The 54,953-nt window shown below is 69.9% G+C and carries 61 protein-coding genes (2 of these 61 cut by a window edge); 17 read left to right on the forward strand and 44 right to left on the reverse strand.

The annotated features are described in order from the left end of the window. Positions 1-154 carry the 5' end (the start) of a translation initiation factor IF-3 gene (gene infC, locus HUJ41_RS07705; RefSeq protein ID WP_179873933.1) on the reverse strand. 491 nt of this gene lie to the left of the window's left edge, so the window shows 154 of its 645 coding nt (coding positions 1-154); it begins with the start codon at positions 152-154; its stop codon lies off the left edge, out of view. 293 nt (positions 155-447) lie between these two features. Here infC and HUJ41_RS07710 point away from each other — a divergent pair, with 293 nt between their 5' ends. Then, positions 448-810, forward strand: a complete 363-nt coding sequence (locus HUJ41_RS07710; protein ID WP_179872066.1) for a DUF1844 domain-containing protein — start codon at positions 448-450, stop codon at positions 808-810. Here the strand turns inward: HUJ41_RS07710 and HUJ41_RS07715 are convergent. From HUJ41_RS07715 to HUJ41_RS07740, 6 genes are all read right to left on the reverse strand, one after another. After that, the gene (locus tag HUJ41_RS07715; RefSeq protein ID WP_179872067.1) at positions 803-1,570 is read right to left on the reverse strand and encodes an SseB family protein; all 768 of its coding nucleotides are present in this window, start codon (positions 1,568-1,570) and stop codon (positions 803-805) included. The two genes, HUJ41_RS07710 and HUJ41_RS07715, sit on opposite strands and share 8 nt — an antisense overlap. Positions 1,571-1,583: 13 nt before the next feature. After that, positions 1,584-2,333 (reverse strand): bifunctional 1-(5-phosphoribosyl)-5-((5-phosphoribosylamino)methylideneamino)imidazole-4-carboxamide isomerase/phosphoribosylanthranilate isomerase PriA, encoded by a 750-nt coding sequence (priA, locus tag HUJ41_RS07720; RefSeq protein WP_152582749.1) that lies wholly within the window; start codon positions 2,331-2,333, stop codon positions 1,584-1,586. Between the two features lie 131 nt (positions 2,334-2,464). Beyond that, positions 2,465-3,100: an imidazole glycerol phosphate synthase subunit HisH gene (gene hisH / locus HUJ41_RS07725; RefSeq protein ID WP_179872068.1), complete on the reverse strand. Its 636-nt coding sequence runs from the start codon at positions 3,098-3,100 to the stop codon at positions 2,465-2,467. 2 nt (positions 3,101-3,102) lie between these two features. Continuing rightward, on the reverse strand, positions 3,103-3,720 hold the full coding sequence (gene hisB, locus HUJ41_RS07730) for an imidazoleglycerol-phosphate dehydratase HisB (protein ID WP_179872069.1): 618 nt from the start codon (positions 3,718-3,720) through the stop codon (positions 3,103-3,105). Next, positions 3,717-4,793, reverse strand: a complete 1,077-nt coding sequence (locus tag HUJ41_RS07735; RefSeq protein ID WP_179872070.1) for a histidinol-phosphate transaminase — start codon at positions 4,791-4,793, stop codon at positions 3,717-3,719. Before HUJ41_RS07735 ends, hisB begins: the two co-directional genes overlap by 4 nt. A 49-nt stretch (positions 4,794-4,842) precedes the next feature. Continuing rightward, positions 4,843-5,208, reverse strand: a complete 366-nt coding sequence (locus HUJ41_RS07740) for a LysM peptidoglycan-binding domain-containing protein (protein WP_179872071.1) — start codon at positions 5,206-5,208, stop codon at positions 4,843-4,845. 337 nt (positions 5,209-5,545) lie between these two features. Between HUJ41_RS07740 and lexA the strand changes: the two genes are divergently transcribed. Continuing rightward, entirely contained in the window at positions 5,546-6,256 is a 711-nt protein-coding gene (lexA, locus tag HUJ41_RS07745; RefSeq protein ID WP_152582754.1) for a transcriptional repressor LexA, read from the forward strand. On the opposite strand, the gene hflX is transcribed toward lexA, so the two are convergent. Then, positions 6,253-7,833: a GTPase HflX gene (gene hflX, locus HUJ41_RS07750; RefSeq protein ID WP_179872072.1), complete on the reverse strand. Its 1,581-nt coding sequence runs from the start codon at positions 7,831-7,833 to the stop codon at positions 6,253-6,255. The two genes, lexA and hflX, sit on opposite strands and share 4 nt — an antisense overlap. 43 nt (positions 7,834-7,876) lie before the next feature. Here hflX and HUJ41_RS07755 point away from each other — a divergent pair, with 43 nt between their 5' ends. Further along, positions 7,877-8,500 (forward strand): class I SAM-dependent methyltransferase, encoded by a 624-nt coding sequence (locus tag HUJ41_RS07755; RefSeq protein ID WP_179872073.1) that lies wholly within the window; start codon positions 7,877-7,879, stop codon positions 8,498-8,500. Between the two features lie 28 nt (positions 8,501-8,528). On the opposite strand, the gene dapF is transcribed toward HUJ41_RS07755, so the two are convergent. From dapF to HUJ41_RS07775, 4 genes are all read right to left on the reverse strand, one after another. Continuing rightward, the gene (dapF, locus tag HUJ41_RS07760) at positions 8,529-9,407 is read right to left on the reverse strand and encodes a diaminopimelate epimerase (protein WP_179872074.1); all 879 of its coding nucleotides are present in this window, start codon (positions 9,405-9,407) and stop codon (positions 8,529-8,531) included. Then, the gene (gene miaA, locus HUJ41_RS07765) at positions 9,404-10,381 is read right to left on the reverse strand and encodes a tRNA (adenosine(37)-N6)-dimethylallyltransferase MiaA (protein ID WP_218925589.1); all 978 of its coding nucleotides are present in this window, start codon (positions 10,379-10,381) and stop codon (positions 9,404-9,406) included. The genes dapF and miaA overlap by 4 nt, the downstream gene beginning before the upstream one ends. Beyond that, the gene (gene miaB, locus HUJ41_RS07770) at positions 10,378-11,889 is read right to left on the reverse strand and encodes a tRNA (N6-isopentenyl adenosine(37)-C2)-methylthiotransferase MiaB (protein ID WP_179872075.1); all 1,512 of its coding nucleotides are present in this window, start codon (positions 11,887-11,889) and stop codon (positions 10,378-10,380) included. The genes miaA and miaB overlap by 4 nt, the downstream gene beginning before the upstream one ends. A gap of 340 nt (positions 11,890-12,229) precedes the next feature. Further along, positions 12,230-13,351 (reverse strand): RHS repeat-associated core domain-containing protein, encoded by a 1,122-nt coding sequence (locus tag HUJ41_RS07775; RefSeq protein WP_218925590.1) that lies wholly within the window; start codon positions 13,349-13,351, stop codon positions 12,230-12,232. Between the two features lie 69 nt (positions 13,352-13,420). On the opposite strand from HUJ41_RS07775, the gene HUJ41_RS07780 reads away from it, so the two are divergent. Further along, positions 13,421-14,673, forward strand: a protein-coding gene (locus HUJ41_RS07780) for an IS3 family transposase (protein ID WP_179872076.1) whose coding sequence is annotated in 2 segments (ribosomal slippage) — positions 13,421-13,703 and positions 13,703-14,673 — 1,254 coding nt in all. Because the reading frame shifts where the segments join, the coding sequence is not laid out codon by codon here. A 691-nt stretch (positions 14,674-15,364) separates the two neighbouring features. On the opposite strand, the gene HUJ41_RS07785 is transcribed toward HUJ41_RS07780, so the two are convergent. From HUJ41_RS07785 to thyX, 15 genes are all read right to left on the reverse strand, one after another. Beyond that, positions 15,365-16,813 carry an RHS repeat-associated core domain-containing protein gene (locus tag HUJ41_RS07785; protein ID WP_179872077.1) on the reverse strand — a complete coding sequence of 483 codons (1,449 nt, stop codon included), beginning with the start codon at positions 16,811-16,813 and terminating at the stop codon, positions 15,365-15,367. Positions 16,814-16,815: 2 nt separating this feature from the next. Next, on the reverse strand, positions 16,816-17,568 hold the full coding sequence (locus HUJ41_RS07790; RefSeq protein WP_179872078.1) for a hypothetical protein: 753 nt from the start codon (positions 17,566-17,568) through the stop codon (positions 16,816-16,818). A 165-nt stretch (positions 17,569-17,733) separates the two neighbouring features. After that, positions 17,734-18,381, reverse strand: coding sequence for a regulatory protein RecX (locus HUJ41_RS07795; protein ID WP_179872079.1), 648 nt, complete (start codon positions 18,379-18,381; stop codon positions 17,734-17,736). Next, complete coding sequence (recA, locus tag HUJ41_RS07800; RefSeq protein ID WP_179872080.1) at positions 18,381-19,505, reverse strand: recombinase RecA; 1,125 nt, start codon at positions 19,503-19,505, stop codon at positions 18,381-18,383. Before recA ends, HUJ41_RS07795 begins: the two co-directional genes overlap by 1 nt. A 281-nt stretch (positions 19,506-19,786) precedes the next feature. After that, a complete protein-coding gene (locus tag HUJ41_RS07805) occupies positions 19,787-20,131 on the reverse strand; it encodes a DUF3046 domain-containing protein (RefSeq protein WP_431356484.1) in 345 nt (114 codons plus the stop codon). After that, positions 20,055-20,393, reverse strand: a complete 339-nt coding sequence (locus HUJ41_RS07810; RefSeq protein WP_152582737.1) for a helix-turn-helix domain-containing protein — start codon at positions 20,391-20,393, stop codon at positions 20,055-20,057. Before HUJ41_RS07810 ends, HUJ41_RS07805 begins: the two co-directional genes overlap by 77 nt. 134 nt (positions 20,394-20,527) lie before the next feature. After that, positions 20,528-21,028, reverse strand: a complete 501-nt coding sequence (locus HUJ41_RS07815) for a CinA family protein (RefSeq protein WP_179872081.1) — start codon at positions 21,026-21,028, stop codon at positions 20,528-20,530. 10 nt (positions 21,029-21,038) lie between these two features. Further along, positions 21,039-21,638 carry a CDP-diacylglycerol--glycerol-3-phosphate 3-phosphatidyltransferase gene (gene pgsA, locus HUJ41_RS07820; protein ID WP_246299360.1) on the reverse strand — a complete coding sequence of 200 codons (600 nt, stop codon included), beginning with the start codon at positions 21,636-21,638 and terminating at the stop codon, positions 21,039-21,041. A 78-nt stretch (positions 21,639-21,716) separates the two neighbouring features. Next, positions 21,717-24,488 carry an FtsK/SpoIIIE family DNA translocase gene (locus HUJ41_RS07825; protein WP_179872083.1) on the reverse strand — a complete coding sequence of 924 codons (2,772 nt, stop codon included), beginning with the start codon at positions 24,486-24,488 and terminating at the stop codon, positions 21,717-21,719. Between the two features lie 75 nt (positions 24,489-24,563). Continuing rightward, the gene (locus HUJ41_RS07830; protein WP_179872084.1) at positions 24,564-25,295 is read right to left on the reverse strand and encodes a hypothetical protein; all 732 of its coding nucleotides are present in this window, start codon (positions 25,293-25,295) and stop codon (positions 24,564-24,566) included. 125 nt (positions 25,296-25,420) lie between these two features. Continuing rightward, positions 25,421-26,185: a hypothetical protein gene (locus HUJ41_RS07835; RefSeq protein WP_179872085.1), complete on the reverse strand. Its 765-nt coding sequence runs from the start codon at positions 26,183-26,185 to the stop codon at positions 25,421-25,423. Between the two features lie 296 nt (positions 26,186-26,481). Beyond that, positions 26,482-28,158: a ribonuclease J gene (locus HUJ41_RS07840; protein ID WP_179872086.1), complete on the reverse strand. Its 1,677-nt coding sequence runs from the start codon at positions 28,156-28,158 to the stop codon at positions 26,482-26,484. 97 nt (positions 28,159-28,255) lie between these two features. Further along, the gene (gene dapA / locus HUJ41_RS07845; protein WP_179872087.1) at positions 28,256-29,233 is read right to left on the reverse strand and encodes a 4-hydroxy-tetrahydrodipicolinate synthase; all 978 of its coding nucleotides are present in this window, start codon (positions 29,231-29,233) and stop codon (positions 28,256-28,258) included. A 120-nt stretch (positions 29,234-29,353) separates the two neighbouring features. Beyond that, positions 29,354-29,977 (reverse strand): endonuclease domain-containing protein, encoded by a 624-nt coding sequence (locus tag HUJ41_RS07850; RefSeq protein ID WP_179872088.1) that lies wholly within the window; start codon positions 29,975-29,977, stop codon positions 29,354-29,356. A gap of 456 nt (positions 29,978-30,433) precedes the next feature. Next, positions 30,434-31,171, reverse strand: coding sequence for an FAD-dependent thymidylate synthase (thyX, locus tag HUJ41_RS07855; protein ID WP_179872089.1), 738 nt, complete (start codon positions 31,169-31,171; stop codon positions 30,434-30,436). A gap of 84 nt (positions 31,172-31,255) precedes the next feature. On the opposite strand from thyX, the gene HUJ41_RS07860 reads away from it, so the two are divergent. The 4 genes from HUJ41_RS07860 to HUJ41_RS07875 are packed head-to-tail and all read left to right on the forward strand — an operon-like array spanning position 31,256 to position 33,584. Then, positions 31,256-31,678, forward strand: coding sequence for a thioredoxin family protein (locus HUJ41_RS07860; protein WP_179872090.1), 423 nt, complete (start codon positions 31,256-31,258; stop codon positions 31,676-31,678). Continuing rightward, positions 31,675-32,187, forward strand: a complete 513-nt coding sequence (locus HUJ41_RS07865) for a DUF4395 domain-containing protein (protein ID WP_179872091.1) — start codon at positions 31,675-31,677, stop codon at positions 32,185-32,187. Before HUJ41_RS07860 ends, HUJ41_RS07865 begins: the two co-directional genes overlap by 4 nt. 39 nt (positions 32,188-32,226) lie before the next feature. Beyond that, positions 32,227-32,652 carry an OsmC family peroxiredoxin gene (locus HUJ41_RS07870; RefSeq protein WP_179872092.1) on the forward strand — a complete coding sequence of 142 codons (426 nt, stop codon included), beginning with the start codon at positions 32,227-32,229 and terminating at the stop codon, positions 32,650-32,652. A 17-nt stretch (positions 32,653-32,669) separates the two neighbouring features. Then, on the forward strand, positions 32,670-33,584 hold the full coding sequence (locus HUJ41_RS07875; RefSeq protein ID WP_179872093.1) for a TIGR01777 family oxidoreductase: 915 nt from the start codon (positions 32,670-32,672) through the stop codon (positions 33,582-33,584). On the opposite strand, the gene HUJ41_RS07880 is transcribed toward HUJ41_RS07875, so the two are convergent. Together HUJ41_RS07880 and dapB are read right to left on the reverse strand one after the other, a co-directional pair. Continuing rightward, positions 33,544-34,038, reverse strand: a complete 495-nt coding sequence (locus HUJ41_RS07880) for a hypothetical protein (RefSeq protein WP_179872094.1) — start codon at positions 34,036-34,038, stop codon at positions 33,544-33,546. The two genes, HUJ41_RS07875 and HUJ41_RS07880, sit on opposite strands and share 41 nt — an antisense overlap. Continuing rightward, positions 34,035-34,820 carry a 4-hydroxy-tetrahydrodipicolinate reductase gene (gene dapB / locus HUJ41_RS07885; protein ID WP_179872095.1) on the reverse strand — a complete coding sequence of 262 codons (786 nt, stop codon included), beginning with the start codon at positions 34,818-34,820 and terminating at the stop codon, positions 34,035-34,037. The genes HUJ41_RS07880 and dapB overlap by 4 nt, the downstream gene beginning before the upstream one ends. A gap of 23 nt (positions 34,821-34,843) precedes the next feature. Between dapB and HUJ41_RS07890 the strand changes: the two genes are divergently transcribed. After that, positions 34,844-35,338 (forward strand): GNAT family N-acetyltransferase, encoded by a 495-nt coding sequence (locus HUJ41_RS07890; protein WP_179872096.1) that lies wholly within the window; start codon positions 34,844-34,846, stop codon positions 35,336-35,338. A 30-nt stretch (positions 35,339-35,368) separates the two neighbouring features. On the opposite strand, the gene HUJ41_RS07895 is transcribed toward HUJ41_RS07890, so the two are convergent. From HUJ41_RS07895 to HUJ41_RS07905, 3 genes are read right to left on the reverse strand one after another with little or no spacing between them, the layout of a single operon-like run. Next, positions 35,369-35,638: a metal-sensitive transcriptional regulator gene (locus tag HUJ41_RS07895; protein WP_179872097.1), complete on the reverse strand. Its 270-nt coding sequence runs from the start codon at positions 35,636-35,638 to the stop codon at positions 35,369-35,371. After that, positions 35,635-35,952: a rhodanese-like domain-containing protein gene (locus HUJ41_RS07900; protein ID WP_179872098.1), complete on the reverse strand. Its 318-nt coding sequence runs from the start codon at positions 35,950-35,952 to the stop codon at positions 35,635-35,637. The genes HUJ41_RS07895 and HUJ41_RS07900 overlap by 4 nt, the downstream gene beginning before the upstream one ends. Positions 35,953-36,001: 49 nt before the next feature. Next, positions 36,002-37,651, reverse strand: coding sequence for an FAD-dependent oxidoreductase (locus tag HUJ41_RS07905; protein WP_179872099.1), 1,650 nt, complete (start codon positions 37,649-37,651; stop codon positions 36,002-36,004). Positions 37,652-37,753: 102 nt separating this feature from the next. Between HUJ41_RS07905 and HUJ41_RS07910 the strand changes: the two genes are divergently transcribed. Next, complete coding sequence (locus HUJ41_RS07910; RefSeq protein ID WP_246299192.1) at positions 37,754-38,524, forward strand: oxygenase MpaB family protein; 771 nt, start codon at positions 37,754-37,756, stop codon at positions 38,522-38,524. A 119-nt stretch (positions 38,525-38,643) separates the two neighbouring features. Here the strand turns inward: HUJ41_RS07910 and HUJ41_RS07915 are convergent, their stop codons facing one another. After that, complete coding sequence (locus HUJ41_RS07915) at positions 38,644-39,246, reverse strand: histidine phosphatase family protein (protein ID WP_179872100.1); 603 nt, start codon at positions 39,244-39,246, stop codon at positions 38,644-38,646. A 173-nt stretch (positions 39,247-39,419) separates the two neighbouring features. Between HUJ41_RS07915 and HUJ41_RS07920 the strand changes: the two genes are divergently transcribed. Then, on the forward strand, positions 39,420-40,022 hold the full coding sequence (locus HUJ41_RS07920) for a TetR/AcrR family transcriptional regulator (protein WP_179872101.1): 603 nt from the start codon (positions 39,420-39,422) through the stop codon (positions 40,020-40,022). A gap of 33 nt (positions 40,023-40,055) precedes the next feature. Here the strand turns inward: HUJ41_RS07920 and HUJ41_RS07925 are convergent, their stop codons facing one another. Next, entirely contained in the window at positions 40,056-41,036 is a 981-nt protein-coding gene (locus HUJ41_RS07925; RefSeq protein ID WP_179872102.1) for an aldo/keto reductase, read from the reverse strand. Between the two features lie 209 nt (positions 41,037-41,245). Continuing rightward, complete coding sequence (locus HUJ41_RS07930) at positions 41,246-41,992, reverse strand: bacteriorhodopsin (protein ID WP_179872103.1); 747 nt, start codon at positions 41,990-41,992, stop codon at positions 41,246-41,248. 270 nt (positions 41,993-42,262) lie between these two features. Here HUJ41_RS07930 and HUJ41_RS07935 point away from each other — a divergent pair, with 270 nt between their 5' ends. The 3 genes from HUJ41_RS07935 to HUJ41_RS07945 are packed head-to-tail and all read left to right on the forward strand — an operon-like array spanning position 42,263 to position 44,675. Continuing rightward, entirely contained in the window at positions 42,263-42,937 is a 675-nt protein-coding gene (locus HUJ41_RS07935; RefSeq protein ID WP_179872104.1) for a TetR/AcrR family transcriptional regulator, read from the forward strand. After that, positions 42,934-43,884, forward strand: coding sequence for an ABC transporter ATP-binding protein (locus HUJ41_RS07940; protein ID WP_179872105.1), 951 nt, complete (start codon positions 42,934-42,936; stop codon positions 43,882-43,884). Before HUJ41_RS07935 ends, HUJ41_RS07940 begins: the two co-directional genes overlap by 4 nt. After that, positions 43,881-44,675 carry a DUF2705 family protein gene (locus HUJ41_RS07945; protein ID WP_179872106.1) on the forward strand — a complete coding sequence of 265 codons (795 nt, stop codon included), beginning with the start codon at positions 43,881-43,883 and terminating at the stop codon, positions 44,673-44,675. Before HUJ41_RS07940 ends, HUJ41_RS07945 begins: the two co-directional genes overlap by 4 nt. 87 nt (positions 44,676-44,762) lie before the next feature. Here HUJ41_RS07945 and HUJ41_RS07950 read toward each other — a convergent pair whose 3' ends face one another. From HUJ41_RS07950 to HUJ41_RS07985, 8 genes are all read right to left on the reverse strand, one after another. Beyond that, on the reverse strand, positions 44,763-47,030 hold the full coding sequence (locus tag HUJ41_RS07950; RefSeq protein WP_179872107.1) for a polyribonucleotide nucleotidyltransferase: 2,268 nt from the start codon (positions 47,028-47,030) through the stop codon (positions 44,763-44,765). Positions 47,031-47,311: 281 nt separating this feature from the next. After that, positions 47,312-48,118: a tyrosine-protein phosphatase gene (locus HUJ41_RS07955; RefSeq protein ID WP_179872108.1), complete on the reverse strand. Its 807-nt coding sequence runs from the start codon at positions 48,116-48,118 to the stop codon at positions 47,312-47,314. A 69-nt stretch (positions 48,119-48,187) separates the two neighbouring features. Further along, positions 48,188-48,670 (reverse strand): hypothetical protein, encoded by a 483-nt coding sequence (locus HUJ41_RS07960; protein ID WP_179872109.1) that lies wholly within the window; start codon positions 48,668-48,670, stop codon positions 48,188-48,190. Next, positions 48,667-49,326, reverse strand: a complete 660-nt coding sequence (locus HUJ41_RS07965; RefSeq protein ID WP_179872110.1) for a hypothetical protein — start codon at positions 49,324-49,326, stop codon at positions 48,667-48,669. The genes HUJ41_RS07960 and HUJ41_RS07965 overlap by 4 nt, the downstream gene beginning before the upstream one ends. Next, a complete protein-coding gene (locus HUJ41_RS07970; protein ID WP_179872111.1) occupies positions 49,323-50,021 on the reverse strand; it encodes a hypothetical protein in 699 nt (232 codons plus the stop codon). Before HUJ41_RS07970 ends, HUJ41_RS07965 begins: the two co-directional genes overlap by 4 nt. A gap of 83 nt (positions 50,022-50,104) precedes the next feature. Then, entirely contained in the window at positions 50,105-50,311 is a 207-nt protein-coding gene (locus tag HUJ41_RS07975) for a hypothetical protein (RefSeq protein ID WP_179872112.1), read from the reverse strand. 109 nt (positions 50,312-50,420) lie between these two features. Further along, entirely contained in the window at positions 50,421-50,690 is a 270-nt protein-coding gene (gene rpsO, locus HUJ41_RS07980; RefSeq protein ID WP_179872113.1) for a 30S ribosomal protein S15, read from the reverse strand. Positions 50,691-50,839: 149 nt separating this feature from the next. Beyond that, a complete protein-coding gene (locus HUJ41_RS07985) occupies positions 50,840-52,522 on the reverse strand; it encodes a cell wall-binding repeat-containing protein (protein ID WP_179872114.1) in 1,683 nt (560 codons plus the stop codon). Positions 52,523-52,621: 99 nt separating this feature from the next. Here HUJ41_RS07985 and HUJ41_RS07990 point away from each other — a divergent pair, with 99 nt between their 5' ends. Genes HUJ41_RS07990 through HUJ41_RS08000 form a run of 3 tightly spaced genes read left to right on the forward strand, consistent with a single transcriptional unit; the run spans position 52,622 to position 54,683 of the window. Further along, positions 52,622-53,014 (forward strand): HsmA family protein, encoded by a 393-nt coding sequence (locus HUJ41_RS07990; RefSeq protein ID WP_179872115.1) that lies wholly within the window; start codon positions 52,622-52,624, stop codon positions 53,012-53,014. Positions 53,015-53,025: 11 nt separating this feature from the next. Next, positions 53,026-53,451 carry an OsmC family protein gene (locus HUJ41_RS07995; RefSeq protein WP_179872116.1) on the forward strand — a complete coding sequence of 142 codons (426 nt, stop codon included), beginning with the start codon at positions 53,026-53,028 and terminating at the stop codon, positions 53,449-53,451. Between the two features lie 47 nt (positions 53,452-53,498). Further along, positions 53,499-54,683: a MarP family serine protease gene (locus tag HUJ41_RS08000; RefSeq protein WP_179872117.1), complete on the forward strand. Its 1,185-nt coding sequence runs from the start codon at positions 53,499-53,501 to the stop codon at positions 54,681-54,683. A 24-nt stretch (positions 54,684-54,707) separates the two neighbouring features. Here the strand turns inward: HUJ41_RS08000 and HUJ41_RS08005 are convergent, their stop codons facing one another. Beyond that, a protein-coding gene (locus HUJ41_RS08005; RefSeq protein WP_179872118.1) for an NADP-dependent oxidoreductase crosses the window boundary here: on the reverse strand, positions 54,708-54,953 show its 3' end. 711 nt of this gene lie beyond the right edge of the window; the window shows 246 of its 957 coding nt (coding positions 712-957); its start codon lies beyond the right edge, outside the window — the gene reads right to left on this strand; it ends in the stop codon at positions 54,708-54,710.

Consider the following 54,953-nt stretch of genomic DNA (forward strand, 5'->3'; position numbering starts at 1 on the left):
TCGAGTTGGGCGCGACCTCGACGAGGTCGAGGTCGGCCTCCTGCGCCAAGCGCAAGGCCACCTCCATCTTGACGACGCCGACCTGCTCGCCTCCCGGCCCGACGAGTCGGACCTCGGGGACGCGGATGCGGTCATTCGTTCTCGGTTCGCTGATGCGATTCTCCTCTTCGTGACAATGGGTGGCGACCGGCGGGCGTCGAGCCCGGCCGTTCCGAGAGAGGAGAGCTTCCGTGGCGCACAGCCACTACCACCCGCGGTCCTCGCGCGGCCTCCGAGGAGTCCGTCGAGCGGGGTGATGCAACCCGGTAACCTAATGAAGCGGTCAAGCGCGGGTGGGAGATTCTCCACTTTCGTACCGGGGTTCAGGCCCCGGAGCCCGCATCAGACTACCAGCACCCCGCCCCGTTCGTCACCGTCCGGGTGCGCGGGGTCGTTTCGAGAGGTTCCATGAGCGACTCATCCCCCCTGCCTGTTGACCCGACCGTGATGGCCGATCCGTCGCGCGACATCGCCGACGTTCCCGCCGTCGAGATCATCAACACGGTCAGCGTGCACCTCCTGAGCGCCGCCGCCGTCAAGTGCGGGCTCTCCGAGAACGGCGAGGCCGAGCGCGACCTCGCCGAGGCTCGCAAACTGATCACCGCCCTGGCCGGCCTCATCACGGCCGCGGCTCCCGAGCTCGGCGACCACCACGCACGCGTGCTGCGCGACGGCCTGCGCTCGGTGCAGCTCGCCTTCCGCGAGGCCTCCCCGTTCCCCGACGCCCCCGGGCAGGGGCCGGGCGAGAAGTACACGGGCGCCGTCAGCTAGCGCGAGCGGCGATCGGCTGCACCGAGAGCGAGTCGATGCGCTCGGCGACGGTCGCATCCGCCGCCCAGGCCGCACTGAGCGCGCCCACGATGTCGCGCAGGCGCTCGGGGGCAAGCCCCGGCTCGATCGCGAGGCGCACGATGACCTCCGGCTCGGTGCCGCGGCCGAGCGGGTCACCGGCGATGAGGCTCGCGGCCCACACCTCGGGGTGTGCTTCGGCCGGGCGGGCGATCGCCTCGAGCACGGCGTCGTCCTCGACGGCGGGCACCCACGGCGCCTGCTGCGCGATCGCCCACACGGCGGGGCGCGGCAGCACGAGCTCGGTCTCGCCGCGGGCATCGATGACGATGCGGTCGGTGTTCTCGGAGGCGGCGGCGAGGGCGACGCGCACCGCGTCGGCCGGCACCGGCCGGGCATCCGGCCGCCAGTGGGTCATGGCTGCGACCGAGGAGAACACGGGCAGGATCGCGCGGCCGTCCGGCCCGCTCACGGTGATGATCGAGAGCTCTTGAGACTTGTCGATCGTTCGGCCGGTCTCGCTGCGCCCCGTCTCTCCCGCCACGGCGACGAGCGGGATGAGGAATCGGCACTCGCGCACGACGTCGACGACCTCGCGCAGACTCGCGCGGCCCTCGCGCAGGTCGGCGACGATCTCGAGGAACTCGGGCGGTGCGCTGCCGTCGTCCTGCGCGTTCGGGTTCGGCTCGAAGTGCCGCCCCTCCCAGGGCTGGCCGGCCGAATCGTGCTGCGAGGGCGACACGGGATGCTCGGCTCTAGCGACCCGCGACGTCGAGTGCTTCGGGCAGGGTGAACGCGCCCGCGTACAGCGCCTTGCCCACGATCGTGCCCTCGAGGCCGAGCGGCACGAGCTCGCGCAGCGCGGCGATGTCGTCGAGGCTCGAGACGCCGCCCGAGGCGATGACGGGTCGGTGCGTGTGCTCCATGACGGAGCGCAGCAGGTCGAGGTTCGGGCCCTTGAGCGTGCCGTCCTTCGTCACGTCGGTGACGACGTAGCGGGCGCAGCCGGCTAGCTCGAGGCGCTCGAGCACGGCCCACAGGTCGCCGCCCTCCTCCGTCCAGCCGCGCGCCGCGAGCGTCGTGCCGCGCACGTCGAGGCCGACCGCGATGGCCTCGCCGTACTCGGCGATGACGTGCGCCGCCCACTCGGGGTTCTCGAGAGCCGCGGTGCCGAGGTTGATGCGCTTCGCGCCCGTCGCGAGCGCCGCCTCGAGGCTCGCGTCGTCGCGGATGCCACCGGAGAGCTCGATGTTGACGCGCTTGGGCGTGGTCTTGACGACCTTCTTGATGATCGCGCGATTGTTGCCGCGACCGAAAGCCGCGTCGAGGTCGACGAGGTGGATCCACTCCGCACCCTGGTCGGCCCACTCGTGCGCGGCGTCGATCGGGTCGCCGTAGTTCGTCTCGGTGCCCGCCTCACCCTGGGTGAGTCGCACAGCCTTGCCTCCGGAGACGTCCACCGCGGGCAGCAGCGTCAGGGCAGGGACGGTGGAGAACTCGCTCATGGATCACTCTCGGTTCGAATCGACGGTCGCAGGGTCTGGGCGCACGGATGCCGGCACCCGAGATCCGGGCGCAGACACAAACACCACATCGTACTCCGCACGACGAGCCCCGCAGGACAGCCCCGTGCGGTCTACAGCGTGCGCAGCCAGTTGCCCAGGAGCGCGAGGCCCGCACTGCCCGACTTCTCGGGGTGGAACTGCGTCGAGGTGAGCGGCCCGTTCTCGACCGCCGCCACGAAGCGCTCGCCGTGCTCGCTCCACGTCACGCGCGGCGCGCGAATCTTCGGATTCGTCACCTCGAGGGTCCAGTCGTGGGCCGCGTAGGAGTGCACGAAGTAGAAGCGCTCGTCGTGGAGCCCCTCGAAGAGCGTCGAGTCTGCGGGCGCCTGCACGGTGTTCCAGCCCATGTGGGGGACGGTCGGGGCGCGCAGCGCCGTCACCGCTCCCGGCCACTCGCCGAGGCCCTCGCACACGTCGCCGTGCTCCTCACCGCGCTCGAACATGATCTGCTGGCCGACGCAGATGCCCATGACCGCGCGGCCCCCCGCGAGGCGCCGGTCGACGAGCTCGTCGCCGCGGACCGCGCGCAGAGCGTCCATGACCGCCCGGAAGGCTCCCACGCCGGGAACCAGGAGGCCGTCGGCGGCCATGACGCGTGCACGGTCAGCGGAGAGCTCGACGCGCGCGCCGGCGGCCTCGACGGCCTTGACCGCCGAGTGCACATTGCCCGAGCCGTAGTCGAGCACGACCACGAGGGGGGAGGTCACGGCTAGAGCGCTCCCTTGGTGGAGGGCACGCCGCGCACGCGGTCGTCGCGCTGCACCGCCTGGCGCAGAGCGCGTGCGAACGCCTTGAACTCGGCCTCGGCGATGTGGTGCGGGTCGCGACCGGCGAGCACGGTGAGGTGCACGGTGAGGCCCGCGTGCATCGTGATCGCCTCGAAGACGTGGCGCACCATGGAGCCCGTGAAGTGGCCGCCGATGAGGTGGTGCTCGAAGCCCGCGGGCTCGCCCGAGTGCACGAGGTAGGGGCGACCGCTCACGTCGACGACGGCCTGCGCGAGCGCTTCGTCGAGCGGCACGAGGGCGTCGCCGAAGCGCGCGATGCCGGCCTTGTCGCCGAGCGCCTGGCCGATCGCCGTGCCGAGCACGATGCCCGTGTCTTCCACCGTGTGGTGCACGTCGATGTCGGTGTCGCCGTGGGCGGTCACGTCGAGATCGAGGAGGGAGTGCTTGGCGAGAGCCGTGAGCATGTGGTCGAAGAAGGGCACGGTCGTCGCGATCGACGAACGGCCGGTGCCGTCGAGGTCGACGCGCAGCTCGATGCTCGACTCGCTCGTCTCGCGCCGCAGCTCGGCGACTCGGGGCGTACTGGCGGGAGTGCTCACTGCTTCATCCTACCGAGCACCTCGAGGAACTCGGTCGTCTCCTCGGGCGTGCCCGCCGTGACCCGGAGGTGGCCGGGCAGACCGACGTCGCGGATGAGGATGTCGTGCTCGAGCAGGTACTGGAACGTCGCCTGCGGGTCGTCGACTCCCCCGAACAGCACGAAGTTCGCGCCGCTCGCGTGGGGCGCGTAGCCGAGCGCGGCGAGCTCGACGACGAGCCGATCGCGCTGGGCCCGGATCGCGTCCACCGTCTCGAGCATGAGCGGTGCGTGCTGCAGCGCCGCCACTGCGGCCGCCTGCGTGAGCGCGGAGAGGTGGTAGGGCAGGCGGACGAGGCGCAGAGCATCCACGACGGCGGGATCGGCGGCGAGGTAGCCCAGGCGGGCGCCCGCGAAGGCGAACGCCTTGCTCATGGTGCGGGAGACGACGAGGCGCGGGCGGCCCGGCAGCAGGCTCAGCGCGCTCGGCTCGCCTTCGGGCAGGAACTCGGCGTAGGCCTCGTCGACGATCACGATGCCGCGCGCGACGGCGCAGACCGCCTCGATCGTGTCGAGGCCGATGGGCGTGCCCGTCGGGTTGTTGGGGGTGCAGAGGAAGACGATGTCGGGGTCGAGCCGTTCGACGGCCGCGACGGCGGTGGCGGGGCTCAGGCGGAACTCGTCGTCGCGCTCCGCCGTGACCCACTCGGTGCCCGTGCTCGACGCGATGATCGAGTGCATCGAGTAGGTGGGCGGGAAGCCGAGCACGCGGCGGCCCGGACCGCCGAAGGCCTGCAGCAGCTGCTGGATGACCTCGTTGGAGCCGTTCGCGGCCCACACCTGCTCGCGCTCGACTCCCTCGCCCAGGTAGGCGGCGAGGTGCTCGCGCAGCGTCGTGAACTCGCGGTCGGGGTACCGGTTGACCGAGCGCAGCGCGTGCTCGACCGCGGCAGTCACGTGCGCGACGACGACCTCGGGAATCGGGTGCGTGTTCTCGTTGACGTTGAGAGCGATGCGCACGGGCTTCTGCGGGGCTCCGTAGGGGGACTGCCCGCGCAGGTCGTCGCGGATCGGAAGGTCGTCGAGGCTCGTCACTCGCCCATCGTAGACGGGCGTGAGCGGGGCTCGGCCCGCGGTCGGAGCCTCAGCCCGCGTAGCGCTCGGGAACGATGAGCACCTGGCCGGGCTGGACGCTCGCGGAGTCGAGGCCGTTGATCGCGAGGATGTCGGCGACGACGTCGGCAGGGTTCGCCTCGGGGGCGAGAGTGCCGGCGAGAGACCACAGCGACTGGCCCGCCTGGACGGTCACCGTCGTCGACTGCTCGAGCCCTGAGGTCGCCGTCGCTCCCCCACCGTTGAGGGCGAGCATGACGAGCGCGATGACGAGAGGCAGCGAGACGAGCACGGCGATGACCGCGCGGCCGCGGCGCGTGAGACGCAGGCGGGTGCGCGCAACCGGGAGCGCGAAGCCACCGTCGTAGGTGCCGGTGCCGTAAGTGATGGAGCTCATCGCCGTTCTCCTTCTGACAAGTGGGCCTGGCTGACAACTGGGCCTGGTGGGGGGTGCAGGTGCCCCGGCAGCGGGGGAGCTGCCGGGGCAGGTACCCGATCTCGGCCGGGAGACGCGGGTACGAACCTGTGTTCCGAACATACCTTCGATCGAACACACTTTCAAGCCCCCGGCCTTTTTTCTCCACGAATCGGGCGACACACTCGAACAGATGTTTGAGTTGCACCCCACTCGTGGATAGAGTTTCGAGGGTTCGAGTGCAGTCAACGGCAGACCACCGACATTGGTCACACCGGCAGTGACGGCGGGCACTCGACACGAGACGAGGGAGAACCCCATGGCCGACGAGACCGTCGACATCAGCACGGCACCGAGCGCCGCCGCGCCCGGCACGCGCCGCCGCACGACGCTGAGCGACAAGCAGCGCGCCATCCTCGGGTTCATCCAGTCCTCGGTCGCGAGCCGGGGCTACCCGCCGAGCATGCGCGAGATCGGCGAGGCCGTCGGGCTCTCCTCGCTCTCGAGCGTCGCCCACCAGCTCGGCCAACTCGAGCTCAGCGGCTACCTGCGCCGCGACCCGAACCGGCCGCGCGCCCTCGAAGTGCTCATCGACCTCGAGCCCGACACGACCATCACGATCGACACCCCGGTCTCGACGAGCCCCTCCGTCGGCGACGCCGCCATGGTGCCCCTCGTCGGGCGCATCGCCGCGGGCATCCCGATCACCGCCGATCAGATGGTGGAGGAGGTCGTGCCGCTCCCCCGCCAGCTCGTCGGCAAGGGCGAGCTCTTCATGCTCACCGTCGTCGGCGACTCGATGATCGACGCCGCCATCTGCGACGGCGACTGGGTCGTCGTGCGCCAGCAGAACACCGCCGAGAACGGCGAGATCGTCGCCGCCATGCTCGACAACGAGGCGACCGTGAAGGTCTTCAAGCAGCGCGACGGCCACACCTGGTTGCTGCCCCGCAACTCGGCCTTCGAGCCGATCCTCGGCGACCACGCGACGATCCTCGGCAAGGTCGTCAGCGTCATGCGCAAGGTCTAGCGGGCTCCCGCCGTCGCGGTCGGTACCGCGGTTGTCGTGAACGGCTCGAGCTGCGCCGCCAGACCCGAGTTCACGAGGGCGTGCACGCGCGTGCCCTCCTCCTCGTAGGAAGTCTCGAGCACACGGCCGCGCTCGTGCACGAGCGAGACGAGGTCGCCCCGGTCGTACGGCACGACCGCGGTCACCTCGACCTCGGGGTCGGGCAGGGTCTCGGCGATGCGCGCGCGCAGCTCGTCGACCCCCTCCCCCGTCTTGGCGGAGACGAAGACCGCGCCGGGCACGAGGCCGCGCAGCAGGAGGCGCGCGTCGTCGTCCAGGAGGTCGCTCTTGTTGATGGCGACGATCTCGGGAAGATGGCGCGCATCCACCTCACCGATGACGTCCCGTACAGTCGCGAGCTGCGCAGCGGGGTCTGGGTGGGCGCCGTCGATGACGTGCACGATGACGTCGCTGTCGGCGACCTCCTCGAGCGTCGAGCGGAAGGCCTCGACGAGCTGGTGCGGCAGGTTGCGCACGAAGCCGACCGTGTCGGCGAGCGTGTAGGGCCGGCCCTCGGGCGTCGTCGTCTTGCGCACGGTCGGGTCGAGGGTGGCGAAGAGCGCGTTCTCGACGAGCACGCCCGCGCGCGTGAGGCGGTTGAGCAGGCTCGACTTGCCGGCGTTCGTGTACCCGGCGATCGCGACGCTCGGCACCGCGAAGCGGTCGCGGTTGGCGCGCTTGGCGGCACGAGCGGGCGCGAAGCCCTTGATCTGGCGGCGCAGCTTCGACATGCGGGTGTGGATGCGGCGGCGGTCGAGCTCGATCTTCGTCTCACCCGGGCCACGGCTACCCATGCCGGCCCCGGCGCCGCCGACCTGGCCACCGGCCTGGCGCGACATCGACTCGCCCCAGCCGCGCAGGCGCGGCAGCAGGTACTCGAGCTGCGCGAGCTCGACCTGCGCCTTGCCCTCGCGGCTCTTGGCGTGCTGGCTGAAGATGTCGAGGATGACGGCGGTGCGGTCGATGACCTTGACCTTCACGACGTCTTCGAGGGCGCGCCGCTGACTGGGGGCGAGCTCGGTGTCGGCGATGACGGTGTCGGCGCCGAGCTCCTTGACGATGAGGCCGAGCTCGGCGGCCTTGCCCTTGCCGAGGTAGGTGCTCGGGTCGGGGTTCGGTCGGCGCTGCAGCAGGCCGTCGAGCACGACGGCGCCCGCGGTCTCGGCGAGGGCGGCGAGCTCGCGCAACGAGTTCTCGGCCTCGTCGAGGGCGCCCTGCGCGTAGATGCCGATGAGGATGACGTTCTCGAGCCGCAGCTGCCGGTACTCGACCTCGGTGACGTCTTCGAGCTCGGTGGAGAGGCCGCCGACGCGGCGCAGGGCCGCACGATCCTCGCGGTCGAACTGGTCGCCGTCGCGGTCGTGCGCGTAGTCGTTGTCGACCTGCAGGGCGGCGGCACGGCCGCCGTGCAGCGTCACCGAGCGGGCGTGCGAGTCGGCGTTCGCCAGGACGCGCGCCACAGCATCCGCCCCCGCATCGCGCGGCGCGGAAGTATCGCCGGCCTCGGAAGCCGGGTTCTGCGGGTCTGTCTCGGTCATCGTCGCTCACTGTACTCGCGTTACTTCGGTAGATTCTGGTGTCATGGCGGCCGACCACTACTTCAGCGATCAGCCGCGCGGCGAACTCGTGCTCTCTCCGCTCAGCGTCACGCTCGCCGACCGCGAGGTCGAGGTGGTCACGGCCGGCGGCGTCTTCAGCCCGCGCGCTCTCGATGCGGGCACCCGCGTGCTGCTCACCTCCGTGCCTCCCCCGCCCACGACCGGCCACGTGCTCGACCTCGGGTGCGGCTGGGGGCCGATCGCCCTGAGCCTCGCCCTGCGCTCCCCCGAGGCGACGGTGTGGGCGGTCGACGTCAACGAGCGCTCCCTCGACCTCACACGCCGCAACGCCGCCCGGCTCGGCCTCACGAACATCACGCCAGTGCGGCCCGAGCAGGTGCCCGATGACGTGCGCTTCTCGTGCATCTGGTCGAACCCGCCCATCCGCGTCGGCAAGAACGAATTGCACGGGATGCTCGAGCACTGGGTTCCCCGCCTCGACGACGATGCCTCCGCCTGGCTCGTCGTCGCCCGCAACCTCGGGTCGGACTCGCTGCAGCGCTGGCTCGAGGAGTCGTTCGGCGCGTGGTCGACCGTCAGCCGTGCGGCGACCCAGAAGGGCTACCGCGTGCTGCGGGTGCGTCGCACGAACTCTGCCGCCGAGTAGCGGTGCGCGTCCCTCGACGAGCGAGTTTCTAGACCAGGAGCGTGCCGTCGAACACGAGCTCGGCGGGCCCACTGAGGGCCGCGTGCTCGCCGTCCTCCGCCGCGAAGACGCGCACGCCCAGCACGCCGCCGGGAACCTCGACGCGCCACTCCGTCGGGGCCGAGGGGCCCGCCCAGTGCCGCACGGCGAGAGCGGCCGCCACGGCGCCCGTGCCGCAGGAGAGCGTCTCACCGCTGCCGCGCTCGTGCACGCGCATGCGGATGCGCCCCACGCCGTCGACGACGAGGGGGTCGGCGGGCACGACGAACTCGACGTTCGCGCCGGCCTCGGGCGCGGGGTCGAGCACAGGCGCCTCGCTCAGGTCGACCGACTCGAGCTCGGCCTCGCTCGCGAGCGCGACGACGACGTGCGGGTTGCCGACGGAGATGCCGAGGCCGGGGCGCGGCACGGGCAGCGCACGCGCGGTCACGGTCGGCTCGCCGCCGTGGAGCGACCAGCGGCCGAGGTCGGCGGCGAAGCCGTCGGCGAGGCGGTGCACGTCGCGCACTCCCGACCGCGTCCCGATCGGCAGCGACTGCCCCTCCTCGAGGGTCGCGAGCCCGTTCTCGAGGAGGTACCGCACGAAGACGCGGATGCCGTTACCGCACATCTCGGAGGGGCTGCCGTCGGCGTTCGTGTAGTCCATGAACCACTCCGCGTCCGGGTCCTCCGCGAGCGCGGCGGCACCCTCGGGAAGGTTCGCCGACCGCACGGCGCGGATGACGCCGTCGCCGCCGACGCCGAAATGCCGGTCGGCGAGGGCCGCGCGCTGCGGCGCCGTCAGCGGCCGGTCGCCCGCCGGGTCGGAGTACAGGACGAAGTCGTTGCCGGTGCCGTGGCCCTTCGTGAAGCGCAGGAGCGAGGTCATCTCTCCATCGTATCGACGCCGTCACCTGCACCGTTGCCGTCGCCTGGGCCGTCGCTGCCGCTGTCGCCACCGAGTGCGCGCATCGCCTGGTCGAGCCGGTCGTCGGCCGCCGCATCGATCCAGCGCACGCTCTCGTCGCGGCGGAACCAGCTCACCTGGCGCCGCGCGTAGCGCCGCGTGAGGGCCTGCGTTTCCTCGATGGCCTCGCGCTCGGAGAGGCGACCCGCGAGCTGGCCGATCGCCTGCGCGTAGCCGATCGCGCGGCTCGCCGTCACCCCGCGCTCGAGGCCCTGCGGCAGCAGGCCGCGCACCTCGTCGAGCAGCCCGGCACGCCACATGCCCTCGACGCGCGCGTCGAGACGCGGCACGAGCGCCGAGCGCTCGAGGTGCAGACCCACCTGCCGGTAGGGGCGCCAGGGGCGCTCCCGCGCGGCGAGCCCGGCGCTGAAGGGCTCACCGGTGAGGTCGCCGACCTCGAGCGCGCGCACGATGCGGCGGCCGTTGTGCGGCCCGATCGCGTCGGCGGCGACGGGGTCGCGCTGCCGCAGCTCCTCGTGCAGGGCGGCGAGCCCGCGCTCGGCGAGCACGCCCTCCCAGTGCGCGCGGCGCTCGGGGTCGGTGCCCGGAAACTGGAAGTCGGTCAGCACGGCGGCGACGTAGAGGCCTGAGCCGCCGACGAGCAGCGGTGTGGCGCCGCGCTCGGTGATGGCGTCGATCGTGCGCCGGGCATCCTCTTGATAGCGCGCGACGGACGCCTCCTCGGTGACGTCCAGGACGTCGAGGAGGTGGTGCGGGATGCCCTCGCGATCGCTCGGGGGCAGCTTGGCCGTGCCGATGTCCATGCCGCGGTAGAGCTGCATGGCGTCGGCGTTGACGATCTCCACCGGGCGCCCGGCGTCGGTCCAGCGTCGCGCGAGCGCGAGGGCCAGGTCGCTCTTGCCGGTACCCGTGGCGCCGACGACGGCGAGGATCACGAGCGGGCGCGCAGCCCCGGCAGACCGAGGGAGACCCGCGCGCCCGCCGCCGGCGCGCCAGCCGCCTGTGCACCCGCCGCGGGCACGGCGCACGACTCGGCCTGGGCGCGGTCCCACGCGTCGCCGGAGCGGGTGCGGCGGATGCGCAGCGGGCCGGGCTCGTCGGCGAGCAGGTGGAAGGGCGCGGCGCGCGTGATGACCGCGGTGACGATGTCGCCGGGGCGGGGGCGCTCGCCCTCGTGCGGCAGGGCAACGTGCACGAGCCGGCCGTCTTCGGCGCGACCGGTGAGGCGCTCGCTTTCGGCATCCTTGCGGCCTTCGGCGCTCGACACGAGCACGTGCACCTCGCGACCCACCTGGTTCTGGTTCTCCTCGAGGCTGATGCGCTCCTGCAGGGCGACGAGGCGCTCGTAGCGCTCCTGCACGACCTCCTTGGGCACCTGGTCGTCCATCGTCGCGGCGGGCGTACCGGGGCGGATGGAGTACTGGAAGGTGAAGGCGCTCGCGAACCGGGAATGCTCGACGACGCGCAGGGTCTCGGCGAAGTCCTCCTCCGTCTCGCCCGGGAAGCCGACGATGATGTCGGTCGTGATCGCGGCGTGCGGGATGCGCGTGCGCACCCGGTCGAGGATGCCGAGAAACTTCTCGCTGCGATAGGAGCGCCGCATGGCCTTGAGGATGCGGTCGGAGCCCGACTGCAGGGGCATGTGCAGCTGGGGCGTGACGGCGGGCGTCTCGGCCATGGCGTCGATGACGTCGTCGGTGAAAGCGGCGGGGTGGGGGCTCGTGAAACGCAGGCGCTCGAGGCCGTCGATGTGGCCTGCGGCGCGCAGGAGCTTGCCGAAGGCGAGGCGGTCGCCGAACTCGACGCCGTAGGAGTTGACGTTCTGGCCGAGCAGCGTGACCTCGATGGCACCGTCGTCGACGAGCGCCTGCAGCTCGGCGAGGACGTCGCCGGGCCGGCGATCCTTCTCTTTGCCGCGCAGGGCGGGAACGATGCAGAACGTGCAGGTGTTGTTGCAGCCGACGGAGATGCTCACCCACCCGCTGTGGGTCGACTCGCGCCGCGTGGGGAGGGTGGAGGGGAAGGTCTCGAGGGATTCGAGGATCTCGAGCTGGGCCTCGCCGTTGTGCCGCGCGCGCTCGAGCAGGGCGGGAAGGGACCCCATGTTGTGGGTGCCGAAGACGACGTCGACGTAGGGCGCCTTCTCGAGGATGACGCTCTTGTCTTTCTGGGCGAGGCACCCGCCGACGGCGATCTGCATGTCGCCGCCGCGCTCACGCTTGACGCTCGCGAGCATCCCGAGGTTGCCGTAGAGCTTGTTGTCGGCGTTCTCGCGCACGGCGCACGTGTTGATGACGACGACGTCCGCGTCGCCGTCCTCGGCCCGGACGTAGCCCGCAGCTTCGAGCGAGCCGCTCAGCCGCTCGGAGTCGTGCACGTTCATCTGACAGCCGAACGTGCGCACCTGGTAGGTGCGCGTGCGCTCGAGGATGGGCGCGGACATGCTGCCAGTTTACGCGCGCTCTGCGCCTCGCACCGCGACCCTGCTGCCGCGCTTCCTGCGTCACCGACTCGTGCAGCAGACCCAGCATTCACAAGAGACCTAGCCAAACTGAACGATCAAGAGAAATACACCTAAAGACAAGAAAAGTACCCCGCCTATCCGAGCCTGGATGTGCTGGTTCCTCTGTCGAGCCTTCTCGGCGTGTTTCTCTCTTCCGAATGCGTCAAAAATGGACGCGTTGATTTGCACGAGAATTGACGGTCTTATGGTTCCGACAAGACCAAAGGCGAGAAACACTGTGGCAACAAGGAGAACGAGCGCCGGCGGAGCCATGCTCGAGCTACCCCCCAATCTGAATCGAATGTACTTGGTTGAGGCTACAGCCGGCCCGAAGGCCGGAGGACCAGCCGACCTCCGCGTTGTAATCATCAGGTCCCGCGAAGCCTGCTTGACCGTAGACCCCCACGGGTCCCACAGCGCCGGTGCACTGTCCGTAAGTTGACACGCCCGCTCCCGTACCCCACGCATGGCCGACGTTGCCAGTGAGGCCCAGCGCCGGGCCAACCCAATATCCGAGAAGCAAGTAGGCCTTCCCGCTCGCGAATCCGAGACCGACAGAACCGCACACCAACGCGCAACCCTCCACATTCGCGCTCAGGCCAGTCCGGAGATTAGCCCCAGGCAACTCGGAGATCGTGATCAGTGGGGTTTGACGCGTAGGCCCCGGACTTCCGCTTGAAAGGCGGGGTCGCGTCGGTAGTGCGGGTCCAGCGATGAGGCGTTCCACGAGAGATGGTCCTCCGCCGCGCTGGCCCTTGACTCGACGCCGGAGATCCGCCGATGCAGAACGACCGTCCGAGATTGCGGTGCACTTTCCACCGCTTGCAACACGACACTGAACCATTCCGGTCAAGTCGAGTTTGTTGATCGGATCGGTCGGATACACGTACGAGTTGTCCACCCCACCCTCGACCGGGTCGACGCTGAGGAACCTGCCCAGCGCCGGCACATAGACCCGTGCCCCCATTTGCACGATCGCGACCGAACCCTGATGCTCATACAACTTCCGATGCCCGCCCACGAACGCGTAGTCCGCATCCCCTTCGGCGTTGTCGATCACCGCATCATCCGCACCCGTGGTGCCGATACGGCCCGTGGTCGGGTCGATGGGCTGCCCGAATGGATCAAACCGCACCACCCCAGCTGAGCGCACTCCGGCGCCGTCGGCCTCCAGGACGATCGAGCCCTGCAGGTTCGGATACGACCACTGCTCACGCGCCTCAGACCCCAGCACGAAGCGCACTGCTGCACCCCCGGGAAGGGAGACCGTGTATTCGGAGACCTGGTCTTGAGCATCCAGAACCAGACCCGACACGTCAGCAGCCGCCGCATGCGCGTACCGCGTCGCCGACTGCTCAATGCCATCGACCGTGACCGTGCGGGCCACGATGCGGTTGGTCACATCGCGGGTGTAGGACACTGAATCCCCCCGGCGTGTTCGGAGACTCGATTCCTTGGAAGGATCAGTCTCATGGCACGACCCAACAAGTATCCGCGCGAGCTTCGTGAGCGCGCAGTCCGCATGGTCGCCGAGGTGCGGCCTGACTATCCCAGCGAGCACGCCGCGATCACCGCGGTCGCCGGCATGCTCGGCATCGGCTCGCCCGAAACGGTCCGAACCTGGATTCGGCGGCAGCAGGTCGATGTCGGCCAACGGCCGGGGGTGACCACCGAGGCGCAGGCGGAGATCAAGAAGCTCAAACGAGAGAACGCCGAGTTGCGGCGGGCGAACGAGATATTGAAGGCGGCTTCGGCTTTCTTCGCGGCCGAACTCGACCGGCCAGCGAAGCGATAGTCGCGTTCATCACCGACCACAAGGACCGCAATGATGGTGGCCTGCGATGGGGTGTCGAGTCGATCTGCGCCGTGCTCACCCAGCATGAGGTGAAGATCGCCCCATCGACCTACTATGACGCCCGCAAGCGTCGACCCTCAGCGCGGCAGGTGTCCGATGAGCGGTGGAAGCCGATCGTGCTGGGCTGCTGGCAGCGGCAACGGCGCGTGCTGGGCGCTCGGAAGCTCTGGTTGCGTCTGCGCCGCGAGGGCCACGACATTGCCCGTTGCACGGTGGAGCGCCTCATGCGCGAGCTCGGCATCGCTGGCGTGCGACGTGGGAAACGCACCAATCCGGTCGATGCTGACCCGCGCGAGACCAGACCTGCCGACCTTGTCGATCGGCATTTCGCCAGGTTCCGCACGAACCAACTCTGGGTCGCTGACTTCACCTACGTGTGGTCGTGGTCCGGATGGGTTTACGTCGCGTTCGTGTTCGATGTTCACTCCCGCCGCATCCTGGGCTGGCGGGCGGCGACGAGAATGACGACGCCGCTGGTGCTCGACTGCCTGGAGATGGCGTTCTGGACCAGGCGCCGCGAGGGCGTCGCCGACTTCGCCGGACTGACGCATCACACCGATGCCGGCAGCGTCTATACGTCCATTGCCTTCACCGACCGCCTGATCGAGGAAGGCATCGACCCCTCGGTTGGATCCGTCGGCGACGCCTACGACAACTCCCTCGCGGAGTCCCAGATCGGACTCTATAAGACCGAGTTGATCCATCACGAAGGGCCCTGGCGAAACGTCGATCAGGTCGAGGCCGCGACCGCGGACTGGGTGCAGTGGTTTAACACCGAACGCATCCACAGTTCGATCGATGACCTCACCCCGATCGAACTGGAGCAGCTCGAATATGCTCTGACCGAGCCCCTCGAACAAGCGGGCTGACACCAGCAATACGCTCTCCGAACACGCCGGGGGGATTCACACCGTCGTGGCCACACCAGCATCAGTGACCGTGGTCGACAGGTGACGGTTCGCCAGATCGAACTCGAGACTCTGGTCGGCCAGAGTCGTCGTGTTGCCGTGCGCGTCATACGCCAACTCGGCAGGGGCGAGACCGTCAGCGACCGGGTTCGCCTCCGGGATCGCATCACCGGTGACACCCGTGAGTGCGGGGCCAAGATCTGGAACGAACGCACGCGCCAGGAGCTCAGCACTCGGTGCGTCATGTCGGACTCGGGGTTGGTAGAGGAAAAGCAAGGGCTGCTCAGGGCGTCGGCTTGGCTCGTCGGGATCGCGTCCAGATGTAGGCCTGTCCGAAGCCAACGGATGTGAAGAAGCAGAAGAGCACGATCGCGGTTACCAAGACACCCCCTTCGACACCGAACACGTACCCGGCAATGACTGAGACCGGGACTTGGATTGCGACTGAGAAGCCGATCAGTGGAAACCCAACTAGGGAGATCAAGATGAAGAGCCACCCGGGCGCGTTCACATACTGAGCCGCCGCGGAGAGAGCCGAGCCCAATAGCCCCACCACTAGTGCATATGTCATACACCTGCGAACTTCAATTCTTGTCACGATATCTCCGTAGTGTGATCGGACGGTTGGGCAGGAGGCATATTGGCTTGCTCCCTACGGTATGGCTGTCGCGAGCGAGCCCCAGTAGTAGGTCGAGAACTGGTCGTAGAGAAAATCGTTTCCTGCCGGATTCGGGGCGGAACTGACACCAGTCACCGTCATGCAAGTCGCAGCCTCACCTCGGCAATCGAAAAATTGAAAGTGCACGACGCCGGGGTGGGCGGGATGCCCCTCGAGTGCCTTGAAAGTCCACGAAGAGCCGTTGTTTTGAACTACCTCCACCCAGCCGCTACTCCCTGCGATGTCCGCAGAGACGGGAAGTAGCGTGGTGAAGATTCTTTGACCCTCGGCGCCCAGCTTGAGATCGTCGTTGGATCCGTCTGCTCGCATGACTGGCGGAAACACCTTCCCAAGATTCGATCCAACAAACCCCTTCGCCTTGACTGGCGAAAGCTTCTTCGAGACGCGGTAGGTGTGGCTGTAGCTCCAAGTCGATACACCGGAGCCCATGCCCCCACAAACGCTGTAGCCCCGACGACACCGGATTGCGCCGCTCAGATCCATCATGTTGATCGGGTCGGTCGGATACACGTACGAGTTGTCCACCCCACCCTCGACCGGATCCACACTGAGGAACCTGCCCAACGCCGGCACATACACCCGTGCCCCCATTTGCACGATCGCGACCGAACCCTGATGCTCATACAACTTCCGATGCCCACCCACGAACGCGTAATCCGCATCGCCTTCGGCGTTGTCGATCACCGCATCATCCGCACCCGTGGTGCCGATTCGGCCCGTTGTCGGGTCGATGGGCTGCCCGAACGGATCGAACCGCACCACTGATGCTGAGCGCACTCCGTCACCGTCGGCCTCCAGGACGATCGAACCCTGCAGGTTCGGATACGACCACTGCTCACGCGCCTCAGACCCCAGCACGAAGCGCACTGCTGCACCCCCGGGAAGGGAGACCGTGTATTCGGAGACCTGGTCTAGTGCATCCAGAACCAGACCCGACACGTCAGCAGCCGCCGCATGCGCGTACCGCGTCGCCGACTGCTCGACACCATCGACGGTGACCGTGCGGGCCACGATGCGGTTGGTCACATCGCGCGTGTAAGACACCTTCGTGGCCACGCCAGCATCAGTGACCGTGGTCGACAGGTGCCGGTTCGCCAGATCGAACTCCAACGACTGGTCGGCCAGGGTCGTCGTGTTGCCGTGCGCGTCATACGCCAACTCAGCAGGGGCGAGGCCGTCGGCGACCGGGTTCGCCTCCGGGATCGCATCACCGGTGACCGTGGAGGCCAGCAGACGGTCTGCCTGGTCGTAGCAGTACGACGTCGACGTCTCCGTCACCGTCGGGACGCCCTCCGCATGCACGGTGTGCTTGTCGGTATAGGAGGTGCGGTTGCCGTTCAGGCCCGCGTTCGCCACCGCACCCGTTATGCCCGCCGTCGTGCAGGCCACGATGCGGTTGGGCACATCGCGCGTGGAGGACACCTCTAGGCTCCTGGCTGGAGCAGCTCCAGTCGTCGTACGAGCGAGCCGAAGTATTCGAGGCAGCTCTCCTCGAACTCAGTGTCGACGGAGAGCAGCAGACAGTTGCCTCGAACGACCAGGTTGCCTCGTCGGAGATCGACGCCCAGGAAGGTGTAATCCTCCGTGTCGCCGTCGGTGCCGGAGAACCCCACCTCTCGCCAGGCTACGATCCGCACGTCCGCACCTTCAGCGGCAAATTCGGGGGATTGAACACGCTCGCTCGCGATGCGTTCAATGCTGGTGGCTTGGAAGCCCTCACCCACGTAGCCGGTTGCGCAGGCCTCGACCAGACCGTCCCGAGCACGCAGCAGTTCTGCCGCCTGCGCCGGCGAGTCGAAGAGCCGACCATGGCCCTCGAGCGTGGACCCCACGTCGCTTCGCCACACATCGATCGAGGCCACAGGATCGTCACTGGAACCGTCTGTCAAGAGAATCGGCCGAAGCAGGAGCAGGTTCTCGCACTCCTCGGGATCGATATCCGATCCCAGAAGTTCAAGCTCCTCGTCGAGGGCCTGGCCAGCCGGAACAAGCCCCGCGCCCGCGGTGGCCTCGCTGACAAACTCGGCACTCAGCCTGGGAGTGACCTCGGGCAGTTCGAGCGCCCGCTCGTCGAATACCGGCTCCGCAGCAGGCAGGGCGATGCACCCTGTCAGGCAGATCGACGCAGCAGCAAGCACGGCGCCAGTACGAAACAGCATCGACGGCAGAGACCTCACAGGAACCTCATCTCGGGAAACCCTGATCGCGCTGTGCGCGCGACGAGCACCCGACGAACCACTCGACGTGATGCATGCTCAGCCTGAGGCCAACTGGGTCGCGGTGTCAATCCACCGCCGCGCTCATCGCTGATTGCCGTAGCGCTAGATCGACCCGCGAAACCCCTAGTGGAACTGGACGCGGTGCACGGTGTCGCCGCCGTAGCCGCTGTCGCGCTCGTCGAGCGCCTGACGCGCGGCCTCGCGCGCGCCGCTGCCGCCGTGACCCTTGCGGGCCAGGAAGTCGACGAGGCGACGCTCGGCCGTCGTGCGGTCGAGGCCTCCCAGGCGCCGAGCGCGATCACGCGCGAGCTCGAGAACAAGATCGTCGCCGTCCTCCTCCTCGGCCTCGCTCAGCGCCTCCTCGATCGCGTCGCGGTCGATCTTGCGACGCATGAGCTCTTGGCGCAGCGCCGAGGGCCCCAGCTTCTTGCGGGTGCGGAGCCGCTCCACGAGGTCGGCCGCGAGTGCGCGGTCGTCAATGAGGCCGACGCGCTCGAGCCGGTCGAGCTCGGACTCGGCCACGCACACATCGATCTCGCGCCGCAGCAGGAGGTCGCCGATCTCGGCGCGCGACTGCCCGCGACGGGTGAGCGCGTGCATCGTGATGTTCTCGGCCCGACGCTCCTGGGCCGCATACTCGGAGTCTGCGTCACCCTCGCCGAGGCTTTCCGCCTCAGCCTCCGCGCGCGCGAGGATCTCCGCCTCGCGCGCGCCGGGCAGGTACGTGACGGGGGCGAGCGCGTCCTCCCCGCCCGAACCGCTGAGGCTCATCAGGCGCCCGCTGCCTTCGGCAGAGCGGGCTCGTCGGCGACCACGGGTGCGGCACTCGCCGGCGCCTTGCCCTTCGCGGCTGCTGCGGCGGGACCAGCCACGGCGACCGGCTCGAACTCGGCGATCTTCTCGCCGATGCCGAGCTTGGCGAGAATCTTCGTCTCGATCTCGGCCGCCATCGTCGGGTTCTCGATGAGGAAGTTGCGGGCGTTCTCCTTGCCCTGGCCGAGCTGGTCGCCGTCGTAGGTGTACCAGGCGCCCGACTTGCGCACGATCTCGTGCTCCACACCGAAATCGATGAGGCTGCCCTCGCGCGAGATGCCGACGCCGTAGAGGATGTCGAACTCGGCCTGCTTGAACGGCGGCGCCATCTTGTTCTTGACGACCTTGACGCGCGTGCGGTTGCCGACCGCGTCGGTGCCGTCCTTCAGCGTCTCGATGCGGCGGATGTCGAGGCGCACGGAGGCGTAGAACTTGAGCGCCTTGCCGCCCGCGGTCGTCTCGGGGCTGCCGAAGAACACGCCGATCTTCTCGCGCAGCTGGTTGATGAAGATCATCGAGGTACCGGTCGAGTTGAGGCCACCCGTGAGCTTGCGCAGCGCCTGCGACATGAGGCGCGCCTGGAGGCCGACGTGGCTGTCACCCATCTCGCCCTCGATCTCGGCGCGCGGCACGAGAGCCGCGACAGAGTCGATGACGACGAGGTCGATCGAGCCGGAGCGGATGAGCATGTCGGCGATCTCGAGCGCCTGCTCCCCCGTGTCGGGCTGCGAGACGAGGAGCTGGTCGATGTCGACGCCGAGCTTCTGCGCGTAGTCGGGATCGAGAGCGTGCTCGGCGTCGATGAACGCCGCGATGCCGCCCGACTTCTGCACGTTCGCGATGGCGTGGAGGGTGAGCGTCGTCTTACCCGAGGACTCCGGGCCGTAGATCTCGATGACGCGGCCGCGCGGCAGGCCTCCGATACCGAGGGCGACATCCAGTGCGATCGAGCCGGTCGGGATGACCGGAACGGGTGCGCGCTCGTCGGAGCCGAGGCGCATGACGCTGCCCTTGCCGAACTGACGGTCGATCTGAGCGAGGGCGGTCTCGAGGGACTTCTCGCGGTCTGCAACTGAGGGCATTGCGGTCTCCTTCATTCTCGATAGCGGGTGCCTGTCTTCTGTCGCTCCTCGTCCGGCCGATGGAGCAAGGCCGGGCGTCTCGCGACAAGGCGTGACGGCGTTCGCCGACGAGACCGACGGTACGCGCGTGCACCGACATTGGCCGGTGCGACGCGCACTCCGTGGGCTACTCGTGTTCGAGTGCCGCTGGGGAGGAGTCTACGCAGAAGGGGAACGAATGTTCGAACGCCAGCACGCGCGGCGTGTCGAGGCCGCGCGTCTCGCCCGCTGCAGACCGAGGGTCAGGCGCGCTTCGGCTCCGGGCGACCCGCCCCGTACCAGCGCTCGCGCGGAACATCCATCGCAGCGCACAGAGCCAGCCACACCTCTCGCGGCGGCGCGCCCGCGGAGAGCGCCTCGTCGGCCGTGCGCTCCCCCAGCGCCGTCACCACGACGTCGCGCACGATGGTGCGCCCGTAGGCCTCGCCGAACTCGTCGGCGATGGCACGGGAGAACTCGCTGCGGGTCAGTGTCTGGCCTCGGTGTCTCGACTCGGCAGTGCGGGAGCGCCTAGTGCATCGCGAAGTCGGCGTCGAACTCGGCCACGAGCTCGTCCGGCAGCGTGTCAGGCACGACAGTGACGCTATTGATGTCGACGCTCGTGATGTCGACGCCCTCGATGACGGCGAGCCGGTCGCCCACTTCACGCATGATGATGGAGATGGGCGTATCGAGCGCGTCGGCGACCGACGCGAGAATCTCGCTGCTGGCCTCCTTCTGGCCGCGCTCCACCTCACTCAGGTACCCGAGAGCCACGCTCGCACGGCTCGCCACCTGGCGCAGCGTGCGGCCTTTCTGCAGGCGCACGTCGCGGAGGACCTCGCCGATTTCCTGTCGAACCAGAACCATGAGGCGCCCCCTTCTCTCGTCGTCTCGTGATGCCGGGAGGGACACTCTACCCCTCGCGGTTGGGTCAAACTCTAGCCGTCAGCACCTGTGGGGAGCATGTCAGCTTGCTGTCTGTAACACGACCGTCATCGATGCTATTCCCGTGAGCCGACACTCTCGGCGAGGAGCTCGATCGCGGCGTCGACGGCCTGCGCGCGAATCTGCGCACGATCGCCCGAGAAGCGGTGCTCGCGCACGAGCGTGCGCCGAGCATCCGCGACCGCCACGTAGACGAGGCCCACGGGCGCCGCCCCGGAGGCATCGGGGCCGGCCTCGCCCGTCGTCGCGACGCCGACATCGGCCGGCTCGTCGCCGACGGAGGCTGCGGTGCGCGCCCCCTCCGCCATGCGCGAGGCGACCTCCGGATGCACGGCACCGTGCCGCACGAGGAGCGCCCGCGGCACGCCGAGCAGGCTCGCCTTGAGGGGTGTCGCGTAGGCCACGACGGCCCCGCGCACGACGGCCGAGGCGCCCGGCACGCTCACGAACGCGTCGCAGAGCATCCCGCCCGTGAGGGACTCGGCGAACGCGAGAGTCTCGCCTCGCCGCTCGAGCGCCGCGAGCACCTCGGCGGCTCCTCGGTGCTCGCGCGTCATCGCGACCGCGTCACTGCGAGCGTGCGCGGTTATGCCGCCACGCCTGCACGAGGTAGTCGAGGCCCGTCACGACCGTGAGCACGAGCGCCGCCGTCATGAGCGTCGTGTTGACGATGTGAATCCACTCGCCGAACAGCTGCCACAGCGGCACGAGAGCGAACGAGATCGCGACCGCCTGCACGACCGTCTTGAGCTTGCCGCCGCGCGAGGCCGGGATCACCCGGTCGCGCAGCATCGCGAAGCGGAAGAGCGTGATGCCCCACTCGCGCACGAGGATCACCACGACGACCCAGACGGGCAGCTCGGCGAGCACGGCGAGCATCACGAGAGCGGCGCCGGTGAGGAGCTTGTCGGCGATCGGATCGAGCAGGATGCCCAGGTCGGTCACGAGATTGCGGCGCCGGGCGAGCATGCCGTCCACACCGTCCGTCGCGATCGCGAGGATGAAGAGGGCAGCCGCCGCGAGCCGCAGCCAGCCGTCCTGCCCGCCGTCGAGCACCAGGAGCAGCACGAACACCGGCGCGAGCAGGATGCGCACGACCGTGATGATGTTCGCGAGATTGCCGCTCGACGCCGGGGTCTCGCCGTGCCGCACGACGCGGCCGCGCAACGAGTAGGTGCGGGGGTCGGGCTCGGTCACGGGCGCAGACCCCTCTCGACTCGTCGGACCGGCGCGGAGCCGGCGTGGCTACTCGCGGTCGGTGAGATTCCAGGCGTCCTCGTCGGAGGGGCCTTCCACCTCAGGATACCCCCGCGTCATGTCCTCAACGGGGTCGGAGCCGGGGTGCGCGGAGGAGCTCGCCGCGGGGGCTGCGGCGGGCGCGGCCGAGGGTGCAGAGCTGGGCGCATCCTCACCGCGGAGGCGGGCGAGCACCTCGGGAAGCTGCTCGACGCTCACGAGCACGTCGCGCGCCTTCGAGCCCTCCGAGGGGCCGACGATCTCGCGGGACTCGAGGAGATCCATGAGGCGCCCCGCCTTCGCGAAGCCCACGCGGAGCTTGCGCTGCAGCATCGACGTCGAGCCGAACTGCGTGCTGATGACGAGCTCTGCCGCCGCGAGGAGCACCTCGAGGTCGTCACCGATGTCGGCGTCGATCTCGCGCTTCTGCGTCTCCGCCGCGACGTCGTCTCGGTACTCGGGGATCGCCTGCTTCTTGACGTGCTCGACGACCTTCGCGATCTCGTCCTCTGTGACCCACGCACCCTGGACGCGCATCGACTTCGAGGCTCCCATGGGCAGGAAGAGCGCGTCGCCCTGCCCGATGAGGCGCTCGGCGCCCTGCTGGTCGAGGATCACGCGGCTGTCGGTCATGCTCGAGACCGCGAAGGCGAGGCGGCTGGGCACGTTGGCCTTGATGAGGCCCGTCACGACGTCGACGCTCGGGCGCTGGGTGGCGAGCACGAGGTGGATGCCGCTCGCGCGGGCGAGCTGCGTGATGCGCACGATCGAATCCTCGACGTCTCGCGGGGCGACCATCATGAGATCGGCGAGCTCGTCGACCACGACGAGCAGGTACGGGTAGGGCTGCAGGCGGCGCTGGCTGCCCTCCGGCAGCTGGATCTCGTTCGCGAGCACCGCGCGGTTGAAGTCGTCGATGTGGCGGAACCCGAACGACGCGAGGTCGTCGTACCGCATGTCCATCTCCTTCACGACCCACTGCAGCGCCTCTGCAGCCTTCTTCGGGTTCGTGATGATGGGCGTGATGAGGTGCGGCACGCCCTGATAGGCGGCGAGCTCGACGCGCTTGGGGTCGACGAGCACCATGCGCACCTCGGCCGGCTTCGCCCGCATGAGCACGCTCGTGATCATCGAGTTGATGAAGCTCGACTTGCCCGACCCGGTCGAGCCGGCCACCAGGAGGTGGGGCATCTTCGCGAGGTTCGCGACGACGTAGCCACCCTCGACGTCCTTGCCAACGCCGATCGTCATGGGGTGCAGGGCCTTGCCCGCCGAACTCGAGCGCAGCACGTCGCCGAGCGACACGATCTCGCGGTCGACGTTCGGAATCTCCACGCCGATCGCGCTCTTGCCCGGAATCGGCGAGAGGATCGTGACCTCGTTGCTCGCGACCGCGTACGAGATGTTCTTCGTCAGGCGCGTGAAGGCCTCGACCTTCACGCCCGGGCCGAGTTCGATCTCGTAGCGCGTGACCGACGGGCCGCGGCTGAAGCCCGTCACCTTCGCGTCGACCTCGAACTGCGTGAGCACGTCGGTGATCGACGCGACGACCGCCTCGTTCGCGGCCGACTTCGACTTCGGCGGCGTGCCCGGCTCGAGGATCGACGCCGCCGGCAGACGGTAGGGCGCTGTGGTCTTCTCGCCCGTCTTCGTGCCCGACCTCGGCGTCCCCTCTGCGGGCGCCGCCTCGTCGAACTCGCCCGCCGCGCCCTTCTCGCTCGCGCGAGAGGTGAAGCCCGGCAGCACCGCGGGCTGCACCTCGCCCGCGCCCTCGCGCGCGCGGCCCGGCTGCTCGCCCGTGAAACGCTGGACGGCCTGCTCCGCCTCGTCGAGCACGGCGGCGAGGTCGCCCGTGACCTTGGCTCGGGCATCCTGATCAATGACCTCGGTCGCGTTGTCGCGCTCGACGGCGCTGTCGAACGGTGCGGGGGCATCCCGACCGGGCTTGCCCTTGCGCCACCACGGCATCGACGAGCTGTCGTTCATGTCGAGGCCCAGATCCGTGAGCGAGCCGAACTCCTCCGTCGGCGCCTCCTTCTCGGCCTTCTGCTTCGGCTCGCGCGGCGTCAGCTCCGCGCCGAACAGGTAGGCGTAGAGCTCGCGCAGGCGATCGCCGATGCGGTTCGGCGGCGTCTTCGTCATGATGAGCACGCCCAGCAGCAGCAGCACCGCGAACAGCGGCACCGCGACCCACACGCTCGCGAGCAGCACGGGGCTCGCGACGATCCAGCCGAGCACACCGCCCGCGCGCGCGAGCACGACCGCACCCTCGCTCGGCTGCGGCGCTCCGAGCGCGATGTGGCACAGGGCACTCACGCTCAGGATCATGAGCCCCAGGCCGATGCCGATGCGCGTGTTGTCGTGCACGCTCGCCGGGTGGCGGAACAGCCACGCCGCGAACAGGATCATGATGACCGGCAGGGCGAAGGCGACGCGGCCCAGCAGCCCGCCGAACGTCCACGCGTCGAGCGCGATCGCGACCGGGTCGGTCGCGAAGAACCACTCGACGATCGCGCCGACGGTCGCGAGCAGGACGATGAGGAACGGCATGCCGTCGCGGCGCTCGTCCTTCGCGAGGGTCTCGCGGCCGAGCATCCGGAACAGGCCGCCGGTCGCGTGGGCCATGCCCATCCAGATGACGGTCAGGATGCCCGGCTCTGCGCTCGGCGGTGGCAGGCGCTTCGTGGCCTGCGTGCGGGAGGACCCCCCGCGCGAACCAGCGCCCGACTTCGGGCGCGCCGAGGAAGCGCGCGTGCGCGACGAGGAGCGCGTCGAAGCCATGCGCCCACGGTACCCGCGGGGTGCGACGGGAGCCCCGCCGACACGCGCCGCGGACGGCGTTCGCGGCCGAGTGAACTAGACCGGGCAGCCGCCGAGGCCGCCGTCCGAGCCCGCGATCGTGAATCCCGGCGTTCCCGAGGGCACAGCCGTCATGCCCAGCACGGTGTCGATGAACTCGGGCTCCCAGTAGGGTGCGATGTCGGGATCCTCGATCGCCACCTCGAAGACGATGCGGCCGCCGGGACCGTCCACGAGGTAGAACTGCGAGATGCGTACCCCGCCCTCGCCGCCGGGTCCGACGATATCCGGGTAGGCGGCCAGCAATTCGTCGACCGTCGAACCCACGCGGATGCCCTCGTCGGTGGGGAAGTCGTCCAGGCCGTAGACCTGCACGCCCTCGACGATGCCGGCATCGCTCACGCCCACCACGAAGATGCGACCCCCCTCGGGGCCCGCGTACAGCGGGATCGCATCCCACGCCCCGGCTCCCGGGTCACCAGGGCCGACGCCTGAGATCTCGGAGACGCAGAGGTCGTCGTCGAACACGATCATCGCCGTCGGGTCGTCCGGCGCGGGAGCCGGTTCGCCGATCACGAGCGTTCCGAGGCCGTCGGGGCGCAGAACGAGGTCGGCGCGGGCGGGCGGTTCGGTCGGCTCCGGGGTCGACGTCGGTGTCGGCGCGGCCTCGAGCGTGGGCGTCGGCGTCGGCGATGCTGAGGGCTCGACCGGCTCTGGCGTGCAGCCGACGAGCAGCAGCAGACCGGCTGCCGTCACAGCCGAGAGAGCCGACACTCGACGCGTGCTCATACCGAGACGCTAGCGAGACCTCCACGCCCGCGTCGAGACGTGCGCCTCACGCTTGAGTAACGACCGGCACGATCATCCGGCGTCGGCGGTAGAAGCGCGCCGGCCCGCGTCTGCCGCCCGCGAGGTCAACTGAAGTTGCAGCCGCCCACACCGTTGCCGCTTGCCGCCACCGAGAAGACGCCGAATGCCGGCACGACCGCGTGGATGTAGACCACCTCGCCATCGGGAATTCCGGTCGACCCCCAGTACTCGGCCTTGTCGTCAGTGGACTGCGACACGACCTCGATCTGCAGCAGACCCGACGGACCCGAGATGACGAAGATGTCGGTCAGATAGCTCTCGGCGACAGAAGCCCCCGGGTAGGCGGCCTCCACGTCGGCACGCGAGTCTCCGATGCGGATGCCCTCATCGGTCGGGATATCAGCCGAGTACAGGTCGATGCGCGTCACGGCGTTGCCCTCCGACTCGTCGACGCCGACACCGAACGGATTGCCGCCGAAACTCGGCGTCGCCGGCAGACGATACGAAGGATCGATGAACCAGCCGCCGGCCTCAGGATCGCCCGCCACGATGCCGAACGACTCGCCCGTCTCCGCGTCGGTACACCCCTCCGGCTCGAAAGCGACCATCCGCAGCGCCGGATCCGAGACGGGAGGCTCGCCGAGGAGCAGCGGGCCGAGCCCGTCCGGACTGAGCTCCAGATCGGCCAGAGCTGGACGCGACAGGGGTGTGGGCGTGGGTTCCGCCTCGGCAGTCTCCGATGCGGACGGGGTCTCCGTCGGAGACGCGGAGGGTAGCGGGGCAAGAGGCAGCGTGCACCCCGTCAGCGCGACGAGCGACGCCGCGCCCAGGGTGAGGAGACCGATTCGCGTGCGCATCGAGATGCTCATGGTGGACAACCTAGTCTCCCAGCACTCCGACGCGCGAGTAATGGGTCAGCTCGATCTCGCTACGCCTCGCGCGCCGCCCGCAGCGGCGCGCCATCCAGCGCCGTTTGCGTCATCGAGGCTATGCCTCGCCCGCGCCGCACCGCGGCGCGCCATCCAGCGCCGATTGCGTCATCGAGGCTATGCCTCGCCCGCGCCGCACCGCGGCGCGCCATCCAGCGCCGATTGCGTCATCGAGGCTACGCCTCGCCCGCGCCGCACCGCGGCGCGGCAAACCAGCACCGTCTGTGTGATCGAGGCTACGCCTCGATCACGACCGGCACGATCATCGGGCGGCGGCGGTGCTGCGTGTTGACCCAGCGACCGACCACTCGGCGGATCGCCTGGCTGAAGGCGTGGCTGTCGCGCGTGCCGTTCTCCGCGGCATCCGTGAGCGCCTTGATGATCTGCGGCTTGACGTCCTCGAAGATCGCCTCGTCGGGGGCGAACCCGCGAGCGTGGATCTCGGGGCCGACGACGACCTTGCCGGTCTGAGCATCCACGGCCACGAAGATGGAGATGAAACCCTCCTCGGCGAGGATGCGGCGGTCCTTCAGATCGGCGTCGGTGATCTCGCCGACCGTCGAGCCGTCGACGTACACGAACCCGATATCGAGCTGGCCGACGATCGACACCTTGCCGTCCTTGAGGTCGACGACGGTGCCGTCCTCGGTGAGCAGCACGTTCTTCTCGGGCACGCCCGTGTCGATCGCGATCTGAGCGTTCGCCACCAGGTGGCGCTGCTCGCCGTGCACCGGCATGACATGGGTCGGCTGCAGGATGTTGTAGAAGTACATGAGCTCACCCGCCGAGGCGTGGCCCGAAACGTGCACGCGGGCGGTGCCCTTGTGCACGACCTTCGCGCCGAGCTTCATGAGGCCGTTGATGACGCGGTAGACCGCGTTCTCGTTGCCGGGGATGAGGCTCGAGGCGAGGATGACGGTGTCGCCCTCGCCGACCTCGATCTGGTGCTCGAGGTTCGCCATGCGGGCCAGCACCGCCATCGGCTCCCCCTGGCTGCCCGTCGACATGTAGACGATCTTGTCGTCGGGCAGGTTCGCCGCCTTCTTGGCGTCGATGAGCGTGTCCTCCGGAACGGTGAGGAACCCCAGGTCTGAGGCGATCGTCATGTTGCGAATCATGCTGCGGCCCATGAGCGCCACCTTGCGACCGTTCGCGTGCGCGGCATCGAGCACCTGCTGCACGCGGTGCACGTGACTCGAGAAGCTCGCGACGATCACGCGGCGCGGGGCCTTCGCGATGACAGTCTCAAGGACGGGCCCGATGTCGCGCTCGAGCGCCGTGAAGCCGGGTACGTCGGCGTTCGTCGAGTCGGTGAGCGCGAGGTCGATTCCCGACTCGCCCCAGCGCGCGATGGCACGCAGGTCGGTGATGCGGTCGTCCAGCGGAAGCTGGTCGAGCTTGAAGTCGCCCGTGTGCAGGACCGTGCCGGCGTCGGTGCTGATGACGATCGCGAGCGCGTCGGGAATCGAGTGGTTGACCGCGATGAACTCGAGGCTGAACGGGCCGAGGTTCTCGACCTGCCCCTCTTGCACATTGTGCGTGTAGGGCTGGATGCGGTGCTCCTTGAGCTTCGCCTCGATGAAGGCGAGTGTGAGGCGTGAACCCAGGATGGGGATGTCTTGCCGCATGCGCAGCAGGTACGGCACGGCCCCGATGTGGTCCTCGTGGCCGTGCGTGAGAACGACACCCAGGATGTCGTCGACACGATCGCGGATGGGCCCGAAGTCGGGCAGGATCAGGTCGACGCCCGGCTGAGTCTCCTCGGGGAAGAGCACGCCGGCATCGACGACGAGGAGCTTGCCGTTCAGCTCGTAGACGGTCATGTTGCGACCGATCTCGCCGACTCCTCCGAGCGGGATGATCCTCATAGTGCCGGGCTCGAGTGCGGGCGGGTCCGAAAGATTCAGGGGCATGTGTCTCGTCTTTCGTCGTAGTGCCGATCGGCACGGTCTGGGGCCGTCAGCCCCCGGTGTAAGTCGATGTGGTGAGGTGGTGCGCTGGCGCGGGGCGTCAGCGGGTCGTGCCCGCCACCTTCGGCAGGGCACCGCCTGCCGCGGCGTTGCGATCCGGGCGGAACGTCGCGAGGTCGACGCCGGCGACGTCGCGCACGAGAGCCATCTCGTCCTCGATGATCGCGGCCTCGTGGTCCTCGGGCCCGACGAGCGGCAGCCGCACGCGGGGTGAGCCGATGCGGCCGAGGCCGTGGAGCACGTACTTCGCCGCGACAGTGCCCGGCACGTGCGTCATGATTGCGCGCACGAGCGGCTCGAGCGTGCGGTGCTGCTGCGTGGCCGTGGACAGGTCGTTGGCGTTCACGGCGTCGACGATGGCGCGGTACGGAGCCGGGGCGATGTTCGCCGTGACGCCGATGAGGCCCGTGCCGCCGATCGCGAGCGTCGGCAGCGCGTTGGCGTCGTCGCCCGCGAAATACACGAGGTCGGTCTGGTTGAGCACCCGGCTGACCTCGCTCAGATCACCCTTGGCATCCTTCACGGCGAGGATGTTGGGGTGCTTCGCAGCACGGAGGATCGTCTCGTAGGTGATGGGGATGCCGGCTCGGCCCGGAATGTCGTAGAGGATCACGGGCAGGTTGGTCGCGTCAGCGATCATCCGGAAATGCGTCAGCACGCCCGCCTGCGTGGGCTTGTTGTAGTAGGGAGTGACGACCATCGCGCCGTCGGCGCCGGCCTTCGCGCTCGCCTTGTAGAGCTCGATCGCGTGGGCCGTCTCATTCGAGCCACCACCCGTGATGATGGATGCCCGGCCACCGCTCACGGACTTTCCGACCTCCACGAGCCGAACCTTCTCCGCGTCGGTGAGTGTGCTCGTCTCCCCGGTCGTGCCGGTCACGACGATGCCGTCCGCGCCCTCGGAGATCACGTGGTCGATGTGCTTCTCGACGGCGGGCCAGTCGACCTCGCCCTCGGCCGTCATGGGCGTGACGAGCGCCACGAGCACTTGGCCGAAGGGGTTGCGGGTCTCAGTCACGCCCTCCAGGCTATCGCGGCGCGGGTCGCGGGTGCGCGCGGCCCGGCCCCGGGCATCCCGCACCCGCCGTCCCTGTTCGCTCATTCGGGCGCGCGGGTGTGGAACTCGGCGTGGCGCAGCTCAGTGCCAGCGTGTCGCGCGACTCGCCCGCATGAGCGAACGCGACACGTGCAGGCCGCGCTCCATCGCCGCGACGATGACCGACACGACCTCATCCGGAGAGTCCAGGACCGACCGGCCGTCGAAGCGCAACGTCGTGCCCCCGAGGAGCGAGACAGCGGCATCGCGCTCCCGGTCGCGGCGGAACGCCACCGGGTCGTCGTGGTGGGCACGCCCGTCGAGCTCGATCACGAGGCAGTCACCGATCAAGAGATCGACGCGCCCCGCACCCGGGATCGACACTTGGCTCTGCGCGGCGACACCGCACCGGTGCAGCCTCCAACGCACGATGGTCTCCAGTCCACTCCCCGCCGTGGAGCATCCCCACTCGAGCACGTGACGGCGAGCGCGCGGAAACCGACTGGTCGCAACCGCCAGTTCGCGAGTCGAGGTCAGACCGAGCGCGAGGCACGACTCGACGGCGCACGCGAACGCCTCGTCATCGGGCGCGCACCGTGCGAAGTGCAGGAGCGCCGTGGTCGCGTCGAGCACCCCGAAGCGGGGCGCCTCTCGGAGGCGATGAACGGACGGCGCGTTGACGCAGTCGGGATGCCCAAGCTCGTGCCCCTGGTCGAGGAGCGCCACGCACTCGCCCGGGGGATCCCGGAGCCACACCGACGCGCTCGCCAGTGCAGCGGCGCACGTGAGCGCGCCTCCGTGTGCTGCCGCGTGACGTTCGGCCGCGGGTAGCTCCGGGCTCGCATACAGGCCTCGCCTGGGGCGCGCGAGTCGGCCGGCGTGCACCGCCGCGGCGAGCTGCCGAACCGTCGCGCCGCGGGCTAGAAGAGTGCGGCGGTACGCGTAGCCGCCTGCGTGTCGCACAAGTACGTCGGGTCGCATCGCGACAGGGTGCCGTGCGACAGTGCGGCTGGCAGTCGGACTGCCGCACCTGGGGATGCTCCCGCCGAGCATCCCGAATGGTGACGAGACGCGGGGAATCGCGCCGACACGCCGCGCGACAAAGCCGACACACCGCGTTTCACGGTCGCACGCCCGAATGAACGAACGTGCGGGGGGGGGCGGCGCGGGGCGCGGCGCGGGCTAGGGGGCGACGCGGCCGTTGGCGTTGAAGGTGTCGTACGTGAGCGGCATGAGCTGCGCGAAGTGCTGCTCCATCTGCTCGGCCGCCATCTCGATCTCGCGCTGCGGGAAGGAGGGGAAGTGCGTGCCCTCGCGCTTGGTGCGCAGCGACAGGAAGTTCATGAGCGCGCGAGCGTTCATCGTCACGTACATCGAGCTGTAGATCGTCACGGGGAGGACCGCGCGGGCCACTTCGCGCGCGATGCCCGCGGCGAGCATCCGCTGATAGGAGGCGTAGGCGGCCCCGCACACGCCGCGCACCTCCTGGTCGACGAGCGCCGTCTGCTCGGGCGTGCCCGGCAGGAACTCGTACGCGCCAGGCTTGCCGACCTGCACGAGGTTGCGCTCGGGGCCGGGCACGTAGAAGACGGGGCGAAGCTCGCGGTAGCGGCCGCTCTCTTCGTTGTACGAGGCGATGCGGTGCCGCATGAACTCGCGGAAGACGAAGATCGGCGCCTGCACGTAGAAGGTGAACGAGTTGTGCTCGAAGGGCGAGCCGTGGCGGTCGCGCATGAGGTAGTTGATAAGCCCGCGGTCGCGATCGGTCGCCTCGGCGCCGCTCGCGGCCGACTCGAGGGTCTGCTCCCCCTGCGTGGACACGCGCGCCGCGAAGAGGACGTCGGAGTCGTGGGCGGCCGAGCGCACGAGCTCGACCGTCACATCGGAGCGGAACTGGATGTCGTCGGCAGCCTCGGTCACGCTCGTCACCCTATCGGGGCGCGGGAGCGTCACACGGCGTCACACTCGGGAATAGGAACACCCCCTTGCCTAGTTTCGACTGACATGGACATCATCTCGGCCCTCGTGGTCATCGCTCTTCTGCTCGTGGGGGCCACCGCCCTCGGTGTCGTCGTGCGCGCGCGCAGCGCACGGGTCGCGAGCGGCTGCGGCGGCGACGAGCACGACCTCTCGGTCGACGGCGCCGACGTCACCCTCGTGCAGCTCTCGAGCCCCGTGTGCTCGGCGTGCGTGGCGATGCGGCGCGTGCTCGGCGAGCTCGCGGCCGACGACGCGACGGTCGCGCACCGTGAGCTCGACGTGACCGATCACGCCGACGTCGCCCAGCGCCACTCGGTCTACTCGACGCCGACGACCCTCGTTCTCGACGCGCAGGGCCGCGTGCGGTCGCGCCTCATCGGCGCCGTACGACCCGACGAGGTACGCCGCGCCGTCGATGCCGCGCGCGGTGCGCTGGTGACGGCATGAGCGCCCCCGAGGCGCCGTCTGGCGCGGATGCCCGGCTCATCGACGCGCGCGGCCCCCGCTTCGGCGCCGCCGTGACGTCGGTTCTTCTGCTCGTCGTCATCCTGCTGGGTCTCACGCGCCCGCTCTCGGGCTCGGTGCTCGAGCGGCTGACCGAGCCGGGCGCCCTGCTGCTCACCGCCCTCGTGGCTCTTTTCGCCTGGGGAGCGCTCGCGGGCGTGCACCGGCACCCCTACGGCATCGTCTTCCGAGCGGTCGTCGCGCCTCGGCTCGGCCCGCCTGCTGAGCGCGAGGACCCCGCTCCCCCGACGTTCGCACAGCTCATCGGGCTGCTCGTGACCGCGACGGGCCTCGCCCTGCACCTCGCGGGTGTTCCCGGTGCCCTGGTGGTCGCGGCCGCGGCGGCCTTCGTCGCCGCCTTCCTCAACGCGGCCTTCGCCTACTGCCTCGGCTGCCAGTTGTACGTGCTGCTCGTGCGCGCGGGGCTGGTTCGCCGCCGCCCCGCCGCTTAGGCTGAGGGAATCCCGCCCGCGACAACGAGGAGCACGCTCATGGCTGTGACCAGCGAAGCAACGACCCTGTGGTTCGGATCGCTCACGGAGGGTCACGGCACGACATCCCTGGACTCGTCGGACGCCGCCGAGTTCCCCGTGACGTGGGCGGCGCGCTCGGAGGGCGAGAGCGGCAAGACGAACCCCGAAGAGCTGCTGGGCGCCGCGCACTCCGCGTGCTACTCGATGGCGCTCTCGCACGCCCTCTCGGGCGCCGGGCACGCGCCGGAGAGCCTGCAGGTGACTGCTGCCGTCACGTTCGTGCCGGGTGAGGGCATCACGGGCAGCCACCTCCTCGTGAGCGCCAAAGTGCCGGGGTTGAGCGCCGAAGAGTTCCAGACCTTCGCCGAGGACGCCAAGACGGGGTGCCCCGTCTCCGCCGCTCTCACGGGCACGTCGATCACGCTCGAAGCGTCGCTCGCCTAGTGGGCGCGCCGCAACCGATGCGCGTCCTCATCGGGGGCGCCTCGGGGATGATCGGCTCCGAGCTGCAGCGTCAGCTGCGCGCCGACGGCCACGAGGTGCTCACGCTCGTGCGGCGCAAGCCCGCCCACGAGAACGAGTTCGCGTGGGCCCCGGACTCGCGCGTTCTGGACTTCCGGATTCTCGACACGGTCGACGCCGTCGTCAACCTGTCTGGAGCCTCGATCGCGCGCATCCCGTGGACCCGACGCTACCGCCGCGAGATTCTCGAGTCGCGCGTGCAGGCCACGCGCGCGCTCGCCGAGGCGATGTCGATGGCGCGCACGCCGCCCGCCGTGTTCCTGAGCGGATCGGCTGTCGGGGTCTACGGCGACCGACCTGGTGAGCGCCTCACGGAGGACTCTCCCGCCGGCGAGGGCTTCCTCGCCGAGGTGGTGCAAGCGTGGGAGGAGGCGGCGAGCCTCGCCCCTGAGGCGACGCGAACGGTGTTCCTGCGCACGGGGCTCGTCGTCGGGCCCGGAGGCGCGATGACGCCGCTGCGCCTGCTCACGGCCCTCGGTGCGGCTGCGCGCATCGGCACGGGCGGTCAGCACTGGCCGTGGATCAGCCTGCACGACGAGGCGGCGGCGATCCGCCACCTGCTCACCTCGCGCGTGAGCGGAGCGGTCAACCTCGCGGGGCCCACCCCCAGCACGAGCGATCGCATGACGCGCGCGCTCGCGTCGGCCATGCGCCGCTGGCACCTCTTCGCCCTGCCCGAGCGGCTCATCGGGCTCGCGATGGGCGATGCCGGCCGCGAGCTGCTGCTCGCGAGTCAGAAGGTCGTGCCGGCGAAGCTTCTCGACGACGGCTTCGTGTTCCGCGATCGCACGGTCGAGGAGGCGATCGCCGCGCTCACGACGAAGGGGTCTCGCGACTCGGAGTCTCGCCCCTAGGGTTCTGCCGCTCCTGGCGCTCGAGCCTGATCGCCGTGCGCACGGCCCAGCGGGCGCGGCGACGGTCGCGTGAGGCGTCGTACGCGAGAGCGAGACGGAACCAGTGCTGCCACGATTCGGGATGCTCGCGCACCTCGTCCGCGTACCGCGCGAATACGGCCTCCCGGTCGTCGCCCTCGGCGCCTGGGTGCTCGCCGTGCCCGGTCTGCCCCTCCCGCGGGATGCCGCCCTCGGCTTCGAGCAGGCGCGCGAGCCGCTCGGCGCGGACGCCGAAGAGCAGTTCGGCGGCGAGCGCCCAGGCGCCGAGCAACGGCAGCACGATGAGAGCCCAGCCGATGCCGCGCACGATGGGCAGCGGGTCGGTGACGAGCGTGACAGCGTAGAAGGTGATGAGCACGAGGTAGAGGGCGAGGAGCACGGCCATGCCGAGCGCCGCCCAGCGCGCGCGGGTCATCCTGCGTCGCCCGCGTCGCCGGCGTCGTCGACGTCGCCGCCGGACACGGTCGACGCGAGGTCGATGAGCCGGTCGAGCCCGACGATGAGCCCCGTGCTCGTGGCGGCCGCGCGCAGGGCGAGCAGCATGCCGGCCTCGTAGGCGCTCGTGCCGAGCGTCTCGTGGCTGAGGGTGAGCACTTCGCCGTCGCCGCCGAAGTGAACCGACTGTCGGGCGGCGACTCCCTGCAGGCGCAGGGAGTGGATGGGCACGCTCGCGACCTGCTGCCCTCGGGCGCTCTGATCGATGTGCGGGGCGAGGACGGGCCCGATGTCGGCGCGGGCGTGGCCGATGAGCTCGGCGGTGCGGACGGCTGTGCCCGACGGCGAGTCGACCTTCGCGGCGTGGTGCGCCTCGACGATCTCGATGGACTCGTAGTACCGCGCGGCGATGGTCGCGAAGTGGGTGGCGAGCACAGAGCCGAGGGAGAAGTTGGGCACGACGATGACGCCCGCCTCGGGCGAGGCCTCGAGGAGGGGGCGCAGGGCCCGCTGGCGCTCCTCGCTCCACCCGCTCGTGCCGACCACGACGCTCAGCCCGTTGCGCACGGCGTGGTCGACGACGGTGGGCGAGACGCCGGGTGTCGTGACGTCGAGCACGACGTCGGCGCCGAGCATCTCGCCGAGGTCGCTGCTCGAGTCGAGCTGCGCGACGAGCGCGAGGTCGGACTGCTGCTCGATGAGGCGGCAGGCGGCGCCCCCGAGACGACCGGTTGCTCCGACGACGGCGACACGCGTGACCATGGCCCCAGTCTAGGCTGGGCCGCATGGTGACCTGGCGCGAGGCCCGCACGACCGACGATGCGGCACTCGTGCTGCTCGATCAGTACTTCTCGGCCCGCGAGCACGGCTTTCCGCCCGACCAGGGCCGCTACCGACGGGTGCACCCCGACCCCGAGCAGTTCACTCCCCCGCGCGGCGTCTTCCTCCTCGTGGAGGGCGAGAACCTCTCGGGCGAGCCCGCCGATGTCGGCTGCGGGGGCGTGCGCCGCATCGACGACGGCCCGCACGGGGCGCGCTTCGAGCTCAAGCACCTGTGGGTGCAGCCGCACGCGCGCCGCATCGGCCTGGGCCGCGCCCTCGTCGCCGAGCTCGAGCGGCGCGCGGTCGAGCTCGGGGCAGCGGAGCTCGTCCTCGACACGAACGACAGCCTCGCCGAGGCCGCGGCGCTCTACCGCTCGCTGGGCCTCGCCCCGATCGAGCCGTTCAACGACAACCCGAATGCGACGGTCTGGCTGGGCAAGCGCCTCCAGTCCTCCTGAGCGTGCCGTCCTCCTGAGGATGCTCGCGCCTCAGGCGAGGCTCAGGAACAGCTTCTCCAGGTCGGCCATCTCGACGTCCGCCTTCTCTCCGGTCTCGTCGCGCATGCAGTCCTTCATGGCCGCAGCGATGATCGCGAACCCCGCGCGGTCCAGTGCGCTCGAGACGGCGGCAAGCTGCGTGACGATGTCGCGGCAGTCGCGCTCCTCCTCGACCATGCTGAGCACGGCCCCGAGCTGGCCCTGAGCGCGCCGGAGGCGATTGGCGATCTTCTTCGCCTCGCTCGCGGGCACGCCGCTCATGCCGCGCTCCCGCGCTCTACGTCGAGGCCGCGCTGCACCCAGGCGGAGGTCCCGCCGGCGACGGAGACCGCGTCGACCCCGACGCTCAGCAGGTAGTCGGCCGCCCGGAGGCTGCGGGCCCCTGAGTGGCAGATGACGTACACGGTCTCGTCGCGGGGAAGGCTGTCGGCCTCGTCGGGGATGGTCGCCAGGGGGATGAGGCGCACGCCGGGCACGTGAGCCGCCGCGTACTCGTCGGGCTCGCGCACATCGATGATGGGGTGCCCCTGCTCGCGCAGCAGCACGAGCTCGTCGACGTCGATCTCTCTCGCCATGATGGTCTTCCGTTTCGCTGGAGGTCGGGGGGGTGCTGGTGGTGGCCGCTCAGGCGGGCTGGGGCGCGAGCGAGCGGGACGCGGTGCCGGAGCGCCACGTGGTGTACCCGCCGTCGAGGTTGGCCACGGTCACACCGTACTGCCGCAGGAGGGCAGCTGCGGTGTGGCCGCGCTGGCCGACCTTGCAGTGCACGATGACGCGCTCGCCGCGCAGCGACTCGGCGTGCTCGCGCAGGCCATCGAGCGGCATGAGCTCGGTACCGGGAATCGCGCCGTCCGCGTTCTCCTGCTCGGTGCGCACGTCGACCAGTCGCCAGCCCTCGGCGAGCCGAGCGTCGAGCTCGTGCCACTGCACGCTGTCCTCACCGTCGAGCAGGTTGTCGTCGACGTAGCCGAGCATGTTGACCGGGTCCTTTGCCGAGGCGTACTGCGGCGCGTAGGCGAGCTCGAGGTCGGCGAGCCCGCGTGCGGGGATACCACCGGCCATCGCGGTCGCGATGATGTCGATGCGCTTGTCCGCTCCTCCCCCGATGGCCTGCGCGCCGAGGATCCCGTCGGTGCGAGCGTCGACGATCAGTTTGAGGGCGAGAGCGCTCGCGCCCGGGTAGTAGCCGGCGTGATCGCTCGGGTGGGTGTGGATGACGCGCAGCTCGCGCCCCTCCTCGCGCAGCTCCTGCTCCGTGCGGCCGACGGCCGCGGCGGTGAGCCCGAAGAGCCCGATGACGGCGGTGCCGAGCGCGGGTACGGCGGCGTGCGGGCGGCCCGCGATGGCGTCGGCGGCGAGTCGGCCGTGACGGTTGGCGAGGCCGGCGAGCCACACGGGTGAGGCGGGGCCGTCGGCGCGCTGCTTGACGACGGCGTCGCCCACGGCGTAGATGTGCGAGTCGCTCGTGCGCTGGTGCTCGTCCACGACGATGTAGCCGCGAGGGTCGAGGTCGAGACCTGCCTCGGCGGCGAGGGCGCTCTCGGGGCGCACGCCGACGGAGAGCACGACGAGGTCGGCGGGCAGCTGCTCGGCGCCGCTGTCGAGCTCGACGCCCGAGTCGGTGATGGCGCTCAGCGCCGCACCGAGACGCACGGTCACGCCGTGGGCGCGCAGGTGCTCGGTGACGATCTGGGCCATCTCGGGGTCGAGAGGGCGCAGCAGCTGGGGCAGCATCTCGACGACCGTCACGTCGAGACCCGCGTGGACGAGGTTCTCGGCGAGCTCGAGGCCGATGAAGCCGCCGCCGGCGACGACGGCGCGCCGGGCATCCCTCGCCGCAGCGATGATGGCGTCCATGTCGGCGAGGTCGCGCAGCACGAGGCCGCGCTCGACGCCGGGGATGGGGATGCGCACGGGGCTCGCGCCCGGGCTGAGGATGAGAGCGTCATAGGGCAGGGAGGTCTCCTCCCCCGTGCGCACGTCGCGCACCGCCACCGTGCGGGCGTCCCGGTCGACGGTGAGCGCCTCGGTGCGCACGCGCACGTCGAGGGCGAAGCGTGCCGCGAGCGACTCGGGGGTCTGCAGGATGAGGGCGTCGCGATCGTCGATGACGCCCCCGACGTGGTACGGCAGACCGCAGTTGGCGAAGGAGACGTGCTCGCCGCGTTCGATGACGGTGATGCGAGCCGACTCGTCGAGGCGGCGCAGTCGGGTGGCGGCCGACATGCCGCCGGCGACGCCGCCGATGATGACGTAGGAGCGAGGTGAGGTCATGCGACCACGATATACCCCCAGGGGTATTTTGTCCAGCATGGTCGGCGCTGCTCCCAGGCTACGCGCGACGGTCGCTCAGAACGATGTGCGACAGTCGGCTTCGTGCAGCGGCCCGCCTTCCTCACCCGCGCCCGCGGGCGCATCCTCACTCTCTTCTCGGGCGACCCCGCGGGAGCGCCGGCCTGGGTTCAGGCCCTCGAGACGGGAGACGATGCCGGGTACTTCGGCCCCGACTCCGCCGTCTGGGAGGTGCACAGCGGCATCCCCACGGTCGTCGCAGGCGTGCGCGCGCTCCTCATGCAGACGCTGCATCCCGGCGCGATGGCGGGCGTGCACGATCATTCCCGGTATCGCGACGACCCTCTCGGTCGCCTCTCCGGCACCGTCCGCTGGGTGCTCACGACGACCTTCGCCGACACCGAGCAGGCGCGCGCCGGCTGCGCGTGGGTCTCGCACCTGCACGACGGAGTCTCCGGCACCTATACCGTGTCGACCGGCGAGGAGCGCTCGTACGCGGCCGGTGACGCCGAACTCCTCACCTGGGTGCACTGCGTCTTCGCCGACGCCTTCCTCGGCTGCCACGAGACGTGGGGCGGGCCGATACCCGGCGGCTCCGACCGCTACGTCGCCGAGTGGGCGCGCGCTGGCGAGCTCATGGGGGTCGAGAACCCGCCGCGCTCACGCGCCGAGCTCGATGCCGCGATCGCCGCCTACCTGCCCGTGCTGCGCCGCGACGACCGCGTCGACGACGCCGTGCGGTGGCTGCGGAATCCCCCGCTCGGGCGCGGCATCGGGCCGGCCTACCGCGTCCTCTTCGCGGGCGCGGTCGCGTCGCTGCCCGATCGCTATCGTCGCCTCCTCGGCTTGCGCTGACCGTGGTGGCCGGCGCTGACCGGGACCCGCGTCCTCTTGATCGGGATGCGCGCGCTCCTGGGCCGCGAATCGTCCAGCCGCGCGTACACGCGCCGCCGGCTCGATCGGCTCGGCCTCGCCTAGAAGGGCTGATCGACCGGCAGGCCCGTGCGCAGCTCGGCAGGAAGGTGCCCGAGGTCGTTGTGCGTCACGAGAACAGGCGGCTTCGCCGAGCGGACCCTGATGATCGTCAGCCCGCAGTTGGCCTGGTTGACACCCATCCAGCGCCAGGCGGGGGCTCCGAAGACCTCCCGCACGAACCAGGCGATGACGAAGTTGTGCGTGATGAGCAGCTCGTGCCGGTCATCCCGCGAGGGCGACAGCCACTCGGCGACCGCGTCGGCCATCTGCGCCTCGCCCGCGACGATCTCCTCCTCCGTCACGCCGCCGAAGAACGACTCGAAGGCGTGCGGCATGTCGGCGGTGGGGCCGGTCGGGATGCAGTCCATGAGCAGAGCCGAGATCTCGGGCTCCATCGCCGGCATGAGCTCGGTCATGTATGAGGCCGTCTCGACAGCCCGCTGGAGGGGCGAGGTGTGCACGCTCGCGAAGGGAACCCCGCTCAGGCGCTCGGCGATCGCCCGCGCCTGGCGCTGACCGCGACCGCTCAGGGGCCCGTCGGGAAGCCCATGCTCGGCATCCTGCTGCTCCCCATGACGAATCAGGTACACGTACCGCGACACAACGCTCAACTCCTTTGACGACCCCGTCGAGCCTAGGCCATGCGCGCACCGTCCCCCCGGACAGTTCTGCGGACAGACAACCTTGTCTGTCCCCTCTGCTACAGTTGTCCAGACGCCCTCCCCCCGAACGGCGTCCAGACGGCACTGTCGCCGCACGAACAAGGAGGCACGCCGTGTCGGTCACTACCCCCCTCGCGCCGACGCGGCGTGTCGCCCCCGCGAAGGCGCGCATCCTGGAGACCGCGATCACGCGCTTCTACCAGGACGGCATCCGCAGCGTCGGCGTCGACCGGCTGATCGAGGAGTCCTCGGTCACGAAGGCGACCTTCTACAAGCACTACGGCTCGAAAGACCGCCTGATCAGGGACTACGTCGACGCCCTCGCTCATCGGGCCCTGGACGACTTCGATGAGCGCGCGAGCGAGGCCTCCACGCCCGAGCAGCTGCTGCGGGCATGGACCGACCACCTCGTCGACTACGTGCACGGCGACACCTTCCGGGGCGACCCCTTCCTCAACGCCGCGGCCGAGTTCGCCGACCCCGCGCATCCCGTGCGCGAGCGCATCACCGAGCACTTCGAGACCATGACGGAGCGGTTCGCGAGCGTGCTCGAGCGACTCGGCCACCCCATGCCGGGAGCCGCTGCCGATCGCCTCCTCCTCGCGACCCTCGGCCTCGAGGCGTGGAGCTACACGGGCGACGTCATCGCGGCCTCCGCGGCCTTCCGCAGCGCCGTCGACCGCCTCATCGCCGAAGCCACGACCACGCCCCTGTGAGGCGGTCGTCCGCACACGCGAGCGTCGGCCGAGCTACTCGCTCACCCGGTCCAGCTCGGTGAGCTGCTGGCGACTGAGCAGCAGGTGAGGCGCGGCCATCGCGACGTCGAGCTGAGCGGGCGCGCTCACCGACACGACGGGCGCGACGATGTGCGGGCGACTCAGCAGCCAGGCGAGCGACACCGTTGCCACCGCGCTCTGCGTGTCGGCCGCGATGCGGTCGATTGCGTGCAGAATGCGCAGGTTGCGGCGCGTGAGCATCGCGGCGACCTCCCGGCCGCGACGATGCCGCTCCAGATCGGCGCGCGTGCGGTACTTGCCCGAGAGGAACCCCGAGGCGAGCGCGAATCGCGGCATCACGCCCAGGTCCAGCTGGGCGGCCACGCGAGCGAGCTGCGCCTCGTACTCCTCACGGTGCACGAGGTTGTAGTGCTGCTGCAGGGCGACCATGTGGGCGACGCCGGACTGCGCCGCCGCGATGCGCGCTTCGATCAGCCGGTTGCCGGTGTGGTCGCTGCCGCCGAAGTAGCGCACCTTACCCGAGCGGATGAGCTCATCCACGGCGAGCAGCGTCTCGTCGAAGGGAACCGACGGGTCGTCGATGTGCAGGTACAGCAGGTCGATCGCGTCGACGCGCAACCTCTGCAGCGACTGCTCGACGGCGCGCTCGATCGACCGGGCGGAGAGACCCGGGTTGTCGGGGTTCTTGCCGACCTTGGTCGCGATGGTGAAGGCGTCGCGGTCGCTGCGGCCGTGCATCCAGTTGCCGATCATGATCTCGCTGCGCCCGCCGGCGTAGGAGTCAGCAGTGTCGATGTAGGTGCCGCCGAGCTCGGCGAAGCGGTCGAGGATGCCCGTGGTCGTCGGCCCATCGGCCGTCCATCCGAAGACGGTGCCGCTGAGCGCGAGGGGGAAGACGCTGAGCTCGCTCGGCCCGATGCGGCGCGGGAGAGGCGTCGGCCCGGTTTCCAGCGCGACGGCACCCGGCTCGGGGGCGCTCGTGCGGTCGTTCACGCTGCTGCGTCTTTCTCGGTGCCCGAAGAGGGGGCTCCGTGGTCGATGATGCGAGGGTAGCGCGCGGCGGAGGTCGACCCCGCCAGAGGCTCACGATCGTTACCGTGCCGTGTTGCGCACTGCCGACGCCGAAGAGCGCTGCGGGCGAGAGCGCACCGGGGGTGCGATCCCGCCCGCAGCATCAGTTGAGCCAGGGTGATGCGGAGCGCCTAGACGCCCTGCACCTTCTTGACGCCCGCAGTCTCCTCGACGCTGGTCTGCTTGGCCGCGCGCACGGCGACGATGCCGAAGCCGACCTTGTTGAGCACGTCCGCGATCACGTAGATGATCGCGGCGACGCCGATCGCGAGGGCCGCGTCGCCGCCGCTGACCTCGATGAACTCCTGCGTCGCGGTTCCGATCGGGTAGATCGACCAGCCCACGATGACGAACCACTTCATGATCGTCACCGCGCGCTTGACGTGCGCGGGGCCCGTCGACACGTTCACCGTGAAGACGATGTACACGATGTAGAGCCACGCGAGCACGGAGAGGATGAAGAAGATGTAGTTGCCGGCCGATCCGGGCTCGCCCACCTCACCCAGGTATCCGAACACGATCATCGCGATGTCGGCGATGATGAGCTTCGTCAGGAGACCCTTCTTGAGCGCTCCGGCGATCGCGACGATGAGAGCGAACTCCACGAGCAGGAGCGGCGTCGTGAGCAACCAGTCGATGTAGCGCAGCGGCAGGGTGGCTTCGATGTCGTCGGACGTGGCGTTGCCGCCCGGGAACAGCACGACGTCCTTCATGACGTAGTACATGATCGCGGGGATGAACGTGATGACCGCCGCGTAGGTGGCCACCGACCTCAGTTCGGGCTTGAGGTCATTGCGCTCGAGGTAGAACGACAGGGTGCCGGCCGCCAAGGCGACGAAACCGAGCATGAAAAAGGCCTGGACGACTTGGATGTCCACAATTCTCCTTCGAATGGCGCCGACCGTCCGCGGAGCGCGGACCGACAGCGTGCAGAGTGAATACGATGAATTTTCATTCTTCGACACACACTGGGAACGGGACCAGTGCGTTTCGGAGCATTGCTGGCTCTACGTCGCTAACCGGCACTGCGAGCAGGGAGTTCGCCGGGAGTCGGTGGCGCGTTGGCTGACAGCCCCGGCCGGTCCGCACCGGCGGCGGACGCTGCCTCGCCCTTGCGCGCGTTTGAACAAGCGTTTAGGATGCTGAACATGCGTTCACCCAACCCCGACCTCACGACGCGCGCCCGCATTCGGCATGCCGCGCTCGCGCTGTTCGGCGCACACGGCTTCGACGGCACGAGCGTGCGGGCGATCGCCGCGAGCGCCGGCGTGAGCGCCGCCCTCGTCATGCACCACTTCGGCAGCAAGGAAGCGCTGCGCGCAGCGTGCGACGCCGCCATCGTCGACGAGATCATGGGGCGCAAGGAGAGCATGCTGAGCGAGGGCGACCTCTCGAGCACGATGCGCCGCTGGCTCGCCGACATCGACACCTTCCGCCCGAGCCTCGACTACCTCGCGCGCATGATCATCGACGGCGGGGAGGCGGGGCAGGGCCTCTTCGACCAGCTCGTCGACCGCACCGAGGCGATGATCAGCCAGGGCGTGGCGGAGGGCATCATGACCGCGCCGAGCGACCTGCGCACCACGGCCGTGATCGTCGCATCCCACGGCATCATGCCCCTCCTGCTCGAGCGACATATCGGGCGCGCTCTCGGCGGCACAGGTCTCGGCGGCACAGGTCTCAGCGGCTCCGGCCTCAGCCTCGACGTCGTGCGGCGCCTCACCCTCCCGACCCTCGAGCTCTACACCCACGGGCTCTACGCGGACGATTCCGCACTCTCCGCCGCACGAGCGGCACTGCAGGAAAGGACACCAGGGGAATGACCCCAGCCATCGACATCTCGGCGCTCACGAAGCGCTACGGACGCACCACCGCCCTCCACGGCGTCGATCTCGCGATCGAGCCCGGGCGCGTGTTCGGCGTCATCGGCCCGAACGGGGCCGGCAAGACCACGACCATGCGGATTCTGCTCGACATCATCCGCCCGACCTCCGGCACGGTGCGCGTGCTCGGCGAGGACCCCCGGGAGGCCGGGCCCGCACTGCGTCGTCGCATCGGATACCTGCCGGGTGAGCTCGCGATGGACACGCGTGTGAGCGGCCGAGGCCTCCTGACCCACTACGCGCACCTCAACGGGTCGAGCGATCGCGCGCGCATCTCCGCGCTCGCCGAGCGCCTCGGGCTCGACCTCGGGCGACCCGTGCGCTCGCTCAGCAAGGGCAACAAGCAGAAGGTCGGGCTCGTGCAGGCCTTCGCCCACTCCCCCGACCTCCTGGTGCTCGACGAGCCCACGAGCGGGCTCGACCCGCTCGTGCAGCAGGAGTTCCTCTCGATGGTGCGCGAGGCCAGGGCCGCCGGCCAGACGGTGTTCTTGAGCTCGCACGTCATCAGCGAGATCGAGCAGGTCGCCGACGAGGTCGCCGTCCTGCGCGACGGCCGCATCATCGACGTGAGCACGGTGGAGCGGCTGCGCGCCGCCGCCCTGCGCGACATCCGTGTGACGGTGCCGTCCGCGGCGGGCGAGACCTTCGCGGCGGAGCTCACGCGCCTCGACTCGGCGCACGACGTCACCGTCGCGGCGTCGGCGGAAGGAGACCTCGTGAGCGCGCGCCTGCGCGACGGCATTCCGGCCTTCCTGGCCGCGCTCTCCGGAACGGAGGTGCTCGACCTCGTCGTGCAGGAGCCCGACCTCGAGCGAGCGGTGCTGCAGTTCTACGGCGGCGACACCGGCGGTTCCGCCGGCAGCCAGGCCGAGGAGGTGTCGGCATGAGCGCCCTCCCCCTGTTCCGCCGTGCCCTCGCCGACTCGTGGCGCGGCCTCCTCGGCTGGATGCTCGGCCTCGCGGCCGTCGTGGGCATGTACCTGCCCCTCTACCCGTCGATCGGCGGCAACCCGGAGTTCATCGCGATCATCGAGAGCCTGCCGCCGGAGCTCGTGACCGCCCTGAGCTACGACCAGATCACCACCGGTTCGGGCTACACGCTCGGCACCGTGCACGGCCTCATCGGCTTCGTGCTGCTGACCATCGCCGCCGTCGGCTGGGGCGCGAGCGCCATCGCCGGCGACGAGGAGCGCGGCACGCTCGAGCTCACCCTCGCGCACGGGGTGAGCCGGCACCAGCTCGTGCTCGAGCGCCTCGCGGCGATCGTCGTCAAGCTCGTCGCCCTCACGGCGTGGGTCACGCTCCTCGTGGCCGCTCTCAACGGGCCGAGCGAGCTCGACATCAGCACCGAGGGCATACTGGCCGGCGGGGTGGCCCTGCTCGGCACCGGTCTCGTGACGGCGACGATCGGGCTCATGGCCGGCGCTCTCACCGGGCGGCGCATGATCGCGATCGGCGCGGGGGCAGGAATCGCGGTGCTCGGGTACGCGCTCAACGCGCTCGGCAACCAGAACAGCGACCTGGAGTGGCTGCACGCCCTCTCGCCCTACCAGTGGGCGTACGGCACGAACCCGCTCGAGAGCGGGTTCGACGCGAGCGTGGGGCTGCTCTACGCCGTCGCAGCGCTCGCCAGCGCGGTGGCCGTGCTCGCCTTCCGGCGGCGCGACGTGGGCGTGTAGCGCTCCCCGACCGCGGCCGCGAACGACGGATGCCCGCCCCGATCACTCGGGGCGGGCATCCTGTCGTTCTGCGGGAGCGAGCGGCGGTTAGCCGTCCTCGCCCTCGGCGGGCACGTCGCCACCCTCGCCCTCGGCGAGCACCGGGGCGAGCGAGAGCTTGCCGCGGTCGTCGGTCTTCGTGATCTCGACGAGGATCTTCTGACCCACGCCCAGCACATCCTCGACGTTCTCCACACGCTTGCCACCGGCGAGCTTGCGCACCTCGCTGATGTGCAGGAGGCCGTCCTTGCCCGGGAGGAGCGAGACGAACGCACCGAAGGCGGCGATCTTGACGACCGTGCCCAGGTACTGCTCGCCGACCTCCGGGTTGACGGGGTTCGCGATCGCGTTGACCTGCAGGCGGGCAGCCTCGGCCGAGGGGCCGTCGACCGCACCGATGTAGACGGTGCCGTTCTCCTCGATGGAGATCTGCGCACCCGTCTCATCCTGGATCGAGTTGATCGTCTTGCCCTTGGGCCCGATGAGCTCGCCGATCTTGTCGACGGGGATCTGCACGCTGATGACGCGGGGCGCCGTGGGCGCCATCTCGTCGGGAGCGTCGATCGCCTGGTGCATGACGTCGAGGATCGCGTGGCGGGCCTCGCGAGCCTGCGTGAGCGCACCCTGCAGCACCGACGACGGGATGCCGTCGAGCTTCGTGTCGAGCTGGATCGCCGTCACGAACTCGCGCGTACCGGCGACCTTGAAGTCCATGTCGCCGAGGGCATCCTCGGCGCCGAGGATGTCGGTGAGGGCCGCGTAGCGGGTCTCACCATCCACGACGTCGCTGATGAGGCCCATCGCGATGCCCGCGACAGGCGCCTTGAGGGGCACACCCGCGTTGAGCAGCGAGAGGGTCGACGCGCAGACGGAGCCCATGGAGGTCGAGCCGTTCGAGCTCAGCGCCTCGGAGACCTGACGGATCGCGTAAGGGAACTCCTCGCGGCTCGGCAGCACCGGTACGAGAGCGCGCTCGGCGAGGAAGCCGTGCCCGATCTCGCGACGCTTGGGGCTGCCCACACGGCCGGTCTCGCCGGTCGAGTACGGCGGGAAGTTGTAGTGGTGCATGTACCGCTTGCTCGTGACCGGACCGAGCGAGTCGATCTGCTGCTCGAGCTTGAGCATGTTGAGCGTCGTGACGCCCAGGATCTGCGTCTCGCCGCGCTGGAACACGGCCGAGCCGTGCACGCGCGGGATGACCTGCACCTCGGCGTCGAGCGCGCGGATATCCGCGAGCCCGCGACCGTCGATGCGCACGCCCTCGGTGAGCACGCGCTGGCGCATGATCTGCTTCGAGACCGACTTGTAGGCGGCGCTGAAGTCCTTCAGTGCCTCCTCGTCGAGTTCGCCCGCGGCGACCTTGCCCTCGATCGCGACCTTGGTGCGCGCCTTGAGCTCGTCGTCGGCCGTCTGACGCTCGACCTTGTCGGCGATCTGGTAGACCTTCGCGAGCTCGTCGTGCGCGAGCGCGTCGACCGCGGAATACAGCTCGTCGCTGTAGCTGAGGAAGACCGGGTAGTCCTGGATCTCCTTCGCCGACTGCGCGGCGAGCTCCTGCTGCGCCTTGGCGAGCTTCATGATGAAGGGCTTCGAGGCCTCGAGGCCCTCGGCCACGACGTCCTCGCTCGGCTTCACGGCGCCGCCCTGGATGAGGCCCCAGCTGTTCTCGGTGGCCTCGGCCTCGACCATCGTGATCGCGACATCCTCGCTGCCATCGGCAGCCGTCACGACGCGGCCGGCGACGATGATGTCGAAGACGGCCTCCTCGAGCTCGTGGTGCTTGGGGAACGCGACCCACTGGCCACCCCCGTTGTTGTCGGGCATGAGCGCGAGGCGCACCGAGGCGATCGGGCCGCTGAAGGGCAGGCCCGAGATCTGGGTGGAGGCGCTCGCGGCGTTGATCGCGAGGGCGTCATAGAACTCGCCGGGAGCGATGCTCATGACCGTGATGACGATCTGCACCTCGTTGCGCAGTCCCGTGACGAACGTCGGGCGCAGCGGGCGGTCGATGAGGCGGCACACGAGGATCGCCTCGGTCGAGGGGCGACCCTCCCGGCGGAAGAACGAGCCGGGGATCTTGCCGGCGGCGTACGAGCGCTCCTCGACATCCACCGTGAGGGGGAAGAAGTCGAAGCCCTCGCGAGGGTGCTTGCCGGCGCTCGTCGCGCTCAGCAGCATCGTCTCCTCGTCGAGGTACGCGGCCACGGCGCCCTGCGCCTGCTGCGCGAGACGACCGGTTTCGAATCGGACGGTGCGGGTGCCGTACTTGCCGTTGTCGAGCACGGCTTCGGCGAACTTGATTTCAGGACCTTCCACGAGGTCTCTCTCCTTTGCGTCTGTGCGCACCCTCCCCGTATGGGAGGGCGTGCGAGAACGCGCAGAGCAGGAGCGGGCAGGAAGGGACGGTGTCGGCGAGGGACGGTGTTGACGTGTGTCGCCGGACGTCTGTTTCTGGCCAACAGTAGACATCCACCGAATCGAGAGAGTCGGGAGATCACCACCGGTGACCAGCTTCGAGCCGGCCTGCTCCGTGCGGTTTTCAGTTGATGGCGCAGGACTGCGCCGTCGCACAGGCTACCAGCACGACTCGTGCGTTCCTAGTGAACGACGCGCTCGCGGAGCGCCGTGATCGTGGCGGTGTCCAGCCCGCGATCGCGCAGGAGGTCGACGATGCTGCCGTGCTCGTGCCGCATGACCCGCAGCATCGTCGCCATCGTCTCCGCCGGTGCGGCGAAGAGGGCTCCCCCCGCAGCGGGATCCAGGCGAGGCGCGTCGTGGTCGCGCACGACCGCCTGCATCATGGGCGAGATGCGGTGCATGATCGCGGGCATGACGGCGTCGGTGCGCGCGTAGTCCTCGATGATGACCTCATCGTCGGCGCCGAGCACTCCGAGCACGGCGGCCGTGAAGACGCCCGTGCGATCCTTGCCGGCCGCGCAGTGGAAGAGCGCGGCGCCCGAGGCTGAGGCCGCGACGCGCAGGCCGGTGATGAGCTGCGGCGCGGTCTGCTCGGCGATCTGCACGTACCACGTGCCGACCCCCTCGGGCGTGAGAGAGGACACCGCGGCGGGGCTCATGCCGGGTGCCGCGGCGGTCGCGCTCAAGGGCAAGTGGTGGTAGCCGACCGGGTAGCGCCGCAGCGGCCCGCGACCCGCGACCTGCGCCTCGTGGGGCGATCGCAGGTCGAGCACATCGCTCAGGCCCGTCTCGTGCAGCCGCCGCGCCTCGCCCTCGGGGATCGTCGAGACGTCATCGCTGCGCCACAGGACCCGCTCGCGCACCGTTCCCTCGGAGACCGTGAGCCCCCCGAGATCGCGCCAGTTCGCCAGCGGGGAGGTCGGCAGCCCTGAATCGGCGTCGGCCGGGTGATTCTGGGAGGATCGTGCGGAATCGGTGAAGGTCACGAGAAGCTTTCCGGTCGGTGCGGGTCGTCGAGCGCGTCGTCATCGCCATCGGTGTCGACAGAGGCTGGGTCACTCGGGTTCTGTGTCATCGGGCCCGGGCGGGGGGCCTTCGTGGTCGATCACTCTCAGACTGATGACACCCGCGAAGGCTTCGATGCGCGCGGAACCCAGTCTGCCACTGAGCGGTGCAAGCGGCCTGTGCCCGTCGAGCACCCACAGTCTCGGCCGCTGACGCCGATCGAGCCAGCGGCCGATCGAGAGTCCCTCGTGGAAGGGAATGACGCTCGCGCCGAGCGGCCCCCGCACGACGAGAGCTTCGCCATCGGAGCGCACGCTCGTGCGCCACCGAAGCGTGACGGCCCACACTGCGACCACGAGCCAGCCGAGGGAGAGCAGCGCTGCGGCCGCGACCACGAGTCGACCGGGTGGCGGCACCACGCCATCGAGGGCGAGCGCGACCGCGCCGACAACGACCGCGCTGACAGCAAGGATGAGGGCGGCGCCCCACTGTCCCAACGGGGCCCGCAGCACGGCGTGCGGTCGCCCTGTCACGGCCCCGCCGCGCCCGACTCGCCCGTCGGCAGTCGCGGGACGCTCTCGAGAAGACTCGAGGGGTGCGGGCACAGCGCGCTCAACCGGGCGCGCTCGGCGGCGTTGCCGCGCGCAGCCGCGTACGGATCCCACCCCGGGGTGACCCCTCCGGAAACGATCGCGAAGGGGCCCTCGGGGACGGGCGGTGCGTGCACGCCGCTGCGGCGGAGGCACGAGGGCAGGCCGACGCGCACATACTGCGTGACCCACGCCACCTCGATCGGCCCCGGACCGTTCACCGCGAGGCTCGGCGGCGGAAACCGCGACTCGCAGCTGTACGTCGCGAGGTCGAGTGCGCGAGCAGCGTCGGTCTGCTCCGTCGCCCCGTCGGTCAGGCCCGTCGCCTCGTAGATGCACCGGGCGAACACGAGCTGCCACTGACCCGGCTCGAGCCACGCCTCGACCTCGTGCTCGGACAGCTGCACCGACGGCCAGCGGCTGAGCAGGTACTCCGCATGGCTCTCGAGCAGCACCTCGACGCGACTCTCCAGACGCCCATGGCGCTCCGTCGCCACGTCGTCGAGGTCGAGCTGTGCGGTGGGCGGCGGGGCGCAGCCCGCGAGGAGCACGCCGAGGGTGACCACGAGCATCCCGACCGCACCGGTGCGCCCCGTCACGGCGCACCCTCGAGAAGCGCCTCGGGAGGCGGGCACTGCGCGCGGGCGCGCTGCTCGCGCACCGGGTCGCCGGCGAGCGCCGCAAACGGATCCCACGCGTCGACGGCGCCCCACTGCTCGACGAACTCCGACTCGGAGGGCAGCGACGGTGGCCGGTAGCCGGAGGCGAGCAGGCACGGTACGAGCACCTCGCCGGCGTACTGCCACGCCCACGGCGCCTCGATGTCGGCGACCTCGGCGGAGTACCAGACTCGGGAGGGGTACCGGGACTGGCAGACGAGAACGGCGACATCGGCGAGGAAGAGCTCGCGCGGACCCTCGGCGCTGACCCCACTGAAGTCGACCCTCTCGCCGTCGTCGGCGGGGCGAGCGCCGACGACGCCCTCATCCTCGAGGCAGTCCGACATGATCTGCGCCCACTCGCTCGCACCCACCCAGCGCTCGACCGAGGTCTCCGGCAGCGCGACGGGGCCCCAGCGATCGCGCAAGTACCGTGCGGCCCGCTGGAGGTCGACCTCGAACGACTCCGCGGCGGCGCGATCGCGGTCGCGCACCGTCTCCGCGAGCGAGTCCTCCGCCTCACCCGCGGGCGACGCGCAGCCGGCGACGAGGGCGAGCAGGAGCAGGGACGCCACGGCAGCGGCGGCACGACGGCGTGTACCACCGCCACGCTCGGACGCCGCACCGCGAAGCATGACGCCAGGCTCGCACGACAGGCGCCGAATCTGCTGACAACGGTCGCGCCCCACGGTCGGCACGCCGCCCGAACCGTGCGCGCTCAGCGACGGCGCTTCTGCACCCACTCGATCGCGTAGCTGAGAACGATCGCCACGGCACCGATCACCAGCAGGACGCGGAAGAAGCCGCGGAACGGCCCCAGCCAGTTGGCGAACGCCAGCGCAACGGTCACGAGGAGGATCGTCACGATCACGATGCGCACAGCGCTCAGGCGCCGTAGCGGGGATCGTGCTCGGTCGCGGGCCACCTCCCCATCGTGGCAGACCCCACGATCGGCCTACGTCCCGAGACGACGAAGGCCGCCTCCCGACGGTGCGGGGGCGGCCTTCGCGCAAGAAGTTCGCGGTGTCTCTCGACTAGCGGCGCAGACCCAGTCGTTCGATCAGCGAGCGGTAGCGCTCGATGTCGACATCCTGCAGGTAGCCCAGCAGGCGGCGGCGCTGGCCAACGAGCAGCAGCAGGCCACGACGTGAGTGGTGGTCGTGCTTGTGCTCCTTGAGGTGCTCCGTGAGGTCCTTGATGCGACGCGTGAGCATCGCCACCTGGACCTCGGGGGACCCAGTGTCACCGGGGTGGGTTGCGTACTCGTCGATGATCGCCTTCTTGACGTCTGCTTCGAGTGCCATAGATGGGATCCCCTTCCTGCTCGTTGCGCGGCGCCCTGGGCGGGATGCCCGAGCTCTCTTTGTCCGCGGCCGTTGGACGGCAACCTTCAGATACTACCAGTCACCCGGCGCGGCGAGATCGGCGCGGCACCGTCTCCGGCAACGGTGCGCTAGCAGGAGGACAGGTTGCGCACTCCGTTGGTCAGCACCGCTGTGCCCCCGAGCAACCAGATCTTCTCGACGTTCATCGTCGCGAACAGGTCGAGCACGTCCTCGGGAACGCAGTTCCTCGGCACCGTGAAGAGCGGGGCCGAACCCGGCTGGGCGCTGGCGAGGGGTGCGCCGGCGAGGGCGTCGGCGAACCCCGTGCCCACGGCGAAGAACGCGTTCGCGTCGTCGCCGACATCCTGCGTGACGAACACCTCCTCGTTGATGATGAGCGAGGTCGCATAGCGATCGGTGCCCCCGAGACGCGTGACGTTCTCAACGGAGTCGATTCCCTCCAGCGACGCCTTCACTCCGTTCGACACGACAGCCGTGCCGCCCGCGATGTAGACGTCCGTCACGCCCAGCCCGCTCGAGCCGATGAGCGAACGAGTCGCCGACGGCGCCGATGACGCCGTGCCGTCGACGAGGATGACCGGGGCCGACTTCTTCGCCGCCGCAGCGGTCGCCGCGAGGGCGTCGGGGAAGTTCGCGCCGGTCGCGATGAAGGCGTTCTCTGCACTCGGGAACGCGTCCTCGACGAGCAGGCGCGATGTCTCGTACCGGTTCGCACCGCCGATGCGCACGACCGTGTCGACGACCGCGTCGATCGCCGACTTCACCGAGTTGGAGACGACCGCGGTGCCGCCCGCGATGATCACGGTCTCGGGCTGCAGGCGGATGAGCTCGTTGCGCACTGCCGTGGGCAGACTGCCGCCCTCGGTGAGGAGGAGGGGTGCGTTGCGATGAGCGGCAGCGGGGCCGGCGCTCAGCGCATCCGGGTAGTTCGCGCCGTTCGCGACATACACGTAGCTTCCCTCGGCGCCGCCGAACGAGTCGAACTGCTGCGAGACGGCGACGGCCGTCTCGTAGCGGTTCGCGCCGGCGAGCCGCTGGTTCGTCACGGGCCCCAGGGTGCTCAGCGTCACCGTCGGAAGAGCGAAGGTCTCACCCGGGCCGACGGTGATGTCAACGGCATCCTCAGCACTGAAGACGTCGTCGTAGTACTCGTCTCGGTAGCTGTTGGGCCCGTCGGGCCGCTGATCGACGAACCGCACGCGGTAGGTGCCTGCCGGCACCGAGTAGCTGTCGACGAAAGTCGGGGTGTCCCAGGTTCGTCCGCCGCCGCCGGCGTAGCCGGTGTACACGCCCGCGTCGTAGCCGTAGATGTACACCTGAAGGGTCGCATCGCTCTGACCGTTCTCGCCGACCACGTTCACGGAGATGGTCGCCTCCGCCTCGAGCTCGGCATCGACCTGAAGTGCCTCGCTCTCCGCGAGATCGAACGTGGTCGCCGAGGCGAAGGAGTTGCCGCTCGGGTACCACTCCGACTGGTAGTCCGACAGCGGAGGAAGAGCACCCGTATAGATGAAGAGCTTGTAGGTGCCGGCATCGAGGTCGGGGATCGAGTACGCGCCCGAAGAATCGGTCGTGTCTGACCCGACCAGGGTGAGGGGGGCGGTCGGAAGGTACAGCTGGACGGCCACGCCCTCGAGCGGTGTGCCGGAGCCCGCGGCCGTGACCGTGCCCGAAATGCTCGCCGTGCCCGCGGCATGCGCTGCCGCCGGGGCGATGATCAGGCTGCCCAGCACTCCGGCCAGTACCGCGAGAGGAAGGAAACGTCGTCGAAGAGGTCGTGTCTGAGTCATGGGGGCTCCCGCGTCGGCTTGGCTAGTCCATCTCCTCCTATCGAACATAATCCACCGCATTCTCGTGCACCAGAGGCCAATACCGACGAGAATCGACTCATGCTGCTGCCCGCGATCATCCTCATCACCCTCGCCCTCGTGCTCTACTCGGTCGGCGTGTGGGCCGAACGCGCGCAGAAGGTGCTCAAGCCCTGGCACGCGGTGTTCTTCGGCCTGGGCCTCGCCGCGGACGCGAGCGGCACCTACCTCATGAGCCTCATCGCCGAGAGTAATCGCGAGGCGGGCGTCGAGCCGGGCATCCTCACCCAGATCATGGCCGTCAGCGGAGTCATCGCCCTCGTGCTCATGGCCGTGCACTTCGTCTGGGCGATCGTCGTGCTCGTGCGCGATCGGGAGGCCGAGAAGCACCGCTTCCACCGGTTCTCCGTCGTCGTGTGGGCGATCTGGCTCGTGCCGTACCTGACGGGCGCGATCGGCTCGAGCCTCGGCTGAGGAGGGATTCCGTGACGACGGCACCCCTCGCCTACCGCGTGAGCGCCCGCGCCAACGCCGCTTCGGCCAGCGTGCACGCCGCTGGCGACGAGCTGCCCCTCGACACCCGATGGCAACCCGCGGAGCCGAGCGGTCACCCCGGGCCCGCCGAGCTGCTTGCGAGCGCCTTCGCGGCGTGCCTGCTCAAGAACGTCGCCCGCTCGAGCGCACTGCTGCCATTCGCCTACGAGAGCGTGGAGGCCACGGTCGTGATGCATCGGCAGGATGCTCCGCCGCGGTTCACCGCCCTCGAGTACGCCCTGCACCTGGTCACGAGCGAGCCCGCGCACCGCGTCGAGCTGCTGCACCGCAACCTGCAGAAGTTCGGAACGGTGTACAACACCCTCGCCGCCGTGTGCGAGGTCACCGGAACCGTGACAAGCAGCCCGCCCGCCTAGTGCGCCGGTAGCCTGGGCCGCGTGACTGCGCCCCCGCCGAGTGAGCCGTGACGGCCGCACTGCCGCTCGTCGTGGACGTGCTGCTCCTCCTCGCTCTCGTGGCCGCCGTCGTGCGCGGTGCGCGCGCCGGCTTCGTCTTCACGCTCGGCTCGACGATCGGCGCGATCGTGGGCGCCGTCGCGGCCGTCGTGCTCGTGCCCGTGCTCGCAGCCTGGGTGCCCGACCCGCAGTGGCGCATCGCCGCCGTCTTCGCCGCCATCGCGCTCCTCGTGATCGGAGGCCTGAGCCTCGGCGAGGCGATCGGCCACCACTGGAAACGGCGCGTGCGCAAGCGGCTGCGAGCGGTCGACCGGGTCGTCGGCGCGGTCGCGGGCGGTGCGGTCGGCGTGCTCGTCGTGAGTCTGCTCGGCTCGACCGTCACCGCACTCGGCATTCCCCTCGTCTCGCCCGCCGTCGCGAGCTCGACCGTGCTCAGCACGATCGAGCGGTACACACCCGACCCGCTCGCGCGAGCGCTCGGGCAGGTGCGCGGGCTCGTCGTGAGCGAGGGCATCCCGCGCATCGCCGACGCCCTCGGCGCACTCGACTCCGGCCCGCCGCCGACCATCGATGGCGGGAGCCCGGCCCTCACGGAGGCCGCGCAGTCCGTCGGACGGGTGACCGGCGCCGCCTACGCGTGCGGGCAGACGCAGTCGGGCAGCGCCTTCGTGATCGCCGACGACCGACTGCTCACCAACGCCCACGTCGTCGCGGGCGTCACCGAGCCGACGGTCGAGCTGCCCGGCGTCGGGGGCGTCGCGGGGCGCATCGTGTACTTCGACGCCCAGCAGGACGTGGCCGTGATCGCCATCGACGGGCTCAGCACGGCGCCCCTCGCGCTCGGGGAGACCCTGCCCGATGGCACCGTCGCCGTGCAGGGCTACCCCTTCGGCGGCCCCTTCGCCTCGACGGGGGCGGAGATCGTCGACGTGAGCACGATCGAGGCATCCAGCATCGACGGCGGCTCGCGCGCGGCGCGCGAGTCGTACACGCTCGCCGCCGACGTCAACCCGGGCAACTCGGGCGGGCCCGTGCTCGACCTCGACGGCCGCGTCATCGGCATGGTCTACGCGCGCTCCGCCACGCGCGACGACATCGGCTACGCGCACACCATGGCGGAGCTCGATGACGTCATCGCCGCGGCGCCGCAGCTGACCGACGCGGTCGGCTCCGGGCGCTGCACGACCCGATAGGCAGGCCGCGACGGCGCACCGCGCTCAGGGGACGAGGACGATCTTGCCGCGCAGGTGCCCCGACTCGAGCCGCGTGAAGGCCTCGCGCACCTCGACGAGCGGGTAGCGTGCCGCGATCGGCACCTCCACCTCCCCCGAGCCGACAAGGGCGACGAGCGCCCGCAGGGTCGGAGCGTGCACGGCCCCGCGACCCACGCGGCGCACGCCGAAGGGCTCGGGATCGGTCGCGATCGTGTTGATGCGCTCGGGCGGCACGCCGAGCTCGAGCGC

It is taken from the genome of Microcella indica, from assembly GCF_013414345.1.
Taxonomy (GTDB): domain Bacteria; phylum Actinomycetota; class Actinomycetes; order Actinomycetales; family Microbacteriaceae; genus Microcella; species Microcella indica.

Bases quoted from the DNA above. Each gene is read 5' to 3' on its own strand.
- HUJ41_RS07710 (WP_179872066.1), top strand. From the start codon at position 448: ATGAGCGACTCATCCCCCCTGCCTGTTGACCCGACCGTGATGGCCGAT.
- priA (WP_152582749.1), bottom strand. From the start codon at position 2,333: ATGAGCGAGTTCTCCACCGTCCCTGCCCTGACGCTGCTGCCCGCGGTG.
- HUJ41_RS07740 (WP_179872071.1), bottom strand. From the start codon at position 5,208: ATGAGCTCCATCACTTACGGCACCGGCACCTACGACGGTGGCTTCGCG.
- lexA (WP_152582754.1), top strand. From the start codon at position 5,546: ATGGCCGACGAGACCGTCGACATCAGCACGGCACCGAGCGCCGCCGCG.
- hflX (WP_179872072.1), bottom strand. From the start codon at position 7,833: ATGACCGAGACAGACCCGCAGAACCCGGCTTCCGAGGCCGGCGATACT.
- HUJ41_RS07755 (WP_179872073.1), top strand. From the start codon at position 7,877: ATGGCGGCCGACCACTACTTCAGCGATCAGCCGCGCGGCGAACTCGTG.
- dapF (WP_179872074.1), bottom strand. From the start codon at position 9,407: ATGACCTCGCTCCTGCGCTTCACGAAGGGCCACGGCACCGGCAACGAC.
- miaB (WP_179872075.1), bottom strand. From the start codon at position 11,889: ATGTCCGCGCCCATCCTCGAGCGCACGCGCACCTACCAGGTGCGCACG.
- HUJ41_RS07795 (WP_179872079.1), bottom strand. From the start codon at position 18,381: ATGAGCCTCAGCGGTTCGGGCGGGGAGGACGCGCTCGCCCCCGTCACG.
- recA (WP_179872080.1), bottom strand. From the start codon at position 19,505: ATGCCCTCAGTTGCAGACCGCGAGAAGTCCCTCGAGACCGCCCTCGCT.
- HUJ41_RS07810 (WP_152582737.1), bottom strand. From the start codon at position 20,393: ATGGTTCTGGTTCGACAGGAAATCGGCGAGGTCCTCCGCGACGTGCGC.
- HUJ41_RS07815 (WP_179872081.1), bottom strand. From the start codon at position 21,028: ATGACGCGCGAGCACCGAGGAGCCGCCGAGGTGCTCGCGGCGCTCGAG.
- HUJ41_RS07825 (WP_179872083.1), bottom strand. From the start codon at position 24,488: ATGGCTTCGACGCGCTCCTCGTCGCGCACGCGCGCTTCCTCGGCGCGC.
- HUJ41_RS07830 (WP_179872084.1), bottom strand. From the start codon at position 25,295: ATGAGCACGCGTCGAGTGTCGGCTCTCTCGGCTGTGACGGCAGCCGGT.
- HUJ41_RS07835 (WP_179872085.1), bottom strand. From the start codon at position 26,185: ATGAGCATCTCGATGCGCACGCGAATCGGTCTCCTCACCCTGGGCGCG.
- HUJ41_RS07840 (WP_179872086.1), bottom strand. From the start codon at position 28,158: ATGCCCCTGAATCTTTCGGACCCGCCCGCACTCGAGCCCGGCACTATG.
- HUJ41_RS07860 (WP_179872090.1), top strand. From the start codon at position 31,256: ATGGACATCATCTCGGCCCTCGTGGTCATCGCTCTTCTGCTCGTGGGG.
- HUJ41_RS07865 (WP_179872091.1), top strand. From the start codon at position 31,675: ATGAGCGCCCCCGAGGCGCCGTCTGGCGCGGATGCCCGGCTCATCGAC.
- HUJ41_RS07870 (WP_179872092.1), top strand. From the start codon at position 32,227: ATGGCTGTGACCAGCGAAGCAACGACCCTGTGGTTCGGATCGCTCACG.
- HUJ41_RS07875 (WP_179872093.1), top strand. From the start codon at position 32,670: ATGCGCGTCCTCATCGGGGGCGCCTCGGGGATGATCGGCTCCGAGCTG.
- HUJ41_RS07880 (WP_179872094.1), bottom strand. From the start codon at position 34,038: ATGACCCGCGCGCGCTGGGCGGCGCTCGGCATGGCCGTGCTCCTCGCC.
- dapB (WP_179872095.1), bottom strand. From the start codon at position 34,820: ATGGTCACGCGTGTCGCCGTCGTCGGAGCAACCGGTCGTCTCGGGGGC.
- HUJ41_RS07890 (WP_179872096.1), top strand. From the start codon at position 34,844: ATGGTGACCTGGCGCGAGGCCCGCACGACCGACGATGCGGCACTCGTG.
- HUJ41_RS07895 (WP_179872097.1), bottom strand. From the start codon at position 35,638: ATGAGCGGCGTGCCCGCGAGCGAGGCGAAGAAGATCGCCAATCGCCTC.
- HUJ41_RS07900 (WP_179872098.1), bottom strand. From the start codon at position 35,952: ATGGCGAGAGAGATCGACGTCGACGAGCTCGTGCTGCTGCGCGAGCAG.
- HUJ41_RS07905 (WP_179872099.1), bottom strand. From the start codon at position 37,651: ATGACCTCACCTCGCTCCTACGTCATCATCGGCGGCGTCGCCGGCGGC.
- HUJ41_RS07935 (WP_179872104.1), top strand. From the start codon at position 42,263: ATGCGTTCACCCAACCCCGACCTCACGACGCGCGCCCGCATTCGGCAT.
- HUJ41_RS07940 (WP_179872105.1), top strand. From the start codon at position 42,934: ATGACCCCAGCCATCGACATCTCGGCGCTCACGAAGCGCTACGGACGC.
- HUJ41_RS07945 (WP_179872106.1), top strand. From the start codon at position 43,881: ATGAGCGCCCTCCCCCTGTTCCGCCGTGCCCTCGCCGACTCGTGGCGC.
- HUJ41_RS07970 (WP_179872111.1), bottom strand. From the start codon at position 50,021: ATGCTTCGCGGTGCGGCGTCCGAGCGTGGCGGTGGTACACGCCGTCGT.
- rpsO (WP_179872113.1), bottom strand. From the start codon at position 50,690: ATGGCACTCGAAGCAGACGTCAAGAAGGCGATCATCGACGAGTACGCA.
- HUJ41_RS07985 (WP_179872114.1), bottom strand. From the start codon at position 52,522: ATGACTCAGACACGACCTCTTCGACGACGTTTCCTTCCTCTCGCGGTA.
- HUJ41_RS07990 (WP_179872115.1), top strand. From the start codon at position 52,622: ATGCTGCTGCCCGCGATCATCCTCATCACCCTCGCCCTCGTGCTCTAC.